Source organism: Pseudomonas sp. CCOS 191, from assembly GCF_001007005.1.
Taxonomy (GTDB): Bacteria; Pseudomonadota; Gammaproteobacteria; order Pseudomonadales; family Pseudomonadaceae; genus Aquipseudomonas; species Aquipseudomonas soli.
In genome coordinates, this window is sequence record NZ_LN847264.1 from 800001 (window position 1) to 855359 (window position 55359).

Sequence of the window (55359 nt, forward strand, 5' to 3'; positions counted from 1 at the left end):
ACATGAGTAACGACAATGCGAGTGAAAAACTCGCACGCCGAAAGACCAAGGTTTCCTGCGCAACGTTAATCGACGCAGGGTTAGTCGGTCCCTAAGGCGAGGCTGAAAAGCGTAGTCGATGGAAAACAGGTTAATATTCCTGTACTTCCAGTTATTGCGATGGAGGGACGGAGAAGGCTAGGCCAGCTTGGCGTTGGTTGTCCAAGTTTAAGGTGGTAGGCTGAGATCTTAGGCAAATCCGGGATCTCAAGGCCGAGAGCTGATGACGAGTGCTCATTAGAGCGCGAAGTGGTTGATGCCATGCTTCCAAGAAAAGCTCCTAAGCTTCAGATAACTGGGAACCGTACCCCAAACCGACACAGGTGGTTAGGTAGAGAATACCAAGGCGCTTGAGAGAACTCGGGTGAAGGAACTAGGCAAAATGGCACCGTAACTTCGGGAGAAGGTGCGCCGGTGAGGGTGAAGCACTTGCTGCGTAAGCCCACGCCGGTCGAAGATACCAGGCCGCTGCGACTGTTTATTAAAAACACAGCACTCTGCAAACACGAAAGTGGACGTATAGGGTGTGACGCCTGCCCGGTGCCGGAAGGTTAATTGATGGGGTTAGCGCAAGCGAAGCTCTTGATCGAAGCCCCGGTAAACGGCGGCCGTAACTATAACGGTCCTAAGGTAGCGAAATTCCTTGTCGGGTAAGTTCCGACCTGCACGAATGGCGTAACGATGGCGGCGCTGTCTCCACCCGAGACTCAGTGAAATTGAAATCGCTGTGAAGATGCAGTGTATCCGCGGCTAGACGGAAAGACCCCGTGAACCTTTACTATAGCTTTGCACTGGACTTTGAGCTTGCTTGTGTAGGATAGGTGGGAGGCTTTGAAGTGGGGACGCCAGTTCTCATGGAGCCATCCTTGAAATACCACCCTGGCAACCTTGAGGTTCTAACTCAGGTCCGTTATCCGGATCGAGGACAGTGTATGGTGGGTAGTTTGACTGGGGCGGTCTCCTCCCAAAGAGTAACGGAGGAGTACGAAGGTGCGCTCAGACCGGTCGGAAATCGGTCGTAGAGTATAAAGGCAAAAGCGCGCTTGACTGCGAGACACACACGTCGAGCAGGTACGAAAGTAGGTCTTAGTGATCCGGTGGTTCTGTATGGAAGGGCCATCGCTCAACGGATAAAAGGTACTCCGGGGATAACAGGCTGATACCGCCCAAGAGTTCATATCGACGGCGGTGTTTGGCACCTCGATGTCGGCTCATCACATCCTGGGGCTGAAGCCGGTCCCAAGGGTATGGCTGTTCGCCATTTAAAGTGGTACGCGAGCTGGGTTTAGAACGTCGTGAGACAGTTCGGTCCCTATCTGCCGTGGACGTTTGAGATTTGAGAGGGGCTGCTCCTAGTACGAGAGGACCGGAGTGGACGAACCTCTGGTGTTCCGGTTGTCACGCCAGTGGCATTGCCGGGTAGCTATGTTCGGAAGAGATAACCGCTGAAAGCATCTAAGCGGGAAACTTGCCTCAAGATGAGATCTCACTGGAGCCTTGAGCTCCCTGAAGGGCCGTCGAAGACTACGACGTTGATAGGTTGGGTGTGTAAGCGCTGTGAGGCGTTGAGCTAACCAATACTAATTGCCCGTGAGGCTTGACCATATAACACCCAAGCAATTTGCGCTGAGGCCAAATTGTGGTGGTGAAGACGAAACGAACCGAAAGTTCGCGACGAACCACACATATCGCATATCCGAATTGGCTGGCATGTCTGCAAGGACGTACTGGCAACCGAATTTCTTGACGACCATAGAGCATTGGAACCACCTGATCCCATCCCGAACTCAGTAGTGAAACGATGCATCGCCGATGGTAGTGTGGGGTTTCCCCATGTGAGAGTAGGTCATCGTCAAGATTCATTTCGCAAAACCCCTATCTGCGCGAGCAGGTAGGGGTTTTGTCTTTGTGCCCGGAAAATCGGCCAGGCCATATCGACAGCAAGCCAGTTCTCACAGGTACTGCGCGGTCGGTGTGGGAGCCGGCTTGCCGGCGATGCGCCGCGTAAGCGGCGCCCTGAGGCCTACAGCCGCGCAAGCCCGCACCCACACGATTTATACTGCCCCCCATGCAAACGTTACCCTGGACGATCAAATGAATTCCTTTGACGACCTGCTAGCCGAAGCCAGTGCTGCAGATGTAACCGGCTGGGGCTTCGACTGGCTGGCAGGACGAGCCTCCGAGCAGCGCCCACCTTGGGGCTACGCCCAGCTCCTTGCACAGCGTCTGGACGGCGTGCACGCCGCGCTGGATCTCGATACCGGCGGCGGGGAGGTGCTAGGCGAGGCTCCACGCTTCCCGCCCCTCATGTGCGCAACTGAAGCCTGGCCACCCAACGCCCGCAAGGCGCAAGAGCGCCTGGGGCCACGCGGCGTTAAAGTCATCGAGGTAGCCCCCGGTACAGCGCTCCCATTTGCCGACGCCTCGTTCGAGCTGGTCACCTCGCGCCACCCGGTGAATCCCGACTGGCACGAGATCCATCGCGTCCTCCGACCTGGTGGACGTTACTTTGCCCAGCACGTAGGCCCAGCCTCGGCTTTCGAGCTGATCGAGCATTTCCTGGGGCCGTTGCCACGTGAGCGGCAAATGCGCGAGCCGCAGGATGAGGTAGCAGCAGCGCAGGCAGCCGGGCTGACGGTGACTGACCTGCGTACAGCCCGCTGCCGCATGCTGTTCCATGATGTGGGCGCAGTCGTATGGATTCTTCGCAAATGCGTATGGTGGGTGCCGGACTTCTCTGTGGACAAGTACCGCACTGAATTGTTGGCCCTGGACAGCCAGATGCGCCAGGGCAAGCCTTTCATCGCGCATTCGACGCGTCATCTCATCGAAGCGAGGCGTTGAGCTGGTAAAACGGCGCAGGCACAAGAACGAACAGCCCTGATCGCATCCGGAATTCTGCCCGTGACAAGGGGTTCACGTAGCCTTCCCTAGCATTTCATCTTCGACCTTATCCGCCGTTTATTGGCAATTCCAAATACAGGTCGCGCCCTGTCAACTCACGCCGAGTCATCGGTGCTATTGAGAGCGATCACGATGTTGAAATGCTTAGGGACCCGTCAAAGGTTCGCCGGCGTGGCATTGGCCGCATTACTGGCAATGCTGTGCTTTTGGGGGCTGGGCGATGTGCCCTTGCTGAGCACCAACGAAGCACGCCGCGCGGTCAGTGTGCGAGAGATGTACGCTAGTGGCGAGTGGTTGTTACCACGCATGAACGGCGAGCCATACCTGACCAAACCGCCCTTGTTTAACTGGCTTGCACTGTTGCCGACGAGCTTGCTCGGCAGCGCTAACGAGTGGGCGGTACGCTTGCCTTCCGCCATCCTTGGCCTGCTCCTGCTGCTTGGCACCTATCTGCTGGGTACGCGCATCGGTGGGCGCGCGACAGGTTATTTCGCCTGCCTGTTCCTGGCGGCCAACGCGGGATTCAGCCTGCTCGCTCGTCGCGCTGAGATCGAAATGACCCTGGCCGCATTCTGTGGCTTCGCCATCATCTTCGCCTGGCACTACCTCTTTCACGACCCCAGCAAGCGCTGGTCCCGTCTGAGCCATGCTTGCCTTGGTGGCGCGCTGCTGACCAAGGGGCCGGTGGCCCTGTTGCTGGTGACGCTACCGATAGGTACGTATTACCTGGTCACTCGTGACCGTCGCGCCAAGGCGCTATTGGGCGACGGCCCCGGCTGGTTGGTTGCGTTCGGTATCGGTGGTTGGTGGTATTGCTGGATGATGGCGACCCAGGGGCTGACGATCTGGCAGTCGACGCTGCAGGAGGATATCGTCAAGAAGATCGATACGGCCACGGGTGAACCCTGGTTTGCCTACCTGGGCTATCTGGCAGGTGACTTCTTCCCCTACTGGCTGGTAGTGCTGGTTCGGCCAGTCGCTTGGTTGAGAGCCGCAAGGAGCAATCCCCAGCTGATACTGTTGGGCTGTGTCGCACTCGTGCCCTTGACGTTGTTCTCAGTTTTTGACGAGAAGCATGCAAAGTACCTATTGCCGATTTATCCGGCGCTATCGGTGCTGTTGGCCTGGCAAGCCAACAGGTTGCTTGCCGTTGCAGCAGGTTGGCGACGCAAGATACTGGTGCTGACGCCAACCGTGATGCTGTGCGCCTATGTCCTGTTCTACGCGTTTGCCGAGGCGCGCCTGCGCCAGCATCGCATCGCAGCGCTACCGCTGATCGATCAGGTGCTGGACCGCCATCGCCAGCAGGCGCTGTACAGCCTGGGCGAGCCGGATATGCGCTTGGTCTACTATGCGAATCGGCTGGTCCACCCACTGAGTATCGAACAGGTCTACACATTGGCCGCGAGCGAGGATCTGTTGTTCGTCAATGGGCCGCTGCCAACTTCGTTGAACTATCTGGCGCCCTGCATCCGCCAGCGCTTTCGACCCTACTTGCGGCAAAACAAGGAAGCCGTTCTGATCCAGATGGCTGGCAAATGTAGTCGCGACTGATACGCCGTCATCGAGGTAACGACCGTTTCAGTCCAGCGGTGTGCTCCAGGTGAAACGGTAGACAAGCGTTTCAACGTCTTTGCTATGGCACTTGCCATTGTCCGCGTCGGCTTTCACCAAGTAGCGTTCCGGGTCGCTTAGCGGCGTTGCCGCCTCCGGCCAGAAACATCGGTCCAGTTCAGAGGTGCTGATCAGCGCATGGCTGTCTGGGTTTGCTCGCAGCCACTCGACCGCCTTTTCAGTCTGGTCCGGGGCCTCCATGCCGAAATGCACCAGCGGCTGACGTGCATACAGCCAATGTCCTTCGCGCCAATGGGTCAACACCAGTTCGCTGCCCCGGGAGAGGGCGGCCACCTCCTTCATCAGCGCCTGACGTTCATTGCCGCCTTCGACCAGCGGCTCGATGAATCCCCTGGCGAACCAGGCCGTGAACCAGAGCACGGTAACGGTGCGCGCCCAATTCCCGTGCCTTTCCCGCTGAGCGAACCAGCGCCGTAGCAGCCAAGGCATCAGAGGGGCTATGGCCAGTATCAGGGCGGGCAGGGCAGGGTAGATATAAAGTTTGCGCTTGCCACTGCTGAGGCTGAAGAACAGCAGCACCAGCACGACCCAGCCCAGCAGGACCAGATAGCGGCCATCGCGCTTGGCCAGATGTCGACGCCAGGCGCCGACGGCCCAGGGCAACATCAGTACCAGCGGCAGCCAGTACTGGGGGATGACCTGGACGAAGAAGTACCAGATGGGTTCGCGGTGGTGCCAGGCATCGGTGTAGCGTTGAGCGGTCTGCTTGAACAGGATATTCGACAGGTAGGCGCGTCCCTGCGCCTGGTCGTCAAGCGCCACGCTGGCGAGCAAAGGCACCAGCCAGCTGGCGATTGCCGCCAGCATCAACAGCGGCCCCGTCAGCCAGGCACGGGCCGAAGCGCGGATCGTCGTCACACCGCTCCAGCCTTGGCGCACGGCATAGGCCCAAGGTATCAGCAGCAACGCCGGCAGAAAGCCCACGCCTTTGCTGATGACGCCAAAACCCATGGCCAAGCAGGCCAGATAGAACCATCTCCATGCCGGCCCCAGGATCAGGTGGCGACACATCCCATACAGGCCCAGCGCGATCCAGAGCAGCAGAAACCCGTCGATCTGGCCCGCTCGCTGAATGCTGTAGGTCTGGTAGGTAGCGAGGAACAGCAGTCCGGCCAGAGTGCCGATACGTCGGTTCCACAAGCGGCCTCCCAGGTCGCAGAGCAGCCCTGTGGCCACGGTTGCAGCGAGTAGCGCGGGGAGAAACAGGGCAATGCCTGCCGGTATACCCAGATATACCAGCAGCGCCACCGCCCAGACGAACAACGGCGGTTTGTCGGCATAGATTTCACCTGCCCGGTGCGGGATCAACCATTCACCACTCTCGAGCATTTCCAGCGCCACGCCGAGGAAGCGTTCTTCGTCCACGTTGGATAGCGGGCGCAAGCCCAGGCCAGCACCGATCATGAACACGGCCAGCAGCATCAACTGCATGGTACGTCGGGATGCGCGGGTCATGTCACTGCTCCAACTCTTCGGGCTGGCAATCCAGGCGCACGCGGCGCATAAGCCACCACACACCCAGCAGATCGACCACGCCGACCAGTGCGCGGTCCAGGTTGCCGTAGTTGGAGGTCCCCGCGCCGCGTGGACGGTGGTTCACCGGCAATACGCAGATCTCGCCGCCCTGGCGCAGGATCAGCGCCGGCAAGTAGCGATGCATATGGTCGAAGTAGGGCAGGTGAAGAAACGCAGTTCGCTCGATGAGCTTCAGGCCGCAGCCGGTGTCCGGCGTGAGGTCGCGCAGCAGAAGGCGGCGCAGATGGTTGGCCAGGCGTGATGCCCAGCGCTTGCTGGTGCTATCGCGTCGGTCGACGCGGTGGCCGGCAATGAGCTGCAACTTTGAGGGGCTGCTGGCCGAGCGCATGAATTTGAGCATCTTGGGGATGTCGGCGGGGTCGTTCTGCCCATCGCCGTCAAGGGTCGCCAGCCAGGCACCCCTAGCGGCCCGTGCGGCATGGTGGATCGCCGTGCTTTGCCCCAGCGAGCAGCTGTGACGCAGGATCCGCAGCTGAGGGTAACCCCGGCGCCTGATATCGAGCAGGCGTTGCACGGTGTCGTCGGTGCTGCCGTCGTCGACCACGATCACTTCGAAGCGCTCGTGCTGCAGGGCCAGGTGTATCTCGGTCAGTAACGCGGACAGATTCTCCGCCTCGTTTCTGGCAGGAATCAGAACGGAAACAAGAACAGGGTGGGTCATTGTGGAACCGTCATTGCGAGGTGTTGTTGGAGACCGTCGGCTCGATGGCGTCCGGCGGCAGGTCCTGATGCTTGAGCAGCCAGGTGCCCAGCAGCAGGCAAACGAGAAACAAGGCGCTGGCACCAACGAATCGCAGAGTGGGTGAAACGTTGCCGCCGTCGCCCAGTAAGGCGAAGATCAATGACTGCGGAACGAACCCCAACGCGCTGGCGGAGAGAAAAGCGGGCAGGGGAACGCGGTAGAGCCCGGCGACGAGATTGGTGAGCAGATTGCTGCCAACCGGTGATAACCGGGCCAGCAAGGTGGCCAGGAATGGTCGATGGTGCAGGTAACGACCGACAGAGGGGATGCGTCTTTGGATGGCCTGCAGCATCGGACTTGCGCTGGCAAGACGGGCATAGCCAAGCGCCGGAATGCAACCTAGGGTGGTCGCCAGCACGGCTATGGCACAGCCAGGCCCCACACCGAACGCGTATCCGGCCAGAAAGGCCATTGCCTGCCGCGGCAGACCAACGGCGGTGAACATCGTGGCGGCGAGCAGGAACAGCAGCGCACCTTCCAAGCCATAGCCGCGGATGTGGTGCTCGACCCATTGCGTGTCGAGCGGTGGGATAAGCTCGCTGCCATTCAGCAGCCAGCTGATCACCAGCAACCCCAGGAACCAGCCGGTACTTTTACCGACGGCCTGCAACCTGCGCCTTTGCATGTGCTCCACCTGTACCGAGGTCCCTCTGGTTGTCATGCGCGATAGAACGTCCGATACCACTGGACGAAGTTGTCGATGCCTTGGGGTAGGGGTGTTTTCGGGCGGAATCCGGTGCGAGCCTCCAGGGCGCTGACATCGGCCCAAGTGTCATAGACGTCACCGGGCTGCATGCGTTTGCGATGGCACATAGCGCTTGTGCCCGTGGCGGATTCGATGCAGCCGATCAGTTCGGCCAGGCTTGAGGGGGCGCCGAAACCGATGTTGAAGGTGGCATGAGGCACCTCGTTGTCGCCTGGACCGTGCTTCGGCCCGACGTGAGGGAGGCAGTTCAGCAACTGAACGATGCCCTCCACCACATCGTCGATGTAGGTGAAATCCCGTGACAGGTTGCCGCCGTTATAAACGTCGATTGGTCGGCCTTCGAGCATGGCCTGGGTGAACTTGAAGGGCGCCATGTCCGGTCTTCCCCAGGGGCCATAGACGGTAAACAGCCGCAGACCTGTGGCTGGCAGACCGAACAGGTGCGCATAGCTGTGGGCCATCAGTTCATTGGCGCGCTTGCTCACCGCATAGAGCGACACGGGTAGTGTTGGGGCATCCTCGCGTAGCGGGAGTGCGCGGCTGATGCCGTACACGGAACTGCTGGAGGCATACAGCAGGTGCCCGACCACGGCGCGACGGCAACCTTCGAGGATGTTGACGAAGCCCAGGAGGTTGCTGTCCACATACACATGGGGGTTGTCGATAGAGTGTCGGACACCGGCTTGCGCCGCCAGGTGTATGACACGGTCGAAACGATGCTCCTCGAAGACTTGGCGCATTGCCAGGGTATCGGCGATATCCTGTCTTCTGAACTCGAATGTTGGGAATCCCATCAGTAGATCCAGCCGAGACAGTTTCAGGCCGATGTCATAATAGGCGTTCAGGTTGTCGAGCCCGAGCACCTGGTGACCTTCCTGGCACAAGCGCCGTACTACATGCGAACCAATGAATCCCGCGCACCCCGTTACCAGAATGTTCATGCTCATGCCGGCCTCACCGCAGGACGTCCTATGGGGTAGTAGCTGAGGGATTCGCGCAGCATCTGCCGGGGGTCGAACAGGTTGCGCCCGTCGAATACCACGGCGTCCCTCAAGGCTTGGCGCACCTTGCTTAGGTTGCAGGCCCGGAATACTCGCCACTCGGTCATGATCACCAGTGCATGCGCTCCCTCCAGGGCCGCTTCCTGCGACTCGACAAGTCGCAGGTCCGCGCGCCCGCCATACAGGCGACCGGCCTGCTCCATGGCTTCGGGGTCGAAGGCGCGGACCTGTGCGCCGGCCGACCACAGGGCCTCGAGCAGCACACGGCTGGGCGCTTCGCGCATGTCATCGGTATCCGGCTTGAACGACAGCCCCCAGACCGCGAATGTCTTGCCATGGAGGTCGCCGCGATAATGCTCGCTTATGCGCTCGAAGACGCGGTTCTTCTGTCGGTGGTTGACTGCCTCGACGGCATCCAGCAGTTCGGTTCGGCATCCCTTTTGGCGGGCAATGGTGCGTAGCGCAAGTATGTCCTTGGGGAAGCAGGAGCCGCCAAAGCCACAGCCTGGATAGATGAAATCGTGGCCGATCCGGGTGTCGGCGCCGATGCCCTGGCGGACCATTTCGATATCCGCGCCCAGGTGCTCCGCCAGATTGGCCATCTCGTTAATGAACGACACCCGGGTGGCCAGCATGCTGTTGGCCGCATACTTGGCCAGTTCTGCACTGCGGCTATCCATGACGATGAGCTTCTCATGGTTGCGGGAGAACGGCGCATAGAGCGAGCGGACCACATCGAGTCCACGGGTGCCGTCGATACCGATGATGATGCGATCGGGGCGCATGCAATCATCGAGCGCCGAGCCCTCTTTGAGGAACTCGGGATTGGCCAGAACCTCAAGGATGTGCTCGCGTCCGCGTTGCCTGACGAGCTGCTTCATCATGGCTTTCAGCCGCTGTGCGGTGCCGACCGGTGAAGTGGACTTGTTGATGACGATCTTGTCGCCTTGGGCATGCATTGCAATGGCTCTGGCCACGGCTAGGACACTGCGCAGATCCGCGCTGCCATCTTCCTCGGCAGGGGTGCCCACGGCGATGAAGATGACCTGGGAAATTCCTACCGCTTCGACGACGGAGTCAGTGAAGTGCACACGACCTGCGGCGAGGTTGCTCTTGAGCAGTGCTTCCAGACCGGGCTCGAAGAAGGGACAGTGTCCCGTCTGCAGCAAATCAAGGCGTTGCGTGTCCACGTCGGTGCAGTAGACGTGGTGTCCCACCTGAGCAAGGCAAACGGCTAAGGTGAGCCCTACATAACCGGTTCCGAATAGGGTGATGTTCATGGTGTGCCTGTTGCACGGTTGCGAAAGCTGTTGGCAACCGAGGGTGTTGGGTGCTTACGCCACGACATCCTTGTCCGGCAGGTGCGATTAGAAGGAATATCCCAGCCCGACCATGACCGTGGACTGATGGCCCTTTTCGGCCAGCGGACTGTCCTTGACGCTATTGGAGAATCGCTCCAGCGCCACGCGCCCCAGCAGGTGCCAGTGATCGCTCATCTGCCAATGGCTGTTGACTGCTACCCCGTAGTTGACCCCACTGCCCGCCGAGTAGCTGTCGCGTAATGCGCTACGATCCGATGGGTCGACGCCAAAGTAGTAGTCATTCTGCTTGGCGCTGACCCAGGTTGCCGATGCCTCCGGCGTGACCCGCCAGGAAGGGGAGAGCTGCAATGCCCTGGACAAACCCAACTCGACGCTCTGCCCCTTGTGCGCGGCGCTGATATCGGTCATCAAGGTGCCCTTCATCTCGGCCCAGCCCAGGTCGTAGCGCATCACCAAGCCGCCCTCGATTGCCGAGTCGCGATCTTTCAAGCCGTCGTACAGCCGACTGGAAGATTTAGCGTCACTGGTCTTGAAGCCGGATGGGTTGTACTGCAGCGCGGCGGCAATACTGAAATCGCCCTGTTCGTAGAAGTCATATCCCGCCTGCAGTCCTTCAACCCAAAAGTTCCCGTTGCGGCCATTGAGCAGGGGAACGAGTTTGCTGCCGGTGTCCATATCCTTGTAAAGTTTGGATTGACTGGCCACGCCGAGCCCGACAGTGAAGGGCCGATCTTCCGCCATGCTTGAAAAACTGGTTGCCATCAACGCAAGTGCACTGTAAGAAAGTCGCATCTTGAGGTTCTTCCGAAAGTGTTATGTTCTGTCTGAATGACATTAATCACTGGGGTGTGACGCAAATGTCACGCACGAACAGGGCCGATGCGCGCCGGCTCAGTCCGTCTGGACCAAGCCAATAGCTTTAAGGCCGGCCTCGGCGCACTGGCTGTCATGATCTCGTCCTCCGGGTGTCTGCCCTGGTGCGCCGGCAACACCTATGCCACCAATGATTGCGTTTTCTTGCTGCAATGGCAGACCGCCGCTCAACGTCGTAAGACCCACGGCGTGAAATGCCGGGCCCAGCTCGCTATCCTCCTTGGCCGCCGCAGCTACTAGCGAGGTATCGACGCGTCGTGAGGCCGCCGTCACCGCCTTGCGTTGGCTTGTCTCGACGGCGTGGGCGAAGGCGTTATCGGACACGATCAAGACCACAGGCTCGGTGTGGCGGCCGACAACGGTCACGGCTACCGCGAACCCCATCTGCTCGCAAGCTTGCTTGGCCGCCAACGCTGCCGTCAGCGCAGGGTCGATACCTATACTTGGCGCTGTACGACTTAGGGGCGTGGTACACGCGGTGCTGTTTACGAATAGAATGAATAGCGTGATTACACTGATCTTTCTTTTCATTAGGTGTGTGCTCCATTGGCAAGCAAGAGCATTAAACCTAACGAGGATGGCGTGAAACTGATGTGACTCTGTATCGGTCTAGTGTTTATGTCGATTTGCCGATTTTTTAACAGTAGTCTTATTGTTGGAGATATAATGGGCTACTTCACTCTTCACAATGTTGGCCACCGCAGGCCTTTTGCTAAGTACGATTGGAGCTGCAATTGCGCAGACGGCGTCATCGACCACCTTCGATTGTGGCGCCAAAACAATCAATGCCATGGAAACGTTGATCTGTAATAGCCAGGAGTTGTCATCCCAGGACCGTGAACTCGCGCGCACCTACCAGGCAGCCTTGGTCAAGGCGGGCGGCCAGGCCGATAGGCTCAAGGCCGAGCAGCGTGGCTGGATTAAAGGGCGGGATGAGTGCTGGATGAAAGCTTCTGGGAGCATCAGGGGGAAGCAAGCGTGAGTTGGGGGGCGGTGGCGAGGCGTTCAATTGCAGGAAACAAGCCTGAAGATGCTGCCCTGCCGGCGCGCGTCGTTGTGGTGCGGGCAGGCCAGTTGCAACGACATTGCGGTTTTGAGTAGACGTCAGGGAAATTCCACGCGGGCGACGAAGCGATAGGATTCGCGGGTGATGGTCAAGCGCCACCCGCAATGGGTGCAGAGACGCTGCACGATACCAAGCCCATAGCCAAAGCCCGCGTGTATGTCGCTGCCGAGGGCGAGGCCATTTACCAACTGCAGATGGTCGGGGCCGGCCTGGACATGCAGGTAGTCGCTGCCATGCACCAGGGCATTGCCCATCAGGTTGTTGACCAACACCTGCAGCGCGCTGGGTGGTGCGCCGATCAGCAACTGCGAGTCAATCGCTAGGTCCACACGAAATGCTTTGCTGGCCAGGTAGTCGGCGTACTTGTGCATGCAAGCGTCAAGCAGCGGGCGCAGGGCCACGGCCTGGCTGGGCATCCGTTCGCCTTCCCGACCCAAGTAGAGAAACAGCTGTACCAGGGTTTCCATCTCGCCACTGGCCTGCTCGATGCGCTCCAGGCCACGAGCCTGCTTCTCGATGCTACAGTGGGGCAGGCGCAGTACGGCCAGGCTGTTGCGGATGACTCCCAGAGGCGTGCGCAGTTCATGGCTGGCGTGGCGGGTAAAGGCCCGCTCGCGTTCCAGGGCGTCGTGCAGGCGGTCGACCAGTTGCGACAACGCGCGGCTCAGCGTACCGACTTCATCCTTGCGCCCATGTCCGGGCAGGTCGGTGCCGGGCCGCCATCCCTGGGCGACGGCATCGGCCAGTTGCGTCACCGGCGAAGCCAGGTGCCTGGCGCCAACAACCGCGAGCACGGCACCGGCAATTATGACCAGGCCGGCCACACCCCACAGCGTACTGAACAGCAAGCTGGCATGCCGATCTAGCGAGCTGAGCTGCGACTCGTCCAGCTCTAGGTACAGGTTTTCTCCTGCTGTCGGCAGGTAGATCACTTGGACATGAGTGCGCTCATCGTCCAGTTCATGGCGGCCAGGCGGTAGTGTGCGGTAGCTCTCCGGCAGGTGTGGATCCTTGGCCCAGTAGCTGCGCAGGTAACTGGTTGCCGGTAAAGGCGTGGTCGCTGGCGACCGGGCATAGTCCTGCTGGAAGCGGGAAACCTCGCGGTCCAAGTAACTGTTGACAATGTGGTCTTCGGTGATGATCACCGAAGACCATACCAGCAGGCTGTACATCACGGCGATGAACACCGTGAAGGGCAAGAGGGTGTACAGAGCACGGGCGAAGAACGAGCTAGTCGGGTATAGCAAGGCGATAACCCTTTCCATGGACGGTTTTGATAAGGTCGCGTTCGAAGGGGCGATCCAGTGCCTGGCGCAGTCGATAGATGTGGGTGCGCAACGGGTCGCTTTCCGGCAGCTCGTCAGGCCACAGCGCATTTTCCAGCTTGTGCCGACTCACCGTGTCGGGGGCGGCTTCGGCGAGCAGCGACAGCAGGCGGATGGTGATGTCCTGCAGATCGATTGCCAGCCCCTGCCGGTAGACCTTCTGCCTCTTGAGGTCGATCAGCAGCTCGCCGCAAGTCTGTTGCCCACCGCTGCTGGGTAATTTGCCACGGCGCAGCAGCGCGTGCAGACGGCAGACTAGCTCCTGCGGCTCGAACGGCTTGATCAGGTAATCGTCGGCGCCGGCTTCGTAGCCGTCGAGCTTGTCGGCCAGCGTGTCGCGGGCAGTCAGGAACAGGATCGGAGTTTGGTCCTGGCGCTTACGCAACGCCTTGCAGGCCCGCAGGCCATCGAGCCCGGGCATGGTCACATCCATGATGAGGGCGTCGTAGCGTTGTTCGAGAGTACGCTCGAGGCAAGATTGGCCGTTGAAGGCGAAGTCGACTTCGAAGCCGACCTCGCTGAGGTAATCGGCCAGGGACCCGGCCAGAGCGCGATCGTCTTCGACCAATAGTATCTCGATCATTCTTTGGCTTCCTTGGCGGCGGCCCACTGCGCGCCGATCGATTTGATACCAGCTTCGGCGCACAACGTGTCGAAGTCCTGGCCCAGGGCGTTCTGGCCCGGAGCACCGGCCACGCCGACACCGCCGATGTACTGATTGTCGTGGACCACCGGTAATCCACCACTGAGCGTGGTCAGGCCGATGGCATGGAATGCCACGCCTAGGCTTTGCTCGTGGTCGTTGGCATCAAGGATATCGGCAGTTGGCGCACGCCGCGAGGCGGCAGTGCGGGCCTTGCGCTCACTGGTCTTGCGGGCATGGGCGAAAGCGTCGTCCGAAACCAACAGCACCAGGGGCAGGGCCTGGCGGTCCACCACGCTGACCGCCACCGAAAAGCCCATGCGCTGACAGGCCTGCCGGGTCTCGGTGGCGAGTTTCAGTGCCGCATCAAAGCCGAGGCTGGGCCGTGTCTGGCTCGGCACTTGGCCGAACGAGTGACCGCCGAGGGACATCAAGCCAATGAACAGCAGGGTGTGGAACCGACTCATGGCACGCTCCTTTGATAACGATGTTGAAGTGCGCACCCTAGCCAGACTCAGGTGATGTAGATGTGACTTGGTGAAACAAGTAGTTCACTTGCGCTTGGCTAGCCTCGGCACCATGAAGACATCCAGACCCCTCATGCCCGCTATGTTTGCCTCCCTGGTCTGTTACCTGGGCGTGGGTAGCGTGGCCACCGCTGCCCATCAGGCCTTGTTTCTGCTGTTCGTCGCCCTAGACCACGCGCTGCTTGGCAGCATCCTCGGGGCGCTTCTTGGCGCCTTACTGAGCTTCGCACTGGGCAGTCGCACCTGTTTCGCCAGCCGGGGTGGCAAGAATCTGCAACCGTTTCGCTTCGCCTGCGTCGCCGGTCTGCACAACACCCTCAATGCTGTGGCCATGGCGCTGCTGCTTGGTCATGAAACCCATCCCTTGCTTGCCCAGGCCCTGACCACGGGTTGCCTGACCCTGCTGGGTTTTTTTCTCCACCGTCAATGGACCTATCACCATGTTGACCTTGTCTCCTCCCGCCCAGGACGCTGAGCCGCGCCTAAGCATTATCGTGCCCTGCTATCAGGAAGAACTGGTGCTGCAGGCATTCCACCAACGCGTACGCGCCGTCATCGCGACGTTGCCGGTATCGTGCGAGTTGCTCTACATCAACGATGGCAGCCACGACGGCACCGCCGCGCTGCTGCGCCACTTCGAGCGCCGGGAGAGCGTGCGAGCGCTACACCTGAGCCGCAATTTCGGCAAGGAGGCAGCCATCCGTGCGGGCATCGACCACGCGCGCGGGCAGGCAGTGGTATTTATTGACGCTGACCTGCAGGACCCTCCGGAGCTGATTGCAGACATGGTCAAGCATTGGCTGCGAGGCTACGACATAGTCAACATGCAGCGCTCGCGCAGGGCTGGAGACACCTGGCTGAAGAGGACCTCAGCACGCCTGTACTACCGAATCATGCAACGGCTGGTGGCCCGGGGAACGTTGCCTGAGGAGGTTAGCGACTTTCGCCTGATCGGCCCGGCGCCCTTGGCGGCCTTGCGAACAATGGACGAGCGGGCTGTGCTGTTCAAGGGATTGGTCGGCTGGATGGGCTTTCGCACCATCGAATTGCCCTATGAGCGAGTCGAGCGGGTAGCAGGTGAAACCAAATGGGACTACCTGACATTGCTGGGACTGGCCGCTGAAAGCGTGCTGGCGTTCTCGCGCAGACCACTGCGTTGTTTTAGCTTCCTGAGCCTGGCGCTGTTGCTGGTCTGCGTGGCTTGGATGCTGGCGGCGCTGTTCGCCGGCAGTTTCTCGGCTGTGCACTTGTTGCTTGGGGTAGGCGGCGTGCTGTGCCTGGGCGTGGCCATGGTCGGTGAATACCTGGGCGCGACTTTGCACGAGGTCAAGCGCCGACCGCATTATCTGCTGCAGACGACGCCGACGGACTCAGTGGAAAGGCTGCAGCCCATTGGCCGTGGCGAACGGAGGCCGGCATGAGCGAGCACTCAAGGCGCAGCCTGCTGTGGGGGCTGCTGGCGGTGATCGTGGCATTGCGCCTGGTCGGACTTGGCGCCTATCCCCTCATGGACACCTCTGAGGCACGCTATGCAGAAATGGCGCGCAAGATGCTCGAACTCGATGACTGGGTTACTCCAATGTTCGATTATGGCGTTCCGTTCTGGGGCAAGCCGCCGCTGTCGTTCTGGACCCAGGCGGCAAGTATGCATTGGCTGGGCGTTAACGAGTTCGCTGTGCGTCTGCCGGCCTGGTTGATTCATGTGCTCAGTTGCCTGTTGATAGTCGAGATCGGGCGTCGCGAACGGCGGCTGGAGGTCGGGCTGCTTGGCGCGATCATCTACTCCAGCTGTACGCTGGGACTGATCGCCAGTGGCGTGGTGTTGACCGATCCGGCCCTGTCGCTGGCACTGCTGATGGCCTACCTGGGCTTCTGGCAAGGCATGCAGCACAACGCTCGCAATTGGGCTCGCCTGGGGTTCGCCGGCCTGGGGCTGGGCCTTTTGGCCAAAGGGCCGCTGGCACTGGTGCTGTTCGGCATCCCCGCATTGGCCTGGACGGCCTATCACCATCAATGGAAAGCGCTTTCGCGTCTGCCGTGGTTGAGCGGAACTATGGTGATGCTGCTGATTGCCGTCCCCTGGTATGTGCTGGCCGAGCTCAGGAGCCCTGGGTTTCTCGACTATTTCCTCATCGGAGAACACTGGAAGCGCTACGTCATCAGCGAGTGGAGCGGAGACCTCTATGGCAATGCGCACGCCAAGCCACCGGGCACCATCTGGCTTTACTTGCTGGGTGCGCTGTTCCCCTGGAGTTTGCTGCTGCCGGTGCTGTATCTGAATCGCAAGGTAGCGAAGGGCGGGATGTTCCGGGGCTTCCTGTGGTGCTGGGCGCTGGCTACGCCGGTGTTCTTCAGCCTGGCCGGTAACATTCTGTGGACCTATGTGCTGCCGGCATTGCCAGCATGGGCATTGCTTCTGGCCGACAGCGTGTCACGCCGTAAAAATCCGCGCCTTGTCATAGTCGCGCCTGTGGCGTTGGCATTGCCGCTGCTGGCACTGGTATTGGTGCTGCATGGCAGCCTGGAGCAGCGTCCGCAAAATCAACGAGGGCTTGTCGCCGCCTGGCAGCGTGCCAGCGTCGCTCATCCGGGGCCGCTGGTTTATCTGGGGCGACGCTCTTACTCCGCGGAGTTCTACAGTACCGGCAAGGCACGTCGTATCGACTCGCTCGACCAGTTGCCGGTGGGCGAGGTCTTTTACCTGGCGCGCCGCTTGCGCGATATAGACGAGCCGTTGCCGAGCCCTCTCGACTGCGTGTCGCTGGCGCAGACCAACGCCAGCCTGCTGCTGCGCTGCCAGCCGTTGCCGGTCAGCAAAACAATGCCTACTTCCATCGGAACAACACATTCATGAATCGCTTCGTCCTTTTCTTGACCCGCCGCTGGTCGACCTGGAAACACGCGCCATTGGCATGGTTGGCCTGCCTACTGGCGGTTAGCCTTCCATTGCTGTCATGGTTCGAAATCGACGACGCGCTGGACCAGCAACTGCAAGAGCATCTCACGCCGCATCAAGTACGCCAGCGCAGCATCTGGCTGCCTGACTACCAATTCGTTCAGCGTCTGCATTTGCCAGGCATCGTCACCAACGCCTCGGACATCGTCTACGTTAGGGAGCGCAGTAGCTATTTTGTGGTGGTTAATAGCCCGGCACAGCTCTACGAGTACAGCGAGGATTTCGTGCTCAAGGCCCGTGTTGACCTAGTGGACTTCGAAGACCCCGAAGCTCTGGCCTATGACGGCAAGGGGCATCTTCTGATCGGTGAGGAGCGGCGTCAGAGCGTGGTGACCGTACCCTTGGCGAAACTTGAAGGACCCATCGTGCGCGGTGATCTCGGCACCCTAACCATTGCCGAGCGGGCGGACAACAATCGCGGCCTCGAAGGCATGGCGTTCGATGCAGACACCCAGGTGCTGTTCGCTTCCCGCGAACAGCGTCCGATCCGGCTGTTCGAGGTAGCGGGTGTGGTACAACCCGCATCCGAGGCCCTTTCGGACCCCACCTACCAGGCTGCTGTGTCGATGCTCGGCGTGCAGCGCCTGCGCATGGAGGATGTGTCGGCCCTGCACTACGACCCACATACCCGTCATCTGTTGATCTTGAGTGATCAGTCCCGGCTGCTGGCCGAGTTTGATAGTGGCTATACCCCCGTCAGTTTTATGGATTTGGAAAAGGGATTTAACGGTCTGGACCAAAATATGCCACAAGCAGAAGGCGTAACCATTGGGCCTCAACGCGATTTGTTGATCGTCAGCGAACCCAACTTGCTCTATCGCTATACCATCAAGTCGCGGCCGGCTCAGATGTGAGCAGTGTATTTTCGGGAGCTCACAACTATCTAACTTCGCCGCCTTTGCCCGGGAGCAGGGTGAAGCCCTTGGCGATCTGACGATGACCGAGCAGCCTCGCTAGGCTAGGGTGAAGCAAGCCGTGGGCCTAGCGTCCACTTCACCGCAGAGAATTGCCTGCAGCAGGGGCACATTGGCGGTGACCATTGCACTCCTGCTACATCGATTATGGACAAGCGAACGTGGCTAGGACACGGATGCAGACTTTGCATATGCAGCGCTGGGGGAAGTTCGGAGGAATTGATCCCCCTAATGCAGTGGGGCGTGTGAGGCATTTTTTTGAGAGCACTCATCACGTCACGGCAGACCGCAGTGGTGGCGAACCCAAATGGGACTGGAGATCGCGGAGGAGCAATTCACGCTTGCAGCAAGCTGTCATTAAGCTGGCATTACCCAGCCAAAACGGCCCAGTTAGGCACAAAAAAGGCACTTGAGCATTTCGCTAAGTGCCTGATTTGTAAGGAATGTTTGGTGGAGCCGGGGGGATTTGAACCCCCGTCCGCCAGTACTCCGCTGTCGGTACTACATGCTTAGCCGTGTCTACTGATTTAATCCGCAGCCGCCCGACGGGCAGGGTGCTTTGGATGAGTTGGGTAAGTTTTAGTCGCTTCGCCCCCAACGTGCTGCACGACGATCCTGTTCTGTATGACAATCATTTCGGGTTTACAGGCATCCCCTGATGATTGCTGGAGCCGAAGCTACCAGAAGGACCTGTCAGCTGCAATTAAGCAGCGAGAGCTTGGCCCTTGAAGTTATCGTCATTGGCAACTATAGAAAGTTGCAACAGTGGATTTACGAGTTCTGTTACCAACTCGGCATGCACCTAGAGTTTCGCTACCGGCGTCGAATCCTAATCGGCCCCACACTCAGCTCTAGCTGAACGTGCCTTTCAGCACGCAAGGGCGAGTATACGCGCTTACGCGGACGACGTCGACAGAAGGTTCGGCCGCCCGCGTGCGCGCAGGGCCTAGGTGCCGCTGCCACCGGCGGAGCCGCTGCCTTTCTCGGTCTTTTCCAGGCGCTCGAGCACCTTGCTGGTGATGGCGATGCACTCCTTGTTGTCGCCTTTCGCCTGGGCGGCCTTGGCCTGGTCCACGTGCTCGGTGATGGCCTTGTCCAGGCCTTCGGAGGTGGCGCCGGCGGTGGCCATGCTGTCGTCGATCTTCTGCAGGTTCATGGCGCACAGGTCGTCGGCGGCGAATACAGGCGAGGCCAACAGGGTGGCGGCCGCGAACAGGGCGGATAGCGCAGTACCTTTCATGGGAGTCTCCTCGTGAGGCCTCGGGAAGGTGGGCCTGATCGGTGGACTGCTTGGGTTTGGGCGTGGTTCCATTGGGTTGTCGCCCCCTGCATCGCGGGGCAAGCCCGCTCCCACGTGTACGGATCACCCATGCCTTGCGCTTGCGGGGTTTTGGCACGCGCAAATAAAAAGCCCCGGCACGGGGCCGGGGCTCTTTCATCACGCTAACGCGATCACTCCTGGTTGGCCAGTTTGTGCTCGAGGTAGTGGATGTTGACGCCGCCTTTGCAGAAACCTTCATCACGCACCAGGTCGCGGTGCAGCGGGATGTTGGTCTTGATGCCGTCGACGACGATCTCGTCCAGGGCATTGCGCATGCGCGCCATGGCTTCGTCGCGGTCCTTGCCGTAGGTGATCAGCTTGCCGATCAACGAATCGTAGTTCGGCGGAACCGAGTAGCCGCTGTACAGGTGCGAATCGACGCGCACGCCGTTGCCGCCCGGGGCGTGGAAGTGCTTCACCTTGCCTGGGCTCGGGATGAACTTCTTCGGGTCTTCGGCGTTGATCCGGCACTCCAGCGAGTGGCCGCGGATCACCACGTCTTCCTGGCGGAACGACAGCTTGTTGCCAGCGGCGATGCTGAGCATCTCCTTGACGATGTCGATACCGGTGACCATTTCCGAAACCGGGTGCTCCACCTGAACGCGGGTGTTCATCTCGATGAAGTAGAAACGGCCGTTCTCGTACAGGAACTCGAAGGTACCGGCACCGCGGTAGCCGATCTCGATGCACGCGTCGACGCAACGCTTGAAGACTTCCTGGCGGGCCTTCTCGTCGATGCCCGGGGCCGGGGCTTCTTCCAGCACCTTCTGGTGACGGCGCTGCAGCGAGCAGTCACGGTCGCCCAGGTGCACGGCGTTGCCCTGGCCGTCGGACAGGACCTGCACTTCCACGTGGCGTGGGTTGGTCAGGAACTTCTCCAGGTAGACCATCGGGTTGCCGAACGCGGCACCGGCTTCGGTACGGGTCAGCTTGGCCGATTCGATCAGGTCTTCTTCCTTGTGCACCACGCGCATGCCGCGACCGCCACCGCCACCGGCGGCCTTGATGATCACCGGGTAACCCACCTCGCGGGCGATCGCCAGCGCGGTTTCCGGGTCTTCCGGCAGCGGGCCGTCGGAGCCTGGCACGGTCGGTACGCCCGACTTGATCATCGCGTCCTTGGCCGACACCTTGTCGCCCATCAGGCGGATGGTGTCGGCTTTCGGGCCGATGAAGATGTAGCCGGAGTTTTCCACCTGTTCGGCGAAATCGGCGTTTTCCGCGAGGAAGCCGTAGCCCGGGTGGATGGCGGTGGCGCCTGTCACTTCGGCGGCGGCGATGATCGCCGGGATGTGCAGGTAGGAATCCTTGGACGATGCCGGGCCGATGCAGACCGATTCGTCTGCCAGGCCCAGGTGCATCAGTTCACGGTCGGCCGTGGAGTGCACGGCGACGGTCTTGATGCCCAGCTCTTTGCAGGCACGCAGGATCCGCAGGGCAATTTCCCCGCGGTTGGCGATCAGAACTTTTTCGAGCTTCCCAGACATCGTTGGCTCTCCGCGAATCAAACGATGGTGAACAGCGGCTGGTCGAACTCAACCGGCTGGCCGTCTTCTACCAGGATGGCGTCGATCACACCGCCGATATCGGATTCGATGTGGTTCATCATCTTCATGGCTTCGACGATGCACAGGGTGTCGCCTTTCTTCACGGCCTGGCCGACTTCTGCGTAGTTCGGCGAAGTTGGCGAAGGCTTGCGGTAGAAGGTGCCGACCATCGGCGAACGCACCACGGTGCCTTTCAGGGCAGGTGCGGCGGCAGCGGCTTCAGCGGCCGGGGCGGCAGCGGCGGCAACCGGGGCTGCGGCAGGCGCGGCGGCCATTGGCGCGGGTGCGTAGAACTGCTGGGCGGCCGGGGTCTTGCTGTGACGGCTGATGCGAACGGACTCTTCGCCTTCCTTGATCTCCAGTTCGTCGATGCCGGACTCTTCCAGCAGTTCGATCAGCTTTTTGACTTTACGGATATCCATTAATCAGCAACTCCCAAGGTTCGGTCGGGGACGTATTTTTAAAACGTGTCGAAAACGTTTCTTCATGAGCCTCGGCCCGAAAGGGCCAAGGCCTTGTGTCATCAGGGCTGTGCGTTGGCAGCCAGGTGTTCCAGCGCGGACTCCAGGGCCAACCGGTAACCGGTGGCTCCGAGGCCGCAGATCACCCCTACGGCAACATCCGAAAAGTAGGAGTGGTGACGGAACGGCTCGCGTTTGTGCACGTTGGAAAGGTGCACTTCGATGAATGGGATGCTCACCGCGAGCAATGCGTCACGTAATGCGACGCTGGTATGGGTGAAAGCGGCCGGATTGATCAGGATGAAGTCCACGCCTTCGTTGCGCGCGGCATGGATGCGGTCGATCAATTCGTACTCGGCATTGCTCTGCAGGTATTGCAGATGGTGGCCGGCGGCGCGGGCGCGCTGCTCCAGGTCCTGATTGATCTGGGCCAGGGTGGCGGCGCCGTAGTGCCCCGGTTCGCGGGTCCCGAGCAGGTTCAGGTTGGGGCCGTGCAGCACCAGTAGGGTTGCCATCTGCGATTCCTTGGTTTTGTAGGGCAATTCGACATAGCGCGGCGACTATGCCGCAACAGGCGCTGAGTGTCCAGTTCCCGGCAATAGCCAGCACGATGTCCGAGATTCACGCAAAGTATGTGACCGGATGATTAACTTTGGTCACTCGCCAGCGGATTTTTCAGAGGCTGCGGGAAGTTATAGACCGAGTTGGCCGCGCACGCGCGCCAGAACCTGGGCAAAATCGCCGGCGTTTATCTCGCCAATCACCCGATCGCTGGTCATTTCGCTGCCGTTCGCCGCAAAGAACATCAACGCGGACGGGCCGAACAGGCGGTAGCGGTCGAGCAGGGCGCGTTGTTGGGCATTGCTTTCGGTGATATCGAAGCGCAGCAGGCGGAAGGCGCCGAGTTGCGCCTCGACCTGCGGCGCGTTGAGCACCTCGTGCTCGATCACCTTGCAGCTGATGCACCAGTCGGCGTACCAGTCGAGCAGCACTGGCTGGCCGGCGGCCTTGGCTTCGGCCAGGGCGGCATCGAGGGCGGCGGGGCTGGTGATGGTCTGCCAGGCGTCGGCATTGGCCGCTGCGGGGCTGCCGGCCACGGTGGGCGGCGGCAGCGGGCGCAGTGGGTCGCCCTGGCCGCTCAGGGCGCCATACCAGCAGGCCAGGGCGTAGACCAGCAGCGCCAGGCCGAGCAATTGCGCCAGGCGCTGGCGCGGGGTTTTCACCACGAATTCCAGGGCGCCGAGGAACAGCGCCACGCCCGCGGCCAGCAGGCCGATCAGCAGCAGGGTGACAGGCCCTGGCAGCACGCGGCTGAGCAGGCCGATGGCCAGGCCCAGCAGCAACACGCCGATGGCGTTCTTCACCGTGTTCATCCACGGCCCGCTCTTGGGCAGCCAGGCGGCGCCACCGGTGGCGACCAGCAACAGCGGCGCGCCCATGCCCAGGCCCAGGGCAAACAGTTTCAGGGCGCCGCCCAGTGCGTCGCCGCTGGCGCTGATGTACAGCAGCGCACCGGCCAGCGGCGCCGACACGCAGGGCGAGACCAGCAGGCTGGAGAGCACGCCGAGTACCGCCGCGCCCAGTAGCGAGCCACCCTTGGTGCGGTGGGCGAGGCTGTCCAGGCGGCTGCTCAAAGCCTGCGGCAGCTTGAGGTCGAACAGGCCGAACATGGCCAGGGCGAACAGCACGAAGAACGCGGCGAACGGCACCAGCACCCAGGCCGACTGCAGGCGCGCCTGCAGGTTCAGGCCGGCGCCGAACAGGCCCATCAGGGCGCCGAGCACGGCGAAGCTCGCCGCCATCGGCAGCACGTAGGCCAGCGACAGAGACAGCCCGCGCAAGCCGCCGACCTGGCCGCGCAGCACCACTCCGGAGAGGATCGGCAGCATCGGCAGCACGCACGGTGTGAAGGTCAGGCCGACACCGGCGAGGAAGAACAGCAGCAGCGACTTCCAGCTCCAGCCCTGCTCGGCGCTTGCCGGCAGCGGCGCGCCTTGGCCATCGATGCTCAAGCGCGCGGTTTCCGGCGGATAGCACAGGCCCTTGTCGGCGCAGCCCTGGTAACCCACCAGCAGGGTGAAGGCGCGCGGGTCGTTGCGCGGCAGTTCGATGTCGAGCACGCCGTGGTACACCTCGACGTCGCCGAAGAACTCGTCGTGCTTGGCCTCGCCCTGGGGGATGTTCGGCGCGCCGAGCTTGATGTCCGCAGGCTCGGTGCGGAACTGGAAGCGGTGGCGGTAGAGGTAATAGCCGTCGGTGGCGATGAAGCGCAGCTTGACGGTCTGGGCGTCGGCCTCGATCAGGCTGAGCTTGAAGGCTTCGTGCACCGGCAGGAAGTCGGCGCTGTTGGACGCGGCGCCGAGGGTGGCGCTGGGGCGGTTGTCGAGCAGGCCGGTGGCGAACGCAGGGCTGGCCAGCAGCAGGAGCAACAGGAAAAACAGGCGGCGCATGGCGGACTCGCGAGGTGGAACGTGGCGGGCATGATAGCGGACTTGGCGAGGCTATGGGCCATCGCGGGGCAAGCCCGCTCCCACGCTGGCGATGCTTGCCAAACTGCTCCCGCCTACAAGATCAGCGTGTAGCATCAGCGTGGGAGCGGGCTTGCCCCGCGATGGCTTCAGAGCCGGAACGCCCGCACCGCCGTGTTCAACTCACCGCCCAGCTTGAGCAACTGTTCGCCCTGCTCACGCCCTTCGCCAATACGCTGCAGGTTGTCCTCGCCCAGCTCGTGGATGCGCTCGCTGTGATCACGAATCTCGCTCACCGCCCCGGTCTGCTGCGCGGTCACATCGGCGATGCGCACCGCAGTGTCGGAAATGGTGCGGATGGCGCTGACGATCGCGTCCAGCGCGCCATCGGCTGACTGTGCCTGGTTGGCCGTGGCCTCGGCGTGCTCCAGCTGGGTGCGCATGCCGTCCACCGAATCGCGGGCGGCTTGCTGCAGGCGGTCGATCAGCGCCTGGATCTCGCCGGTGGCGCCAGTGGTGCGCTGCGCCAGCGAGCGCACTTCGTCGGCCACCACGGCGAAGCCACGGCCCATCTCGCCGGCCCGGGCCGCTTCGATGGCGGCGTTGAGCGCCAGCAGGTTGGTCTGCTCGGCAATCGCGCGGATCACCGTGAGCACGCCACCGATGGTCGCCGACTCTTCCGCCAGTTGCTCGATCATCCGGGCGTTGCCCTGCACCTCGTCGACCAACGAACGCAGGCCGGAAAGGCTCTGGCCGATCACCGTCTGGCCCTGCTCCACGGCACGGCCGGCATCGCGGCTGGCCTCGGCGGCGGAGCTGGCATCGCCGGCCACCTGCTGGATGGTCGCCTCCAGCTCGCCCAGGGCGTCGCGGATCTGCGCGGTGTCGCCAGCCTGGCGTTCGGCGCCGTCGTGCAGGGCGCTGCTCATGCCGGCCAGGGCATGGCTGCTGCCGGCCACCTGTTCGGCGTTGTGACGGATGGTGCCGACCAGCTCCACCAGGTACTGGCGCAGGCGGTTCAGCGATTCCTGGATATCGTGCAGCTCGCGGTTGGTGCGGCCCAGGGCGATGGCTTGGGCGAAGTCGCCCTCGGCCCAGCGCGACAGCGCTGGCGCCAGGCTGGTGAGGGTGCGTGCCAGGCGGCGCTGCAGGGTATCGATGAGCAGGGCGATCAGCAGGATCAGGCCGATCATCAGGCCCTGGATCAGCCGTACCTCGCCAGCGATGGTGGCGTGCAGGCCGCGAACCTCGGGCTCGAGGCCGGCGATGGCCTGCTGTACCGCCTCCAGGCGCTCACCGGTGCTGGCGGCCAGGGTAGCGCGGCGCTCGATCTGTTCGCGGGTACGTTGCAGTTCGGCAGGGTAGCGGCCGAGCAGGCTGTGCAGCTCGCGCTTCAGGCCCACGGCGACGTCTTCCTGCTCGGCGCTGGCTTGCGACTCCAGGCCCATCATCGCGGCGAAGTCATCGGCATTGGATTCGGCGGCGCGGGTCACCCCCAGCAGTGGCAGGCCGTCGATGGCCTGGGCCTGGGCGGCGATCTGTTGCAGTTCGCGGTCCACTTCGTCGGCCAGCTCGGCGCGACCGCTGCTGACCAGCTTGTCGCGGGCCAGGGACAGGCGGCCCAGGTGCAACGAGGCTTCCAGCAGTGGCGTCAGGTAACGACTGGCGTCGGCGTTGCCGCTGTCACGGGCATAGCCGGCCAGTTGCTCGAGGTTTGCCCCGAGCTCCCGTTCGGCTTGCAGCAGCAAGGCCTGGGGATCGCCGGCCAGCTTGCCGGCGGCGAGCAGTTCGTTGGCGGTGAAGCCCTGCAGGCTGTCGAGGCTCGGGCGCAGCTTGGCCGACAGAGGCTCAGGCCAGTCGGCCAGGGCTGCCTGCAATTGCGTGTTGGCCTCCATGGCCGCCGCGTGGCGCAGGGCGTCGCCGCTGCCCAGGTAGGCCTGGATGTTGCGCACGGCATCGTTCTGGAACTGCTGGGACAGGCCCAGGTAGCGTTCCATCAGTTGATAGGGACGTTCCAGGGCGCGTTGCGACCACCACAGGGTCGCGCCCAGGGCAATACACACGGTCACCAGCAACAGGGTGTTGAAATTGGTCAGCCACTTCAGGCGCATAGCCGCGAACTTCCTGCGGAGGGGGAGTGGAGAAGTCGGGCCTGAAGTTATTGCGATTTTGTGACGGGGTGATGACGACGGCGGGTTGGCGCCATAAAAAAGTGGCACAGTGCCGGTATGAGGGGTATGGGCAACTGCTGTGCTTTTCCTGCGCCGGCCTCTCGCCGGCAAGCCGGCTCCCACACCGGGCGCGCCGCTCTCAGTCCAAGCGCCCTCCCTGTGGGAGCTGGCTTGCCAGCGATGAGGCCATTACCAGCGACGCAACGCTGATAGGGTTGGCGCTAGGGCTCGACCCGCACCACGCAGTTGCGCCCGGCGTGCTTGGCGCGGTACAGCGCCTCGTCCGCGGCGCTGGCCATGGTCAGCGCGTCGAGCTGCTCGTCCAGCTGCACCACCCCGGCGCTGAAGGTGCATTGCAGGTCGTGGGGCTGGGCCGGGTAATGGATCTCGGCAAAGCGTCGGCGGATTTCGTCGAGCACCTTGTGCGCCGCTTCCAGTCCGGTATTGGGCATGACGATGGCGAACTCTTCGCCACCGTAGCGGCCGATGAAGTCGGTCTTGCGCAGCCGTTGCTTGAGGAACAGCGCCAGGCTCTTGATCACCCGGTCGCCCATGGGGTGGCCGTGGCGGTCGTTGATCTTCTTGAAGTGGTCGATATCGAGCATGGCGAAGCTCAGGGGCTGCACCTCGCGGCGGGCGCGGAAGCTGCAATCCTCGAGCAGTTGCAGGATGTGGGTGTGGTTGTACAGCCCGGTGAGGCTGTCGCGCACCATCCGCGCCTTGAGGTGGCGGGCGCGCGCGGCGCGGTTGCGCACGGTGGTCACCAGGTGCCGCGAGCGGATCGGCTTGGTCAGGAAGTCGTCGCCGCCCTCGCTCATGGCGTCGAGCTGCTTGTCCAGGTCGTCCTCGGCCGACAGGTAGATGATCGGCACGCTGACGTAGCGGTCGTTGTGGCGGATCACCTTGGCCAGCTCCGGGCCGGTGCACGCGGGCATGTACATGTCGAGGATGATCAGGTCGGGCTGGAAGTCGGCCAGCTCGCTCATGGTGCGGATCGGCTCGGTGAGGGTGCGGGTAATGATCCCGGCGCTGTTGAGCGTTCGCTCGGTGTGCAGGGCCTGGGCCCGGGAGTCGTCGATCACCAGTACGCGGAACGGGTCGTACTGGGTGGCGCTGGTCAGCAGTTCGAGCTTCTCCAGCAGGCTGGAGGCGTCCAGGGTGCCGGTGAGGAACTCCTGGCCGCCGGCGCGCACCGCGGCCAGGCGGGTCGGCGTGTCGGTTTCATGCAGGCTGAAGAACAGCAGCGGCACCGGTTGTTCCAGGCCTTGCTGGGCCTGGGCCGCCAGTCGCAGGCCGATGCCGGCGCCGGTGAAGTCGACGTCCATGACGATCGCCGACGGCAGGCGCTCGCTCATCGACGCCTGGAACGCCTCGGCGCTGCACAGCGCCTGCACGCTCAGGCCAAAGAACTCCAGTTGCTGGGCCAGGCGTTCGGCGCGGTCGTGGTCTTGCAGCACGATGTACACCGGTTTGCGTAGCGGCGGCAGGGGTACATTGTCGAGCTGGTCGCCCTTGCGCAGGCCGGTGCGTGACAGGCGCTGCATCAGGCGGTTGAGTTCGCTGATCAGTTCCGAGTTGAGGCGCGCGCTGTTGGCTTCGATGGCGCGCAGGGTCTGGCCGATGGCCGTGGACAGGCTGCCATGCTCGGGCTGCTCGAAGCGTTCGGCATAGCGCTGCAGGCGCAGGTTGGCCTCGCACAGTTCGCCCAGGTCGCCGCTGGACCACTCGCCACGCTGCAGGCGCTGCCAGATCTCGAGGATCTGCCGGGCCTGGTGGATCACCCGCTGGGCAAAATGCTGCTTGAGGCGTTCGTGGCTCGGCTCGGCTGGCTGGGTCATGTCCTGACTACTTATGAGTGGGAGGGCGCAGGTTCAATGATGGCTCTATGCTAGCACTGCTTTTCCGACAAGCGAGTGCCTCGGGTCAACAAAGTGTTAAGGGACGGTAATTCAGTTGCTGACCTGTTGGTCGCTTATACGAATGGCGGCGTCTGCTTTATAGTGCTGCCACCTGGGTTTGTCGTGGCACCCTGGCCGAGGCCTGTGGTCCAAACCCTGAACCGTTCGTGACTGATTAAGGACAATGCCATGCTGGATTGGAAAAACCGCGAGGCCAAGGCCGAGCCCCGCGAGCGGGTCGAAACCCGCGGCGCCGCTACCCGTAGCTACGTTGGCGGCCTGTGGAGCCGTGCCCTGGGCACCCTGATCGGCCTCTACCTGCTGGTGTGCATCGGCCTGGGCTGGTACTGGAGCCAGGAGCCGGAGCTGTTCCCGGTGCAGCAGAACGCCCAGGCCGCCGCCGAGCGCAACGGCCAGCAGATGGTGGTCGGCTACACCACCATCGAAACCCTCAAGACCGTCGCCGGCACCCTGCTCGACAAGCCGGGTGGCTACATCTCCAACGACCGTTTCCCGCCAGGGCTGTGGATGGACAACATGCCGAGCTGGGAATACGGCGTGCTGGTCCAGGTGCGCGACCTGTCCCGCGCCCTGCGCAAGGACTTCGCCCGGTCGCAGTCGCAATCGACCGAGGACGCCGACCTGGCCAAGGCCGAGCCGCGCTTCAACTTCGACAACAAGAGCTGGATCCTGCCGTCGAGCGAGTCGGAGTTCGAAGAGGGCATCAAGTCGCTCAATCGCTACCAGGCGCGCCTGGCCAAGGGCGACCAGGGCGCGATCTTCTACACCCGCGCCGACAACCTGAACAACTGGCTGGGCGACGTCGCCACCCGCCTGGGCTCGCTGTCGCAGCGCCTGTCGGCCAGCGTCGGCCGGGTCAAGCTCAACAACACCCTGAAGACCGAGTCCGTGGCCCCGGGCCAGGCGCCACAGGTCGACGAGGAAGTGGTCGAGACCCCATGGCTGCAGATCGACAACGTGTTCTACGAAGCCCGTGGCCAGGCCTGGGCGCTGTCGCACCTGCTGCGCGCCATCGAGGTCGACTTCGCCGACGTGCTGGCGAAGAAGAACGCCACGGTCAGCGTGCGGCAGATCATCCGCGAGCTGGAAGCCTCGCAGGAAGCGCTGTGGAGCCCGATGGTGCTCAACGGCAGCGGTTTCGGCATGTGGGCCAACCACTCGCTGGTGATGGCCAACTACATCTCCCGGGCCAACGCCGCGGTCATCGACCTGCGCCAACTGCTGTCCCAGGGCTGAGATGCCGGTCAATCCTGCCGAGGTCGCGCACCGCGCGGCCTCCGACGCCGAGCTGGTGGCCTGGGTCGATGAGCATGACCAACTGCTCGGCGCCCTGCCACGGGCCGAATTGCGCGAGCGCGGCCTGATCGGGCGCTGCACCTTCATCCTGCTGTTCAACAGCGCGGGCGACTTGTGCGTGCACCGGCGCACCCTGAGCAAGGCGCTGTATCCCGGCTACTGGGATGTGGCGGCGGGGGGGATGGTCGGGGTGCAGGAGTCCTATGCCGAATCGGCGGCCCGGGAGCTGGCGGAGGAACTGGGGGTGAGCGGCGTCGAGCTGCGCTTCCACGAGACGTTCTACTTCGAGCAGCCGGGCAATCGCCTGTGGGGCGCGGTGTTTTCCGCGGTGTGGGACGGGGCGTTGCGCCTGCAGCCCGAGGAGGTCAGCGAGGCGCGGTTCATCGGTGTCGAGCAGGCCCTGGCGGAAAGTGCGACGCTGCCGTATTGCCCGGACTCGCTGGTGGCGTTGCAGCGCTATCAGGCTACCCCGCAATGAAGTCGCAAAACTTTCGTAAAATGGCGCAATCCTGTACTTAGCAACAGGCGGATTTATCGTTACACTGCGCGCCCTTTTCGGGCTGCCGCACAACCTTGCGGCAGTAGCGCCGCCCCTGCCAGAGTGGGGCATCGCGGTCGGCTCCCGCCGACCAGTTTTTTGTCCTCGGCACAGAGGAACAAAAGTGGCCAAGAAAGCTTCTTCCTTTTCCGCCCTGGGCGGTCTCGTCTTTTCCACCGATGCCGGTCGGCACTGTCCCGACTGCAGCAAACCGGTGGACGACTGTATCTGCAAGCAGCAGGTCATCCCCGAGGGGGATGGCATTGCCCGCGTGCGCCGTGAAAGCAAAGGCCGTGGCGGCAAGACCGTGACCACCATCACGGGCGTCCCCCTGGCCCTGGAACCGCTCAAGGAGCTCGCCAGCACGCTCAAGCGCCGCTGCGGCACCGGCGGCGCGCTCAAGGATGGGGTCATTGAAATCCAGGGCGATCACGTCGAGCTGTTGCTCGCCGAGCTGATCAAGCAGGGTTTCAAGGCGAAGAAATCCGGCGGCTGAGTGCAGCCGCGCGATTTTTTGCCCAGCGCTTTCTAAACTCGTTCCCGTGGGCAGGGTCTATGCCTGACACGGAAGAATCGTCATTTTCAGTATTTACACTGCCAGCGCCCCGAGGCGGGGCAGTGTTTCGACTTTTCATACAGGGGACTTGAATGTCCGTACGACGCACACGCAAAGACGATGGTAGCCAGTGGACCGTGGCCGACAGCCGCAGTGTTTATGGCATCCGCCATTGGGGCGCAGGTTATTTCGCCATCAATGACGCCGGGCGCGTCGAAGTGCGCCCCAACGGCCCGGACAGCGCGCCGATCGACCTCTTCGAACAGGTCCAGGAACTGCGCCAGAGCGGCCTGTCGCTGCCGCTGCTGGTGCGTTTCCCCGACATCCTGCAGGACCGCGTGCGCCAGCTGACCGGCGCCTTCGACGCCAACATCGCGCGCCTCGAGTACCAGAGCCAGTACACCGCCCTGTACCCGATCAAGGTCAACCAGCAGGAAGCGGTGGTCGAGAACATCATCGCCACCCAGAACGTCTCCATCGGCCTGGAAGCCGGCTCCAAGCCCGAGCTGCTGGCGGTGCTGGCGCTGGCGCCGAAGGGCGGCACCATCGTCTGCAACGGCTACAAGGACCGCGAGTTCATCCGCCTGGCGCTGATGGGCCAGAAGCTCGGCCACAACGTGTTCATCGTGATCGAGAAAGAGTCCGAGGTCGCCCTGGTGATCGAGGAGGCCGCGGAGCTCAAGGTCAAGCCACAGGTCGGCCTGCGCGTGCGCCTGTCGTCGCTGGCGTCGAGCAAGTGGGCCGACACCGGCGGCGAGAAATCCAAGTTCGGCCTGTCCGCCGCCCAGCTGATCTCGGTGGTGCAGCGTTTCCGTGACGCCGGGCTCGACCAGGGCATCCGCCTGCTGCACTTCCACATGGGCTCGCAGATCGCCAACCTGGCCGACTACCAGCACGGTTTCAAGGAAGCCATCCGCTACTACGGCGAATTGCGTGCCCTGGGCCTGCCGGTCGATCACATCGATGTCGGTGGCGGCCTGGGCGTCGACTACGACGGCACCCACTCGCGCAACGCCAGCTCGATCAACTACGACATGGATGACTACGCCGGCGTGGTGGTCGGGATGCTCAAGGAGTTCTGCGACGCGCAGGGCCTGCCGCACCCGCACATCTTCTCCGAGAGCGGCCGCTCGCTCACCGCGCACCACGCCATGCTGGTGATCCAGGTGACCGACGTCGAGAGCCACAACGACGAAGTGCCGACCATCGAAAACAAGGAAAGCCTGCCCGAGACCGTGCAGTGGCTGGCCGACCTGCTCGGCCCGACCGATATCGAGATGGTCACCGAGACCTACTGGCGCGCCACCCACTACATGGGCGACGTGGCCGCGCAGTACGCCGACGGCAAGCTGACCCTGGCCGAGAAAGCCCTGGCCGAGCAGTGCTACTTCGCCGTGTGCCGTCGCCTGCACAACTCGCTCAAGGCGCGTCAACGCTCGCACCGCCAGGTGCTGGACGAACTCAACGACAAGCTCGCCGACAAGTACATCTGCAACTTCTCGGTGTTCCAGAGCCTGCCCGACACCTGGGCCATCGGCCAGGTGCTGCCGATCATCCCGCTGCACCGCCTGGACGAAGAGCCGCTGCGCCGCGCTGTGCTGCAGGACCTGACCTGCGACTCCGACGGCAAGATCAACCAGTACGTCGACGAGCAGAGCATCGAGACCAGCATGCCGGTGCATGCGGTCAAGGAAGGCGAGGACTACCTGCTCGGCGTGTTCCTGGTCGGCGCCTACCAGGAGATCCTCGGCGACATGCACAACCTGTTCGGTGACACCGACTCGGTGAACATCTACCAGAACGCCGATGGCAGCGTGTACCACGCCGGTATCGAGACCCACGACACCATCGAGGACATGCTGCGCTACGTGCACCTGTCGCCGGAGGAGTTGATGACCCACTACCGCGACAAGGTCGCCAGCGCCAGGATCACCGCCCGCGAGCGTACCCAGTACCTCGACGCGCTGCGCCTGGGGCTGACCCGCTCCTCGTACCTGTCGTCCTGATCGTACCCAGGCCGCTGCGCGGCCCTTTGGCACACGGTTGCCGCCACGGGTGATCACCTGTGGCGGCAGCCTTCAGGCATTGTTGCCCAAGCGCTCGACAAGCAAAGCGGCGTAGCCAGGCAATGCACTGAAATCCCGCGAGCACAGCAACAAGCTGCGCTTCGCCCAGGCCTCCTGCAAGGCGACCCAGCGTAGCGGCAAGCTGTGCTCCCAGCGGCGCACCGAGGTCAACGGGACCACGGCCACCCCCGCGCCACCTCCGACCATCCTGATCACCCCATCGAATCCTTCGGCGCGAACGCGCACCTGCATTCGTTTGCCGAGACGCAGGGCCTGTTCCTCCAGATGCAGCGCGAGGGCGCTATCGGCACCCAGCCCCACATACCCATGGCCAAGGCTGGTGTTGAAGTCTGCCCGGTCGCTGGCCGCCAGCGGGTGCTCACGCGGCATCACCAGCACCAGCGGATCGTCGCGAAACGGTCGTGTCTGCAGCGTTGCGCAGGGCGCGGCATTCGAGACGATGCCCAGGTCCGCCATGCCCTGGCTGATCGCCTGGACGATATGCAGGCTGGGCAGTTCCTGGATATCCACGCTCACCCCCGGATGCTCGGCCAGGTAGCTGGCCAGCAGCTCCGGCAGGTACTCGGTCAGCGCCGCGGTGTTGCACAGCAGGCGCACCTGGCCTTGCAGGCCGTGGGCGTATTGCCCGAGGTCGAACTGCAGGCGCTCGACCTGCTGCGCGATCAGCCGCGCATGCTGCAGCAGGGCCTGGCCAGCGGGCGTGGGCAGCACGCCACGGCGGTTGCGTTCGAGCAAAGGAATGCCCAGCGAGGCTTCCATGGCGCGAATGCGCGCACTGGCCGCCGGCAGCGAGAGGTGGCTGCGCCGGGCGCCGGCGGTGATGTTGCCGCTTTCAAGGGTGTGCTGGAACAGCTTGAGGTCGATCAGGTCGAAATGCATCTGCCTCTGTCCTGGCAAGAGTCTGCCTGAGTATATGGCAGATTTTCAGCGCGCTGGCTGCGCGGCAGGATGGTGGCCATGAATACCTTCCTGGCGTTTTATCAGAACATCGGCCCGGCGCTGTCATTGCTGGTGATCCTGACCTTCTTCCTGGCCGGCGCGGTCAAGGGTGTCATCGGCCTGGGGTTGCCGACCGTCGCCATGGGCTTGCTCGGCCTGGCTATGGCGCCGGCGCAGGCAGCGGCGCTGCTGATCGTGCCATCGACCTTGACCAACCTCTGGCAGCTGGCGGCCGGCGGCCACCTGCTCGCGCTGCTGCGCCGCCTGGGCGGGATGCTGGCGATGATCTTCATCGGCACTCTACTGGGCAGCGTCTGGCTGGGGATCGACAGCGGTCCGTGGGCGGCCCATGGCCTGGGCGCTGCGTTGCTGGTCTATGCCCTCTATGGGCTGGTGGGCCCAGGGCTGCGCGTGGCGCCGGCCAGGGAGCCGTGGCTGGGGCCGCTCTGCGGGTTGCTCACGGGCGTGGTGACGGCCGCCACCGGCGTGTTCGTCATGCCCGCAGTACCCTACCTGCAGGGCCTGGGCCTGAGCCGCGACGAACTGGTCCAGGCGCTGGGCCTGTCGTTCACCGTCTCGACCCTGGCCCTGGCGGTCGGCCTGGCCGGGCAGGACGCCCTGGGTGGCCAGGCCCTGGGGGCTTCACTGCTGGTGCTGGCCCCGGCGTTGCTGGGCATGTTCGCCGGCCAGTGGCTGCGCGGACGGATCAGTGCAGCGCTGTTCAAGCGCTGCTTCTTCATCGGCCTTGCGCTGCTGGGCGGGCACCTGCTGGTCAACGGCTAGCGGACGAAGCACTGAGCATGTCGATCATCTGGATATCGAAATCGCGCTCCAGGTAATCCATGCGTTTTTCGAAGAACGCACGCATATGCGGCAGTGCCGAATGCACGTCCAGCGCGTCCTTGCTGGCCCACACCTCGAAAAACACGAACAGGCTCGGGTCTGCCTTGTCGCGCAGCATGTGGTACTCGATGCAGCCCGGTTCCTGGCGGCTTGGCTCCACGTAAGGACGGAACAGCTGTTCGAAGGCCTCGGCCTGCTCCGGGCGGGTCTTGGCTTTGAGGATGAAGGCGTATTGCTCAGTCATGGGGAAGCGCTCTGTAAGGGGAGTGAGCAAATTCTAAATCAACAATATGTTTACCATTCGTGATTTGCAGGCAAAAGAATTTTGCCCAGCCCTGGCTGTTTCCCCGGCGCCTGGTTGCCTAACCTGCCGGCAACTTCACTTACAGGGCTGACCCTCCCATGAAAAAGATTCTCCTGCTCAATGGCGGTAAACGCTTCGCCCATTCCGATGGCCGTCTCAACCAGACCCTGCACGATGCCGCACTGGCCCATCTGGACCGCGCCGGTTTCGATGTGCGGGAAACCTTCATCGACGGCGGCTACGACGTCCAGGCCGAGGTAGAGAAATTCCTCTGGGCGGATGTGGTGATCTACCAGATGCCCGGTTGGTGGATGGGCGCGCCATGGACCGTGAAGAAGTACATCGACGATGTATTCACCGCCGGCCACGGCAGCCTGTACGCCAACGATGGCCGTACTCGCTCCGACGCTTCGCAGAAGTACGGCAGCGGCGGCCTGGTGCAGGGCAAGCAATACATGCTGTCGCTGACCTGGAACGCGCCTCAGCAGGCGTTCGATGACCCCAGCGATTTCTTCGAGGGCAAGGGCGTGGACGCGGTGTACTTCCCGTTCCACAAGGCCAACCAGTTCCTCGGCATGACGGGCCTGCCGACCTACCTGGCCGTGGACGTGATGAAGCGCCCGGATGTGCCGGCGGCGCTGGCGGCTTATGAGCAGCATCTGGACCAGGTGTTTGGCAAGGCTCAATGACAGCGCGGCTCCAACTGTCTTGGTGTTCCTGCACGGGCCTCTCGCCGGCAAGCCGGCTCCCACAAGATGGCGCATGGCTCAAGGCTGAAGCGCACGGTGTGGGAGCCGGCTTGCCGGCGAAAGGGGCGCGTAGCGGCCCCTTGCGCGGTTGCTGCCCAACCGCTATGAATCACGGCATCCACCTGCCAAGGCCATCCGCGTGAAAACCCGATCCGAAGAACTCCAGGTATTTGTCGCCGTCATCGATAGCGGCTCGATCTCCGCCGCCGCGGAGCAGATTGGCCAGACGCCCTCCGCAGTCAGCCGCACCCTGTCGCGCCTGGAGGGCAAGCTCGGCACCACGCTGGTCAACCGCACCACGCGGCGCATGGACCTGACCGAGGAAGGGCGTTTCTTCCTGGAGCGCGCCCGGGCGATTCTCGAGCAGATGGACGACATGGAAGAGCGCCTGTCGCTGAACCGCCAGACCCCGACCGGACGCCTGCGCATCAACGCCGCCGCGCCGTTCATGCTGCACGCGATCCTGCCGTGGATCGGCGAGTTCCGTCAGCAGTACCCCGGCATCGAGCTGGAGCTGAACACCGACGACCTGATCATCGACCTGCTGGAGCAGAGCACCGACGTGGCCATCCGCATCGGCGAACTGGCCGACTCCAGCCTGCACGCCCGTTCGCTCGGCTGCAGCCCGGTGCAGGTGCTTGCCAGCCCCGACTACCTCGCCCGGCATGGCACGCCGCAGCGGGTCGAGGACCTCGAGGCCCATTGCCTGCTCGGCTTCAGCTCCCTCGAGTCGCTCAACCAGTGGCCACTGCGCCATGCCCAGGGCGACCGCTGGGCGATCCGCCCGCAGCTGGTCGCCTCGAGCGGCGAGACCCTGCGCCAACTGGCCATCGCCGGCGAGGGCATCGTCAGCCTGTCGCACTTCATGACCCACGAGGACATCCGCGCCGGCCGTCTGAACGTGATCCTCGCCGAGCACAACAATGGCTATCGCCAGCCGATCCACGCGGTCTACTACCGCAACACCCAGCTGGCCCTGCGCATCCAGTGCTTTCTCGATTTCATCCAGAAAAAACTGGCGGTCTACGCCTGCTGAGTTGCCTGAACGCGACAGGGTCTGCCCGTCGGCGGCGCGAAACGACCGGGGTGTTTGCTTAGTTTCAGGGCTTCGGCCTTAATGACTGATCAACAAAAACAACACCAAGGAAGTGCGCATGCGTAATGTCATGTTCCAGCCCCTGGCCCTCGGGGCCGCGATCCTGAGCTGCTCCTCTGCCTTTGCCGTGACGCTGGAAGGCGGCGCGGTGGCCGCGCCTGATCAATATGGCGCACAGGTGGCCGCCGACATCCTCAAGAAGGGCGGCAACGCGGTGGACGCCGCCGTCGCCACCGCCTTCACCCTGGCCGTGACCTACCCCGAGGCCGGCAACATCGGCGGCGGTGGCTTCATGACCCTGTTCGTCGACGGCAAGCCCTACTTCCTCGACTACCGCGAAGTGGCGCCCAAGGCCGCGACCAAGACCATGTACCTGGACGACAAGGGCGAGGTGATCGAGAACCTCAGCCTGGTCGGCGTGCGCGCGGCCGGTGTGCCGGGCACGGTGATGGGGCTGTGGGAGGCGCACCAGAAGTTCGGCAAGCTCAAGTGGAGCGAGCTGCTGACCCCGGCCATCGGCTATGCGCAGAACGGTTTCAAGATTGCCCAGAAGCAGTACCAGTACCGTGATGACGCCCAGGGCCTGTTCAAGACCGCGACCAACTTCAACGACTACTTTGGCAGCATGAAGGTCGGCGAGCTGTTCAAGCAGCCGGAGCTGGCGCAGACCCTCGAGCGCATTGCCGACAAGGGCGTCAGCGAGTTCTACCAGGGCAAGACCGCCGACTTGCTGGTGGCGCAGATGCAGGCCGACAAGGGCCTGATCAGCAAGGACGACCTCAAGGACTACAAGGCCGTGTGGCGCGACCCGATCGCCATCAACTGGCGCGGCAACGTGGTCTACACCGCGCCGCCGCCAAGCTCCGGCGGCGTCGCCCTGGCCCAACTGCTGGGCATCAAGGAAGACCGCGCGGCGGACTTCAAGGGCGTCGAGCACAACTCGGCCAAGTACATCCACCTGCTGGCCGAGATCGAGAAGCGCGTGTTTGCCGACCGCGCCGATTATCTCGGCGATCCGGCTTTCACCAAGGTCCCGGTCGACCAGCTGGTGGCCAAGGATTACCTGGCCAAGCGTGCCGCCCAGGTCAACCCGAACGCGATTTCCGCAACCGACCAGGTCAAGCCGGGGCTGGAGCCGCACCAGACCACGCACTTCTCCATCGTCGACAAGCAGGGCAACGCGGTGAGCAACACCTACACCCTCAACCTCGACTACGGCAGCGGCGTGGTGGTCAAGGGTGCGGGCTTCCTGCTCAACGACGAGATGGACGACTTCAGCGCCAAGCCGGGCGCGGCCAACGCCTTTGGTGTGGTCGGCGGCGACGCCAATGCCATCGCCCCGGGCAAGCGCATGCTCTCGTCGATGAGCCCGAGCCTGGTGGCGCGTGACGGCAGGGTGGTGCTGGTGCTGGGCACCCCGGGCGGTTCGCGGATCTTCACCTCGATCTTCCAGGTGATGAACAACCTGTACGACTTCGGCATGCCGCTGGAGAAGGCCGTGGCGGCGCAGCGCGTGCATCACCAGTTGCTGCCCAAGGACACCATCTACTTCGACAGCTATGCGCCGCTCAAGGGGCAGGTGGCCGACGACCTGAAGAAGATGGGCTACGTGCTGGAGGACCAGGGCTGGGAGATGGGTGACATCCAGGCGATCCGGGTGACCGGCGAGAAGCTGGAGACGGCGTCTGATCCGCGTGGGCGCGGGGTGGGGATGATCGTCAAGTAACAGCAGTCGGGGCTGCTGTGCAGCCCATCGCCGGCAAGCCGGCTCCCACAGGGATAGCGCTTGACTTGAAGGCAGCGCGGTCGGTGTGGGAGCCGGCTTGTCGTGGCGACGAACCGCGGCGATGGGCCGCGCAGCGGCCCCGTTGTTACCGGTGTCAGACGCGGAACTGGCTGACCAGGGTCTGCAGGTGGCCACCCAGGCGCGCCAGCTCGACGCTGGAGGCGGCGGTCTCGTCGCTGGCCGCGGCGGTCTGCTCCGACACGTCGCGCACGTTGAGGATGCTGCGGCTGATCTCTTCGGCCACGGCGCTCTGCTGCTCGGCGGCGGCGGCGATCTGCTGGTTCATCGACTGGATGTTCGACACCGTGCGGGTGATGCTTTCCAGCGAACCACCAGCCTTGCGCGCCAGCTCGACGCTGCTGTCGGTCAGGTTGCGGCTGCCGTTCATCACTTCGGCAACCTGCTGAGTGCCGTGCTGCAGGCTGGCGATCAGGCCTTCGATTTCCTCGGTGGACTGCTGGGTGCGCTGGGCCAGGCCACGCACCTCGTCGGCGACCACGGCGAAACCACGCCCGGCCTCACCGGCACGCGCTGCTTCGATGGCGGCGTTGAGCGCCAGCAGGTTGGTCTGCTCGGCCACCGACTTGATCACGTCCATGACGCTGCCGATCTTCTGGCTTTCCTGCTGCAGCAGGGTCATGGCCTCGGTGGAGCGGTGCACTTCGTGGGCCAGGCGCTCGATCTGGCTGATCGCTTCACCCACCACCTTGTCGCCGACACGGGCTTCGTCGTCGGCGTTGGTCGCAGCGTGGGAAGCTTGCTCAGCGTTGCGCGCGACTTCCTGCACGGTGGCGGCCATCTCGTGCATGGCGGTGGCCACCTGGTCGGTCTCGACCTTCTGGCTGTTGGCGCCGGCGCTGGTCTGCTCGGTCACCGCCGACAGCTCTTCGGCGGCGCTGGCGATCTGGGTCACGCCGTCGCGGATGCCGGTGATCAGGTCACGCAGGGTGGTGCCCATGCGTGCGATGCCTTGCTGCAGGGCGCCCAGTTCGTCGCGGCGGGTGACGCGCAGTTGCTGGGTGAGGTCGCCGCTGGCGATGCGGTTGACCACGTCCATGGTCTCGCGCAGCGGGCGGGTGATCTGGCGGGTGATGATGAACGCGGCGAGCACGCCAACCAGCAGCGCCAGCAGGGTAGCGGAAGTCTGCAGGCTGCGGGCCTGGACGCTTTCGTCGTCACGGCGCTCGATCTGGATCTTGTACAGCTCGTCGCTGCGCTTGACGATATCGGCGCCCTGCACGGTCATTTCGGCACGGGCCACGCCAATGGCGGCAGTGGCGTCGCGGAACTGACGCACGGCATCACGGTAGGCCAGCACGGCGCTTTCGAACTGCTGGATGCGCGAGGCTTCGGCCGGCAGCTGGCGCTTGAGACTGTCGATTTCGTTGAGGGCGTTTTCCAGCTGGCGCACGGCGGCCTGCTCGGCTTCGCTGGTCAGGTCGGCGATGTAGCTGCGCACGTCCAGGCGGACCTGTACCAGCTGCTGCTTGGCCTTGCTGATCAGCAGGTATTGGGCCAGGCGGCTGGCATCGCTTTCGCTGCTGGACAGCACGGCGCCGCTGATCGCTTCGATGGCGTCGTTGGCGCGGGCCGCGGCCTGGTTCATCGAGTCGCGGGCGGCGAGGGTGGTCTTGTAGCCCTGGCGCATCTTCTCCAGCGAAACCCGGTACTCGCTGATGCTCTGACCCTGCTCGCGCAGCAGCTTGAGGTTCTCGGGGCTCTTGAAGGTGTTGACCAGGTGCTGCTGCTGGCTGCCGAAGGCGTCGAGCTTGGCCTGGACGTTGGCTGCCGAGGCGTCGTCGCCGTTGGTCAGCATCCACTGCAGGCGGGCCACGCGCAGGTTGGTCAGGTCACTGTTGAGCTGGGTGATGTCGCTCATCCAGTTGCTGCGGTCGATAAGGCTGCCCAGGCTGTTCCAGCCGGTCAGGGCCAGCAGGCCGGTCAGGACCAGGACCAGGCCGAAGCCCAGGCCGAGTTTGAGGTTGACGCTGATATTGGCGAACCAACTGTTCATGCACGCTCTCCCAGAGAATGATTTCGCTCACTTGATCTCAAAAGCTGGGCGTTGTTGTTGTCAGATAGCCCGCAGATTTGTGTAGGACTTATCGGCAACGGAGAGAGAAGCTGAAACGCTTTTTCAGCAAATTTGTAACTTGTTGAATACGTTTATGTTTTTGATGTTGCCATTTGCGGGTAAGCCGGCTCCGCAGCAGGAACCGGCTCGCCGGCGATGGCGATTCTCAGAGGCTACGCGCGCTGAATGTGTCGCACTGGTTCAGGTCGCCGCTGGAAAAACCGGCCTTGAACCAGCGCACGCGCTGCTGCGAGGTGCCATGGGTGAACGAGTCGGGCACCACGCGGCCCTGGCCCTGCTGTTGCAGCCGATCGTCACCGATGGCGTTGGCGGCATTCAATGCCTCCTCGACGTCCCCCGGCTCCAGCCAGTTCAGGCGTTTCTGCGCCTGGTAGGCCCAGACCCCGGCCAGGCAGTCGGCCTGCAGCTCCTGGCGCACCAGCAGGCCATTGTCGCCCTCCATGCGCTGGCCATTGCGCCGTGCGGCGTCGACCTTGGCCGAGACGCCGAGCAGGGTCTGCACATGGTGGCCGATCTCGTGGGCGATCACATAGGCCTGGGCGAAGTCGCCGGCGGCCTTGAAGCGGGTTTCCATTTCGCGGAAGAAGGTCATGTCCAGGTACACGCGCTGGTCGCCGGGGCAATAGAACGGCCCGACCGCCGAGGAGGCGAAGCCGCAGGCGGAGTTGACCTGGCCGCTGAACAGCACCAGCTTGGGGTCGCGGTACTGTTTGCCGGCCTGGGCGAACAGTGCCTTCCAGGTGTCCTCGGTGTCGCCGAGGATCGAGGCGACGAATTCGGCCTGCTCGTCGTTGGCCGGCGGTGCCTTGCCGTCGACGTTGGCCGGGGCGGTCTGTTGCTGCTCCATCTGCCCGGCCAGCTGGCCGAGGATCTGCAGCGGATCCTGCCCGGTAAGCCAGCCGATGCCGACGATCAGCAGGATGGCGCCGAGCCCGAGGCCCTTGCCGCCGCCGAAGCGCATGCCGCCGCCACCCCCTTCGCCGCGGGCATCGACCACGTTGTCGCTGCGCCGGCCTTTTCGCCATTCCATGTAGAGCTCTCCGGTTGCTGAAACATGAAGTCAAAGATTAGTTCAGTGCTGACCGAGGTGTATCCCCCGTCGCTGAGACATAACCAAATGGTTATGCCTGGGACCGCTGAATTCAATATTCATCCCGTCGCACCTGCCGGAAACTGCAAGTCCGCCTGCCACGCCCAGGCGTTCGATAATTCCAAGAGAGGAAACCGGCATGCCCGCCCAGGACACCAGCCGCTTCGTGATCCGTGATCGCAACTGGCACCCCAAGGCCTTCACCCCCGACTACAAGACCTCGGTGGCGCGCTCCCCGCGCCAGGCGCTGGTCAGCATCCCGCAGTCGATCAGCGAAAGCACCGGCCCGGACTTTTCCCACCTGCGCTTCGGCGCGCACGACCATGACCTGCTGCTCAACTTCAACCAGGGCGGCCTGCCCATCGGCGAGCGCATCATCGTTGCCGGGCGGGTGGTCGACCAGTATGGCAAGCCGGTGCCCAACACCCTGGTGGAAATGTGGCAGGCCAATGCCGGTGGCCGTTACCGGCACAAGAACGACCGCTACCTGGCACCGCTGGATCCGAACTTCGGCGGTGTCGGCCGCTGCCTGACCGACCGCGACGGCTACTACAGCTTCCGCACCATCAAGCCCGGCCCGTACCCCTGGCGTAACGGCCCCAACGACTGGCGCCCGGCGCATATCCATTTCTCCATCAGCGGCCCGTCGATCGCCACCAAGCTGATCACCCAGCTGTACTTCGAGGGCGACCCGCTGATCCCGTTGTGCCCGATCGTCAAGTCGATCGCCAACCCGGATGCCGTCGAGCGGCTGATCGCCAGGCTCGACATGAGCCACGCCAACCCCATGGATTGCCTGGCCTACCGCTTCGACATCGTCCTGCGCGGCCAGCGCCAGACCCACTTCGAAAACCGCTAAGGAGCCCCGTCATGCCTATCGAACTGCTGCCGGAAACCCCTTCGCAGACCGCCGGCCCCTATGTGCACATCGGCCTTGCCCTGGAAGCGGCCGGCAACCCGACCCGTGACCACGAAATCTGGAACCGCCTGGCCCGGCCCGATGCACCGGGCGAGCACATCCTGTTGATCGGCCAGGTGTACGACGGCAATGGCCACCTGGTGCGCGATTCGTTCCTGGAGGTATGGCAGGCCGACGCCGAGGGCCGCTACCAGGATGAGTACCACCTCGAGAACGCCTTCAACAGCTTCGGCCGCACCGCGACCACCTTCGATGCCGGCGAGTGGACCCTGCACACGGTCAAGCCGGGGGTGGTGAACAACGCCGCGGGCGTGCCGATGGCCCCGCACATCAACCTCAGCCTGTTTGCCCGGGGCATCAACATCCACCTGCATACCCGGTTGTATTTCGATGACGAAGCCGAGGCGAACGCCAGGTGTCCGGTGCTGAACCTGATCGAGCAGCCGCAGCGGCGCGAGACCTTGATCGCCCGGCGCTGTGAAGTGGATGGCAAGACCGCGTACCGCTTCGACATCCGTATCCAGGGCGACGGAGAAACGGTGTTCTTCGACTTCTGACGCCCCCGGTCGGCAAGCCCGCAACACTGGCAGGGCTTGCCGCTTGTACTAATGAGTTATGACTAATCCTTTCGTGGTGCATCCCTGCGCACGTCGTCAAACCACTGAAATTCTGCTTGTTTTCCCGCCCTCATTGCCCCTGCCACAGGTACTAACACCAAGTTGTGAGCTACCCGATTCGGCGCCATGCGCTTTCACTGCTGTTGTGAGCAAAACAATCAGCAGCAGCGGGAGTCCTTCCATGAACACTCAAGCGTGGATCAAGGCGGCAACGGCGCTGACGATGGCCGTGAGTCTGGGCCTTGCCGGTTGCAGCAGCGGCGGCGGCGGGCATCACAGCGAGGTCGATGGTTCGTCGTCCGATGTCGGCGCGGGTGCCGGAGCCGGTGGCGGCGGGGGCGATGGCACGGGCGGCAGTGGTGGAGGCGGAAGCGGTGGCACCACGTCCCCGGGTGATGGCAGCGCCGGTACCGGTGGCGGCGGCGGTGGTGGAGGCACTGGCGGCGGCAGCACGCCTGGTGGCGGTGACGGCGGCACGGGCGGTGGCACCACACCCTCCGCGCTGGTCACCGGCCAGGTGGTCGATCAATTGGGCAATACCGTGTCCGGGGTCGGTGACGGCGTGAGCAATCTCGGCCAGGTGATCGGTGCGCTGCCCATTGCCGGCAATACCTCGTTGAGCGGTGGCGTGGGCACGCTGGTGTCCTCCGCCGGCAACGCCGTGAACAGTGTCGGCGGTGGCCTGAGCGAGGGCCTGGGGCAATTGGGTACCGGCAACAATGCCGTGGGCACCACCGTCGGCGTGGTCGGTGCGGCCACCGCCGACCTGGGCGGCGGCGTCTCCGGCCTTGGCCAGGGCGTGGCCGGGCTGGCCAGTAGCGGGCCGGTCGAGCAGGTGCCGGTGGTCAACCAGCTGGTTGCCGGGGCCGGTCAAGGCGTCGACCGGGTCGGCCAGGCCGTGACCATGCTCGGCGACACCCTGTCGCCGGTCGGCACCAGCGGCCCGCTCGCCGGGGCGACCCAAGGCGTGAGCGATGCCTTGGTGCCGGTGGTCTCGCTGGTGGAAAACACGGCGGCCAATGCCACGCGGCAGACCGGGCTCGCTGGGCCGCTGAACCAGGCGCTGAACCAGACCGGTGGTGCCCTGAACCAGGCCGGCCAGCAACTGGCGGGGGCGGGCAACCCCTTGAGCAACACGCTCGGGCAGGCGGTGGCCAATACCGGCACCACAGTCAGCACGGCGAGCGGACTGGCCCCTGTTACCGGCGGCCCACGCAGCGGCCTGCTGGAAACCGTCGGCGGCGTGGTGGCCGGTGCCGGCAGTGGGCTGACAGCGAGCACCGCCAGCCCGACCGTAAACGGTATCGGCGGCACTTCGGTGCAGACGGGCAATACCGTCGCCAGCCTGGGCACTGTGCTCGGTGGCAACGGCGTGGCCAACAGCGCTGCCGGGGCGCCGGTGGCGGCGCTGACCCAGCAGGTGGGCAGCGGCCTCAACCCGGTGGTCGCCGGTGTCTCCAGCGTGACCCAGCAAGTAGGCGCCAGCACCGGCGTCGGCGCCCCCGTGGCGGGGTTGCTGAACCAGGTCGGTGGCGCGGTGGGCTCTGCCGGCGCGCAACTGGCCGGTACCACCGGCAACCCGGTTGTCAGCCAGGTTGGCGCGACGGTGACCGCGGTCGGTACAACGCTCGGCCAGGCGGGCACCTTGGTCAACGGCGGAGCGCCGGCCGGTGGTCTTGGTGGTGCGCTCAATGGTGTGTCAGGGGCTCTGGCAGGCGGGCAGCGCTGACGCCACGGGCTACGCTCAAGGTGAGTGAGACCGACCGGCGCGCCGTTCGCCGGTCGGTCACCCCGCCATCCGTGGATCATGGAGTGTCCGAATGCGCCGATTGCTGCTGACGATGCTGGGGCTGTCCGCAGCCTGCCTGGCCCGGGGCGAACCCCTGCCGAGTTTCCTCAACAGCAACGAGACCGAACGCCGCCTGCCCACGCCCAACCTGCCGGTGGATGCCTACCGGCCCGACCAGCCCGGCTTGCGCGTGCCCAGCGTGGACACCGCGCGGCAACCACCGTTGCTGATGAACACCCGGGTGGCGGTGCGCAAGGTGCGTTTCGAGGGCGGCACCGTCTACCCCCTGAGCGATCTGCGCGAGCATTACCAGCCGGTGATCGGGCGCGAGGTCACGCTCGCCGAGCTGATCGAGATCACCCGTCGCCTGACCCAACGCTACCAGCAGGACGGTTACCTGCTGTCATACGCCTACCTGCCGCCCCAGGACTTCGCCGATGGCCGGGTGCGGGTGGTGCTGGTGGAAGGCTACATCCACGACTATCAGGTCGAGGGCGACATTGGCGCGGCGCGGGCCTACCTGGTGCAACTGCTGGACCGGCTCAAGGCCGAGCGTCCGCTGACCCGCGAAAGCTTCGAGCGCTATACCAGCCTGGCCGGGCGCATCCCCGGGGTGACGTTCCAGGCCCAGGTGCCGCCACCGGCGACCACCGACGGCGCGACCCGCCTGCTCGCCCAGGTGTCGCGCAAGCCGGTCACTACCACCTTGAGTCTCAACGACGGCAGCCGCGACGACCTGCAGGCACTGCTGGGCGCCACCAGCAACGCGCAGACCCGCTTCGCCGAACAATTGAGCGCCAGCGTGCTGGTACCGCCCGGCGAGGACAAGGAGCATTACTACCGCCTCGACTACAGCCAGTTCCTCGATGCCGAAGGCTCGAAGCTGTTGTTGTCGGCTTCGCGCTATCGCAGCGACCCCAAGGCGCGCATCCGTCTGGACAACGGCATCGACCTGACCCAGCACCGCGAGAACGAACGCTACTCGGTGGGCATCAGCCAATCGCTGATCGCCTCGCCCAGTGAATGGCTGGAGGTGGTCGGGCGCTTCTACGTGGTCAACGACCGCATCGATTACCAGGTGGTGGGATTCCCCCTGCGCCTGGACAGCGAGACCGATATCCGCGCGCTGTCCTTCGAAGGCGACTGGCGCAAGGCCGAGGCGCGCCGCCTGCGGATTATCAGTGCCGGTGTCTACCAGGGGCTGGATCGCCTTGGCGCCGACACCAATGCCGACTACGACCTGGACTTCCTGCGCCTGCGGGTCTCGGGCGTGCAGAGCGACAACTTCAGCGACAACTGGCAGGGCGTGGCGTCGGCGGCGGCCTACTGGAGCAACGACAGCCTGCCCGACAGCGAGCGGGCGGTGTTCGGCGGGCAGAACTTCGGGCGCGGCTACCCCAGCGACCAGGGCTCCGGTGACAAGGGCTGGGGGCTGGCCTACGAGCTCAACTACAGCTTCCGGCGCGACACTGGCTGGCTCAAGGTCGTGCAGCCGTACGTGGCGCTCGACACCGCGCGGGCCTGGTTCAACGCGCTGGACGTGCGCGATTCGAAGATGTCGTCGGCGGCGCTGGGGCTGCGCTTTGGCGATATGCGCTACTACAACATCGCGGTGGAGGTGGCCAAGCCGATGTCGGACATGGCGCTGGACAGCTTCAACCGGCGGCCACGGCTGAACCTGAGTTTCAGTTATCAATTGTAAGGGGGGGCTGTGCCCCCATCGCCGGCAAGCCGGCTCCCACACTGACCGCGAACAGTCTCAGGTCGAGCGCTTTCCTTGTGGGAGCCGGCTTGCCGGCGATGCGCCGCGTCAGCGGCGCCTTCTGTAAGGGTGTTGTACGGTGCCGAGTCCGGCGTTACTTCACCGCCTGCATCAACGGCTTGGGAAACAGGTTCTCCAGCGTCTCGAGCAGGCGGGCGTGGTAGATCGGCTTGCGGAACAGGTCGAGCACCTGCAGCCGCAGCAGGTCGCTGACATCGTCCATGTCGGCATGCCCGGACATGACGATCACCGGCAAATGCTGGCGCGCGGTATGTTCGCGCAGGCGCTGGACCAGGCCCAGGCCGCTTTCCTCGGGCATGCGCAGGTCGGTGATCACCAGGGCGACATCGGGGTGGCGGGTCAGCTGTTGCAGGGCTGACCTGACCGAAGTGGCGGTGTGACAACAGAAACCTTCGTTTTCCAGCAGCTCGGCCAGCTCCAGCAAGGCCTCCTCCTCGTCGTCCACCAGCAGGATCTGTTGACGCAAGGAAGAGGTCGGCATGCTTGGCTCCGGGCGGTTGGACTACACGTCTCGCTGGCGCGGTGCGGTCACTGGGTGATCGCGGTCTGGATCTTGGTCATGATCTCCGACACTTCGCCCGAAATGGGGGTGACGAAGCCAGCCAGCACCACCGCGACCATGGCCGCGATCACCGCGTATTCGATACCGGAGGCGCCATCCTTGCGCAGGAGGAAGGTCTTCACGTGGAGGAGGATCTGTTGCAGCAGCATGGCACGTCTCCTTGCGCTCGATGGGCGCCGGTCGGAGGGGCTTGATAAGTGATACCCCTTTGCCATCAGAGCATCGCCAAGCCGTGGCGGCCTGCAAATGTAAAAAAGCATTAATCCAAAAGTATTGGTTGGAATTGGCGGCGCTAAGTTTTTGTTTTGTCGGTGCGTCAATTTCGTGGCTCGAAAAAACCAGCACAGGTAATGGCGAAAGATTGCGCCTCAGCTACCGTCCAATAGCGAAATAGTTACTTTTTGCCATCATTGGTCCCGGGCGTAAGGGAGAGCGCAGATGAGCAGTCGCCTGACCATGATCCTCGCCGGCCTGTTCCTGCTCGCGGCCTTGCTCGCAGGGTACTGGGGCTTGCGCCTTAGCCGTCCGCCCGAGCCTGCGCCGGCACCTCTCACCCCACCCAGCGAGGCCGCCATCCCGGCCGCAGCCGTACCCGCCGCGCCCCCGGAACCCCCACGCTCGCCCATCGTGGTCCTGCGCAGGGCGGTCGCGGCCAACACCCCCTTGAGCGAGGAGGATGTGCTCCTCGAGCGTCTGCAGGTGGTGCCGGCCGGTGCTTTCCAGCAACTTGACCAGGTGCTCGGGCGCAGCAGTACCCGCCCCCTTGCGGCGGGCAGTTGGCTGGACGAGTCGAGCTTCCAGGCCGGCGGCCCCCTGGCGCGGATGATTCGCGCCCACGAACGGGCGGTCGCGGTGGCCATCGATGATGTGATCGGTGCCGCCGGGCAGCTGCGTCCAGGCGATTATGTCGACGTGCTGCTGTTCCTGCGTGAAGAAAACAACAACCCGCAATCCTCCGCCCAGGTAGTGTTGCCGGCCTTGCGCGTGCTGAGTGTCGACCAGCAGACGGGCCTGGCCAACGATGGGCGCCCGGCCCAGAGCGCCGAAGAGCAGAAGGCCCGCCGCGACCAGCAGTCCATCGCCAGCAACCCTGTGCGCACCGTGGGCCTGGCCGTGCCCGAGGCCCTGGCCAGCCGGCTGATGCTGGCGGCCCAGGCCGGGACCCTGCGCCTGGCGGTGCGCAGTGCTGACGAGCCGCTGCTGGCCGGGTATTGGTCCGGCCAGGATGCCAGCCCACAGCTGGAAACGGCCAACCGCAACCTCTACCGCTTCAGCCAGCTGTCCCAGGTGCCCCTGGCCAGCCAGGCGGCGGCCGCGGCGGCTGGCGCGCCGACCATGCAGATCATCCGTGGCGCGCAGAACGGCGACAACAACAAGACTCCCTGAACCGGCAAGGATGCGATCCATGCGTAGTTCTTTGCGTGTTACTCCACGAGGCAACTGGCTGGCCCCGGCGCTGCTGGCCCTGGCCTTGCTCGCACCGACGGCGCAGGCGGCCGCGAAGGGTTGCGCGGCCTTCGGCCAACTGCCCTCGGTCATCGAGATGGACCAGGGCCTGCAGCAGGAGCTGCGCCTGCCGGTGGCCATCACCCGGGCGGCGGTCGGCGAGCCCAAGGTGGCCGATGTGCAGCCCAGCGGCGAGCGGGCCGTGCTGCTCACGGGAGTGGGGCAGGGCACCACCAGCCTGCTGCTGTGGACCGACTGCGCCGCCCAGCCGCACCGCGCCATGCTGTTCGTCAAGGGCCGGGCCAGCGCCGACATGGCAGAGGCCGCGCAACTGCCCACGGCCCAGGAGGACCTGCCCGTGCAGGTGCAGGCCGATATCCGCTTCGTCGAGGTGCGCCGCCTCAAGTACAAGGAGGCCGGCGCGCGGCTGTTCTTCAAGGGCTCGAACAACAGCCTGATCGGCTCGCCCAATACCGTGCCCAACACCGTGGTGCGCCCCGGCTACGTGCCGGGCGTCGCCACCGGCACCAACCCGGTGACCTACGCCGATGTGCGGCCCGGCATCCCGCTCGACAACGACGTCTTCAACATCGTCTGGGGCGGCGGCAGCAGCCGTTTCCTGGCGATGATCAACGCCCTGGAGAACAGCGGCTTCGCCTACACCCTGGCCCGCCCCAGCCTGACCGTGCTCAGCGGCCTGACCGCGAGCTTCCTGGCCGGTGGCGAGATCCCCATCCCGGTGCCCAGCAGCGGCAGCGACAACGTGTCGATCGAGTACAAGGAGTTCGGCGTGCGCCTGGCGCTGACCCCGACCGTGGTCAGCCGCAACCGCATCACCCTCAAGGTGGCGCCCGAGGTCAGCGAGCTCGACTACAACAACGCGGTGGTCATCGCCGGCACCCACGTGCCGGGCCTGAGCGTGCGCCGCACCGACACCAGCATCTCGCTGGCCGATGGCGAGAGCTTCATCATCAGCGGGCTGATCAGCAGCAACGTGCGCTCGGCCGTGGACAAGATGCCGGGCCTGGGCAACCTGCCGATCATCGGCGCGTTCTTCCGCCAGTCGGCGCTCAACCGCGAAGAGACCGAGCTGCTGATGATCGTCACCCCGCACCTGGTCCAGCCGTTGGCCGCCAATGCGCGCCTGCCGGAGCTGCCGGGCGAGGCGTTGCGTACCTACGACCCCAGCTGGGGCCGCCTGTTCTTCATGGAAAACGGCAATTTCGAAGGCCGTGGCGGGTTGTCCCAATGAGCGAAATTCTGAACCAGACCTACCTGGCCCTGACCCGCAACGACGAAGACCTGCACTGGCTGCAGGGCGCGTTGGCGCCGCTGGGGCAGGTGATCGGCGCCAGCAGTGCGAACCTCGACGAGTTGCTGGCGCTGGTCGACATGACCTTCAGCAACCTGGTGTTCATCGGCCTGGACCGCGAACAGCTGATCGGCCAGTGCGCGTTGATCGAGGGCCTGCTGGAAGCCAAGCCGATGCTGGCCATCGTCGCCCTTGGCGACGGCATGGACAACCAGCTGGTGCTGCACGCCATGCGCGCCGGCGCCCGTGACTTTGTCGCCTACGGCTCGCGCGCCAGCGAGGTGGCGGGGCTGGTGCGGCGCCTGGGCAAGCGCTTGCCGACGGCCACCAGCAACCCCAGCCTCGGCGGCCTCACCGTGCTCTACGGCGCCCAGCGCGGCGCCGACGGCGCGCTGCTCACCACCCACCTGGCGCGGGTGGTACAGGAGAGCGGGCAGCAGACCTTGCTGCTCGACCTCGGCCTGCCCCGTGGCGACAGCCTGGCTTTGCTTGGCCTGGAGGCGTCGTTCCATTTCGGCGATGCCCTGCGCCACCTGCGCCGGCTCGACGCCACCCTGATCGACAGCGCCTTCACCCGCGACAAGGGTGGCCTGCGCATCCTCGCCTATGCCGACAACGACGAGGCCCTGCAACAGTCCAGCGCCGCCGAGCTGCACATGCTCCTCGGCGCCCTGCGCCAGCACTTCCAGCACATCGTCGTGAACCTCACCGGGCAGGCTGACAGCGAGGCGCTGCGGACCCTGGTCAGCCACTGCGACAAGTTGATCGTCTACACCGACCAGAACATCCTCGACTGCCGGCGCAACCTCGACGTGCTCGAGCAGTGGCGCGACCGTGGCATCAAGCTCGAGCACGCCAGCCTGCTGGTGGACCGCTACCTGCGCCAGGTGGCGCCGGATGCCGAGGCCCTGGCCAAGCGCTACGGGCTGCCCTTGCTCAAGGTCATGCCGTACAGCCCGGAAGTGCGCCTGAACGCCAAGAACCAGGGCCTGAGCCTGTTCGAACTGGCCCCGCGTGAAAGCCTTACCCAGGCCCTGCGCGGGCTTGGCGAGCGCCTGGCGCGGCGCTCGGAAAACCTCGCGCCGCCGGGCCAGACCTGGCTGCGCCGGCTGTGGGGCAACCGATGATCAGCGAAGAACCCTTTGGCGGGCCCCGTCACGCGGCCAGCGACCCGCAGGCGCTCAAGCGCGCCTTGCACCGGCACGTGATCGATGCCATCGAGGATAGCGGCCGCAACCTGCTGGAGGGCGCGCGGCCGGTGCTGGCGCAGTTTGTTCTCGAGCAGGTGGGCGACTACGTGGCGCGCCTGCGCCTGGCCCTGTCGCGCTACGAGATGGAGCGCCTGGCCGAAGAGATCGTCGACGAGCTCACCGGTTATGGTCCGCTGGAGGTGCTGCTGCGCGACCCGAGCGTGACCGAGATCCTGGTCAACGGCCCGTACCGGGTGTTCGTAGAGCGCTCCGGCCTGCTGCAGCAGACCGACCTGCGCTTCATCGACGCGCACCATGTCGAGCGGGTCATGCAGCGTATCCTCGCGCCCCTGGGCCGGCGCCTGGACGAGTCGTCGCCGATGGTCGATGCGCGCATGCCCGACGGCAGCCGGGTCAACGCGATCATCCCGCCAGTGGCCCTGGACGGGCCGTGCCTGTCGATTCGCAAGTTCCGCCAGGACATGCTCAAGAGCGCCGACCTGCTGGCCACCCGGGCCATCGACCAGCCCATCTACGACTTTCTCGAACGCGCCGTGGGCCGGCGCTGCAACATCCTGGTCAGTGGCGGCACCGGCACCGGCAAGACCACCCTGCTCAATATCCTCAGCCAGATGATCGCGCCCCAGGAGCGCCTGGTGACCATCGAGGACGTGGCCGAACTGCAGCTGCACCACCCGCACGTGGTGCGCCTGGAAACCCGCCCGCCGAATGCCGAGGGCCACGGCGAGATCAAGGCCAGCGAGCTGATCCGCAATGCCCTGCGCATGCGCCCCGACCGCATCATCCTCGGTGAGATCCGTGGCGCCGAGGTGCTCGACGTGATGACCGCGATGAACACCGGCCACGACGGTTCGATGAGCACGGTGCACGCCAACACCGCCCAGGACGCCCTGCTGCGCCTGGAGACCCTGGTCGGCCTGACCGGCCGGCAGATTGCCGAGAAGACCCTGCGGCAGATGATTTGCGCCGCGCTGGACGTAGTGATCCAGCTGACCCGCCTGGCCGATGGCCGACGCTGCGTCAGCGAGGTGCTGGAAGTGGTCGGGGTGCGTGACGATGTGTATGTCACCAACACCTTGTTCCGCCTGGACCGGCGCAGTGGCGAAGGCTTTCTGCGCGAGGCGCCGAACCCCGCCGGCGGCAAGCTGCGCCATGAAGGGGTGCTGTGATGGGCCCGCTGCTGCTGGCGCTGTCGCCCCTGTGCCTGGGCATGGCCTTGCTGCTGTGGCGCCTGGGCCTGTACAAGCGCGGCGAGGAGCGCATCCTCGAACGCCTGGGCCGGGCCTACCGTGCCGTGCGCAGCGGTACGGCCCGGCGTGACTGGCTCGACCCGTTGCTGCAGCGTGCAGGCCTTGCCCATGCCGATTTTTCCCCGCGCCCCTTGCTGCTGGGCTGGCTGGCGCTGACCCTGTTCGCCGGCCTGCTGGCCGGCTGGGTGGCGGCGCTGATGGTGCTGGCGGGCCTGCCGCTGCTCGGCCACCTGTACCTGGGTTGGCGCTGCCGGCGCCGCCTGCAGCAGATCGTCCAGCAATTGCCCGGCCTGCTCGACTACAGCGTGCGCAGCCTCAAGGCCGGGCGCACCCTCAACGAGGCGGTGCTCGGCGGCGTCGACAGCACCCGCGAGCCGTTGCGCTCGGCGATGCTGCGAGTGCGGCGCAACGTGCAGCTCGGTGTGCCGCTGGAGGATGCCGTCAGCGAGTTCGCCGAACTCTACGGCCAGGCCGAGCTGCGCATGTTCGCCCTGGGGCTGCGCATCAACCAGCGCCACGGCGGCAACGCCAGCGAACTGATGGAGAACCTGATCAAGCTGATCCGCGAGCACGAGCAGGGCGACCGGCAACTGCGCGCCATGACCGGCGAGACCCGCATCACCGCGTGGATCCTCGGCGCGCTGCCGCTGGTGATGGTCGGCTACTTCCTGTTCGCCAACCCCACCTACCTGCTGGCCATGTGGCGTGATGCCAGCGGCCAGATGATGCTGCTGTTCGCCTTTGTCATGCAGGCGGTCGGCTGCCTGGTGCTGTGGCGCATGATGAGGAGCCTGTGACCATGGCCTTGATGCTCAGCGCCCTGTGCCTGTTCGCCGCGTTCGCCCTGCTGGCCGCGCAGGCCATCGGCCAGTGGCGCGCTCGCCAGCGCGTGGCGCGGCGCCTGCAGGGGCGGCTGGACCGTGACGAGCGCCTCGGCGACTGGTTGCAGTGGCTGGGCAGCAGCCCGTGGGGGCGGCGCCTGCAGCGGCTGGACGGCGAGACCCAGGCGCTGCTCGACCGCCTGGGCTGGCGGCGCAGCCGGCAACGCGCACTGTTCGCCGCCGTGCAACTGGGCTTGCCGGTGCTGGCAGTGGGCATGGCGCTGCTGTTGGCCCATGGCCTGCCCGGGGAAAACCGCGGGCACTGGGGCGTGTTGGTGCTCTGTGCGCTGGGCGCGGGCTACCTGTTGCCCAAGCGCCTGCTGGTCGTGGCGGCGGCCCGGCGCCAGCGGCGGATCGCCGAGGAGGTGAGCCTGCTCATCCCGTTGCTGCGCATCCTCTTCGAAACCGGGCTGGCGGTGGAGCAGGCCCTGCGCGTGCTGGCCCAGGAAGGCCGCAGCCTGGTGCCGAACATCAGCGACGAGTTGCGCCTGGTGTTGCAGCGGGTCGATTCCGGCCTGGCCTTGGGCCCGGAGCTGGAAAAGACCGCGCGCCTGCTGGCGGTGGACGAGTTCATCGACACCTGCGTCATCCTCCAGCAACTGCTGGTGCAGGGCAGTGGCTCGATGAAGTCGCTTCTGGCGCTCAAGGAACTGCTCGACGACCGCCGCCTGACTGGCCTGCAGGAGCGAGTGTCGAAAATGTCGGCGAAGATGTCGGCGGTGATGATGGTGTTTCTGTTCCCGGCCCTGCTCATCGTCCTGGCCGGGCCGGGGTTTTCCGCCCTGGCGCGGGCCTTGGGCTCATGAGCGCCGGAACATTCGGGCATTGATAGGGGAGACGCGCAATGAAAGCCATCCTGACGTTCATCAGCCTACTGCTGCTCGGCGGCTGCGCCGGGCAGCCTCCCGAAGGCCTGGCGCGCCTGCTGGGCGGCGGCACCTGTGGCAAGCCCGACGCCGACCAGCAGTTGAGCCTGGACATGGCCGACCAGATGATCAGCGAAGGCCGTCCACACGCCGGGCTGGCCCACCTGGAGCAGTTGCCCGAGCAGCTCGACCAGGTGCGTCTGCGCAAGGCCAAGGTGCTGCGCCTGCTCGGGCGCCCCGAGGCCGAGCCGCTTTACCGCAGCCTGCTCGGCGGCTGCCTGGCCGCCGAAGGCGAGCACGGCCTGGGGCAACTGGCCTCGGCCCGTGGCGACGACACCCAGGCCCTGCGCAACCTGCAACGGGCGGCGCGGCTGGCGCCCACCGACGAGAAGGTGCGCAACGACCTGGGCGTGGTGCAGATGAACCTGGGCAATCACGAACAGGCGCGTTTCGAGTTTCTCACCGCCATCGAGCTCAAGGACGACAACCCGCTGCCGGCCGTCAACCTGGTGACCTTGTCGCTGGTGCAGGACAACTGGCGCCAGGCGGAGGACCTGGTCAATCGCCTGCACCTGAAGCCCGAGCAGTTCGCCGAGGCCCAGGCCCGGGCGCAGCGCATTCTTGCCAACGGGCGTGGCCCGCTGGCCGCCACCGAATCCCCGGCCGCGGCCATCAACTGAGCGGAGGTGAACATGTTCAAGCCCTGGATCGTCCTCGCCTGCCTGGCCGCGCCACTGTCGGCGCTGGCCGAGGACCCGCCGCGCCAGCCGCGCCCGCAGACCGCCACCGAAGCCCTGTTGCAGGTGCAGGCGAGCAACCGCCAGGCCTCCAGCGTGCGCCAGGTGCAGACCGACAAGGAACGCGACCAGGCCATGCAGCGCTGGCTGGACAGCTACAAGTATCCGATCCCGGATTTCTACCGCTGGACCAAGATCAGTTCGTCGAACAATTGAGTGCCTGATCGCGGCCTGGCCCCGCGATCAGAATCAAGGCATTCAATGGGTGGTAAAGCGCTGATGCACCGGCGAAGAGCGTGGGGTCAGCGCCAGCGCCAGCTGCGTGCGGTTGTGCATGTGGGTCAGGCGCAGCACCTGGGACACATACAGCTTCACCGTGTTTTCGGTGATGCCCAGTTCGCAGGCGATCTGGTAGTTGGTCTTGCCCTTGCTCACCAGCCGGGCGACTTCCAGTTGCCGCGGCGACAGCTTCTCGAACGCCGCCGGCAGCTCCGGCTCGCCTTCCTCGCTATCGCCGGCGCGCCGATGGGC

Annotated in this window: 51 protein-coding genes, 2 rRNA genes, 1 other RNA gene and 1 pseudogene (2 of these 55 running past the window's edge); 29 read left to right on the forward strand and 26 right to left on the reverse strand. The window is 64.3% G+C overall.

The window, feature by feature from the left end; all coding sequences use genetic code 11:
* The 4 genes from CCOS191_RS03685 to CCOS191_RS03700 form a co-directional block, all read left to right on the forward strand.
* Positions 1 to 1644, forward strand: a 23S ribosomal RNA gene (locus tag CCOS191_RS03685) (it extends 1250 nt beyond the left edge of the window).
* Between the two features lie 137 nt (positions 1645 to 1781).
* A 5S ribosomal RNA gene (gene rrf / locus CCOS191_RS03690) occupies positions 1782 to 1897 on the forward strand.
* Between the two features lie 236 nt (positions 1898 to 2133).
* A complete protein-coding gene (locus CCOS191_RS03695; RefSeq protein WP_046854099.1) occupies positions 2134 to 2883 on the forward strand; it encodes a class I SAM-dependent methyltransferase in 750 nt (249 codons plus the stop codon).
* 231 nt (positions 2884 to 3114) lie between these two features.
* Positions 3115 to 4497: an ArnT family glycosyltransferase gene (locus CCOS191_RS03700; protein WP_231867468.1), complete on the forward strand. Its 1383-nt coding sequence runs from the start codon at positions 3115 to 3117 to the stop codon at positions 4495 to 4497.
* 27 nt (positions 4498 to 4524) lie between these two features.
* On the opposite strand, the gene CCOS191_RS03705 is transcribed toward CCOS191_RS03700, so the two are convergent.
* From CCOS191_RS03705 to CCOS191_RS03735, 7 genes are all read right to left on the reverse strand, one after another.
* Positions 4525 to 6033 (reverse strand): ArnT family glycosyltransferase, encoded by a 1509-nt coding sequence (locus CCOS191_RS03705; protein WP_046854101.1) that lies wholly within the window; start codon positions 6031 to 6033, stop codon positions 4525 to 4527.
* Position 6034: 1 nt separating this feature from the next.
* The gene (locus tag CCOS191_RS03710) at positions 6035 to 6775 is read right to left on the reverse strand and encodes a glycosyltransferase family 2 protein (protein ID WP_046854102.1); all 741 of its coding nucleotides are present in this window, start codon (positions 6773 to 6775) and stop codon (positions 6035 to 6037) included.
* A 10-nt stretch (positions 6776 to 6785) separates the two neighbouring features.
* Positions 6786 to 7481: a TVP38/TMEM64 family protein gene (locus CCOS191_RS03715; RefSeq protein WP_046854103.1), complete on the reverse strand. Its 696-nt coding sequence runs from the start codon at positions 7479 to 7481 to the stop codon at positions 6786 to 6788.
* A 32-nt stretch (positions 7482 to 7513) separates the two neighbouring features.
* Positions 7514 to 8503: an NAD-dependent epimerase/dehydratase family protein gene (locus CCOS191_RS03720; protein ID WP_046854104.1), complete on the reverse strand. Its 990-nt coding sequence runs from the start codon at positions 8501 to 8503 to the stop codon at positions 7514 to 7516.
* Positions 8504 to 8505: 2 nt separating this feature from the next.
* Entirely contained in the window at positions 8506 to 9843 is a 1338-nt protein-coding gene (locus tag CCOS191_RS03725) for a UDP-glucose dehydrogenase family protein (RefSeq protein WP_046854105.1), read from the reverse strand.
* Positions 9844 to 9930: 87 nt separating this feature from the next.
* Positions 9931 to 10677, reverse strand: a complete 747-nt coding sequence (locus tag CCOS191_RS03730) for a MipA/OmpV family protein (RefSeq protein WP_046854106.1) — start codon at positions 10675 to 10677, stop codon at positions 9931 to 9933.
* Positions 10678 to 10776: 99 nt separating this feature from the next.
* The gene (locus CCOS191_RS03735; RefSeq protein WP_052752573.1) at positions 10777 to 11289 is read right to left on the reverse strand and encodes a GlcG/HbpS family heme-binding protein; all 513 of its coding nucleotides are present in this window, start codon (positions 11287 to 11289) and stop codon (positions 10777 to 10779) included.
* Positions 11290 to 11446: 157 nt separating this feature from the next.
* Between CCOS191_RS03735 and CCOS191_RS03740 the strand changes: the two genes are divergently transcribed.
* Positions 11447 to 11740 (forward strand): lysozyme inhibitor LprI family protein, encoded by a 294-nt coding sequence (locus CCOS191_RS03740; RefSeq protein WP_046857683.1) that lies wholly within the window; start codon positions 11447 to 11449, stop codon positions 11738 to 11740.
* 122 nt (positions 11741 to 11862) lie between these two features.
* Here CCOS191_RS03740 and CCOS191_RS03745 read toward each other — a convergent pair whose 3' ends face one another.
* Genes CCOS191_RS03745 through CCOS191_RS03755 form a run of 3 tightly spaced genes read right to left on the reverse strand, consistent with a single transcriptional unit; the run spans position 11863 to position 14259 of the window.
* Entirely contained in the window at positions 11863 to 13089 is a 1227-nt protein-coding gene (locus tag CCOS191_RS03745; protein WP_082120349.1) for a sensor histidine kinase, read from the reverse strand.
* Positions 13055 to 13732 (reverse strand): response regulator transcription factor, encoded by a 678-nt coding sequence (locus CCOS191_RS03750; RefSeq protein ID WP_046854108.1) that lies wholly within the window; start codon positions 13730 to 13732, stop codon positions 13055 to 13057. The genes CCOS191_RS03745 and CCOS191_RS03750 overlap by 35 nt, the downstream gene beginning before the upstream one ends.
* Complete coding sequence (locus tag CCOS191_RS03755; RefSeq protein ID WP_052752574.1) at positions 13729 to 14259, reverse strand: GlcG/HbpS family heme-binding protein; 531 nt, start codon at positions 14257 to 14259, stop codon at positions 13729 to 13731. Before CCOS191_RS03755 ends, CCOS191_RS03750 begins: the two co-directional genes overlap by 4 nt.
* 142 nt (positions 14260 to 14401) lie before the next feature.
* Between CCOS191_RS03755 and CCOS191_RS03760 the strand changes: the two genes are divergently transcribed.
* Genes CCOS191_RS03760 through CCOS191_RS03775 form a run of 4 tightly spaced genes read left to right on the forward strand, consistent with a single transcriptional unit; the run spans position 14402 to position 18129 of the window.
* On the forward strand, positions 14402 to 14794 hold the full coding sequence (locus CCOS191_RS03760) for a GtrA family protein (protein WP_052752575.1): 393 nt from the start codon (positions 14402 to 14404) through the stop codon (positions 14792 to 14794).
* Positions 14760 to 15740, forward strand: coding sequence for a glycosyltransferase family 2 protein (locus CCOS191_RS03765; RefSeq protein WP_046854109.1), 981 nt, complete (start codon positions 14760 to 14762; stop codon positions 15738 to 15740). Before CCOS191_RS03760 ends, CCOS191_RS03765 begins: the two co-directional genes overlap by 35 nt.
* On the forward strand, positions 15737 to 17173 hold the full coding sequence (locus CCOS191_RS03770; protein WP_046854110.1) for an ArnT family glycosyltransferase: 1437 nt from the start codon (positions 15737 to 15739) through the stop codon (positions 17171 to 17173). The genes CCOS191_RS03765 and CCOS191_RS03770 overlap by 4 nt, the downstream gene beginning before the upstream one ends.
* A complete protein-coding gene (locus tag CCOS191_RS03775) occupies positions 17170 to 18129 on the forward strand; it encodes an SdiA-regulated domain-containing protein (protein ID WP_046854111.1) in 960 nt (319 codons plus the stop codon). Before CCOS191_RS03770 ends, CCOS191_RS03775 begins: the two co-directional genes overlap by 4 nt.
* Positions 18130 to 18637: 508 nt before the next feature.
* Here the strand turns inward: CCOS191_RS03775 and ssrA are convergent.
* From ssrA to CCOS191_RS03815, 8 genes are all read right to left on the reverse strand, one after another.
* Positions 18638 to 19030: a transfer-messenger RNA gene (gene ssrA / locus CCOS191_RS26975) on the reverse strand.
* Positions 19031 to 19135: 105 nt separating this feature from the next.
* Positions 19136 to 19429 (reverse strand): hypothetical protein, encoded by a 294-nt coding sequence (locus CCOS191_RS03785; protein WP_046854113.1) that lies wholly within the window; start codon positions 19427 to 19429, stop codon positions 19136 to 19138.
* A gap of 212 nt (positions 19430 to 19641) precedes the next feature.
* Positions 19642 to 20997, reverse strand: a complete 1356-nt coding sequence (accC, locus tag CCOS191_RS03790; RefSeq protein WP_046854114.1) for an acetyl-CoA carboxylase biotin carboxylase subunit — start codon at positions 20995 to 20997, stop codon at positions 19642 to 19644.
* 17 nt (positions 20998 to 21014) lie between these two features.
* Positions 21015 to 21479, reverse strand: a complete 465-nt coding sequence (gene accB, locus CCOS191_RS03795) for an acetyl-CoA carboxylase biotin carboxyl carrier protein (protein WP_046854115.1) — start codon at positions 21477 to 21479, stop codon at positions 21015 to 21017.
* Positions 21480 to 21580: 101 nt separating this feature from the next.
* The gene (gene aroQ / locus CCOS191_RS03800; protein ID WP_011535870.1) at positions 21581 to 22033 is read right to left on the reverse strand and encodes a type II 3-dehydroquinate dehydratase; all 453 of its coding nucleotides are present in this window, start codon (positions 22031 to 22033) and stop codon (positions 21581 to 21583) included.
* Positions 22034 to 22210: 177 nt separating this feature from the next.
* On the reverse strand, positions 22211 to 23968 hold the full coding sequence (locus CCOS191_RS03805) for a protein-disulfide reductase DsbD (RefSeq protein WP_046854116.1): 1758 nt from the start codon (positions 23966 to 23968) through the stop codon (positions 22211 to 22213).
* A gap of 167 nt (positions 23969 to 24135) precedes the next feature.
* Positions 24136 to 26097 (reverse strand): methyl-accepting chemotaxis protein, encoded by a 1962-nt coding sequence (locus CCOS191_RS03810; RefSeq protein ID WP_046854117.1) that lies wholly within the window; start codon positions 26095 to 26097, stop codon positions 24136 to 24138.
* A gap of 281 nt (positions 26098 to 26378) precedes the next feature.
* On the reverse strand, positions 26379 to 27995 hold the full coding sequence (locus CCOS191_RS03815) for a diguanylate cyclase (protein WP_046854118.1): 1617 nt from the start codon (positions 27993 to 27995) through the stop codon (positions 26379 to 26381).
* Between the two features lie 249 nt (positions 27996 to 28244).
* Here CCOS191_RS03815 and CCOS191_RS03820 point away from each other — a divergent pair, with 249 nt between their 5' ends.
* From CCOS191_RS03820 to speA, 4 genes are all read left to right on the forward strand, one after another.
* The gene (locus CCOS191_RS03820; RefSeq protein ID WP_046854119.1) at positions 28245 to 29312 is read left to right on the forward strand and encodes a DUF2333 family protein; all 1068 of its coding nucleotides are present in this window, start codon (positions 28245 to 28247) and stop codon (positions 29310 to 29312) included.
* A 1-nt stretch (position 29313) separates the two neighbouring features.
* Entirely contained in the window at positions 29314 to 29850 is a 537-nt protein-coding gene (locus CCOS191_RS03825; protein ID WP_046854120.1) for an NUDIX hydrolase, read from the forward strand.
* Positions 29851 to 30034: 184 nt separating this feature from the next.
* On the forward strand, positions 30035 to 30406 hold the full coding sequence (locus CCOS191_RS03830; RefSeq protein ID WP_023631654.1) for a translation initiation factor Sui1: 372 nt from the start codon (positions 30035 to 30037) through the stop codon (positions 30404 to 30406).
* 152 nt (positions 30407 to 30558) lie between these two features.
* Entirely contained in the window at positions 30559 to 32472 is a 1914-nt protein-coding gene (gene speA, locus CCOS191_RS03835; protein ID WP_023631655.1) for an arginine decarboxylase, read from the forward strand.
* Between the two features lie 72 nt (positions 32473 to 32544).
* Here speA and CCOS191_RS03840 read toward each other — a convergent pair whose 3' ends face one another.
* Positions 32545 to 33432 carry a LysR substrate-binding domain-containing protein gene (locus CCOS191_RS03840; protein ID WP_046854121.1) on the reverse strand — a complete coding sequence of 296 codons (888 nt, stop codon included), beginning with the start codon at positions 33430 to 33432 and terminating at the stop codon, positions 32545 to 32547.
* A gap of 78 nt (positions 33433 to 33510) precedes the next feature.
* Between CCOS191_RS03840 and CCOS191_RS03845 the strand changes: the two genes are divergently transcribed.
* A complete protein-coding gene (locus tag CCOS191_RS03845) occupies positions 33511 to 34275 on the forward strand; it encodes a sulfite exporter TauE/SafE family protein (RefSeq protein ID WP_046854122.1) in 765 nt (254 codons plus the stop codon).
* On the opposite strand, the gene CCOS191_RS03850 is transcribed toward CCOS191_RS03845, so the two are convergent.
* The gene (locus tag CCOS191_RS03850; protein WP_046854123.1) at positions 34265 to 34579 is read right to left on the reverse strand and encodes a putative quinol monooxygenase; all 315 of its coding nucleotides are present in this window, start codon (positions 34577 to 34579) and stop codon (positions 34265 to 34267) included. The two genes, CCOS191_RS03845 and CCOS191_RS03850, sit on opposite strands and share 11 nt — an antisense overlap.
* A gap of 158 nt (positions 34580 to 34737) precedes the next feature.
* On the opposite strand from CCOS191_RS03850, the gene CCOS191_RS03855 reads away from it, so the two are divergent.
* The 3 genes from CCOS191_RS03855 (at position 34738) to ggt (ending at position 38210) form a co-directional block, all read left to right on the forward strand.
* Positions 34738 to 35328, forward strand: a complete 591-nt coding sequence (locus CCOS191_RS03855; RefSeq protein WP_046854124.1) for an NAD(P)H-dependent oxidoreductase — start codon at positions 34738 to 34740, stop codon at positions 35326 to 35328.
* Positions 35329 to 35527: 199 nt separating this feature from the next.
* On the forward strand, positions 35528 to 36424 hold the full coding sequence (locus CCOS191_RS03860; RefSeq protein WP_046854125.1) for a LysR family transcriptional regulator: 897 nt from the start codon (positions 35528 to 35530) through the stop codon (positions 36422 to 36424).
* Positions 36425 to 36542: 118 nt separating this feature from the next.
* Positions 36543 to 38210, forward strand: coding sequence for a gamma-glutamyltransferase (gene ggt / locus CCOS191_RS03865; protein ID WP_046854126.1), 1668 nt, complete (start codon positions 36543 to 36545; stop codon positions 38208 to 38210).
* A gap of 154 nt (positions 38211 to 38364) precedes the next feature.
* Here the strand turns inward: ggt and CCOS191_RS28650 are convergent, their stop codons facing one another.
* From CCOS191_RS28650 to ypfJ, 3 genes and pseudogenes are all read right to left on the reverse strand, one after another.
* A complete protein-coding gene (locus CCOS191_RS28650) occupies positions 38365 to 39228 on the reverse strand; it encodes a methyl-accepting chemotaxis protein (protein WP_371041621.1) in 864 nt (287 codons plus the stop codon).
* 39 nt (positions 39229 to 39267) lie between these two features.
* Positions 39268 to 40149 (reverse strand): annotated as a pseudogene (locus CCOS191_RS28655) (methyl-accepting chemotaxis protein); the annotation flags it as partial.
* Between the two features lie 361 nt (positions 40150 to 40510).
* On the reverse strand, positions 40511 to 41395 hold the full coding sequence (gene ypfJ, locus CCOS191_RS03875) for a KPN_02809 family neutral zinc metallopeptidase (RefSeq protein ID WP_046854128.1): 885 nt from the start codon (positions 41393 to 41395) through the stop codon (positions 40511 to 40513).
* A gap of 199 nt (positions 41396 to 41594) precedes the next feature.
* Here ypfJ and pcaH point away from each other — a divergent pair, with 199 nt between their 5' ends.
* The 4 genes from pcaH (at position 41595) to CCOS191_RS03895 (ending at position 46482) form a co-directional block, all read left to right on the forward strand.
* Positions 41595 to 42314: a protocatechuate 3,4-dioxygenase subunit beta gene (pcaH, locus tag CCOS191_RS03880; protein ID WP_023631025.1), complete on the forward strand. Its 720-nt coding sequence runs from the start codon at positions 41595 to 41597 to the stop codon at positions 42312 to 42314.
* Positions 42315 to 42325: 11 nt separating this feature from the next.
* Positions 42326 to 42931 (forward strand): protocatechuate 3,4-dioxygenase subunit alpha, encoded by a 606-nt coding sequence (gene pcaG, locus CCOS191_RS03885; protein ID WP_046854129.1) that lies wholly within the window; start codon positions 42326 to 42328, stop codon positions 42929 to 42931.
* Positions 42932 to 43172: 241 nt separating this feature from the next.
* The gene (locus CCOS191_RS03890) at positions 43173 to 44720 is read left to right on the forward strand and encodes a collagen-like triple helix repeat-containing protein (RefSeq protein ID WP_046854130.1); all 1548 of its coding nucleotides are present in this window, start codon (positions 43173 to 43175) and stop codon (positions 44718 to 44720) included.
* A 91-nt stretch (positions 44721 to 44811) separates the two neighbouring features.
* Positions 44812 to 46482 (forward strand): ShlB/FhaC/HecB family hemolysin secretion/activation protein, encoded by a 1671-nt coding sequence (locus CCOS191_RS03895; RefSeq protein WP_046854131.1) that lies wholly within the window; start codon positions 44812 to 44814, stop codon positions 46480 to 46482.
* 154 nt (positions 46483 to 46636) lie between these two features.
* Here CCOS191_RS03895 and CCOS191_RS03900 read toward each other — a convergent pair whose 3' ends face one another.
* Together CCOS191_RS03900 and CCOS191_RS03905 are read right to left on the reverse strand one after the other, a co-directional pair.
* A complete protein-coding gene (locus CCOS191_RS03900) occupies positions 46637 to 47044 on the reverse strand; it encodes a response regulator (protein WP_046854132.1) in 408 nt (135 codons plus the stop codon).
* A 47-nt stretch (positions 47045 to 47091) separates the two neighbouring features.
* Positions 47092 to 47274 (reverse strand): Flp family type IVb pilin, encoded by a 183-nt coding sequence (locus tag CCOS191_RS03905; protein WP_023632521.1) that lies wholly within the window; start codon positions 47272 to 47274, stop codon positions 47092 to 47094.
* A 289-nt stretch (positions 47275 to 47563) separates the two neighbouring features.
* Between CCOS191_RS03905 and cpaB the strand changes: the two genes are divergently transcribed.
* The 8 genes from cpaB to CCOS191_RS03945 are packed head-to-tail and all read left to right on the forward strand — an operon-like array spanning position 47564 to position 55044.
* Positions 47564 to 48511: a Flp pilus assembly protein CpaB gene (cpaB, locus tag CCOS191_RS03910; RefSeq protein WP_046854133.1), complete on the forward strand. Its 948-nt coding sequence runs from the start codon at positions 47564 to 47566 to the stop codon at positions 48509 to 48511.
* Between the two features lie 19 nt (positions 48512 to 48530).
* Positions 48531 to 49823 (forward strand): type II and III secretion system protein family protein, encoded by a 1293-nt coding sequence (locus CCOS191_RS03915; protein ID WP_046854134.1) that lies wholly within the window; start codon positions 48531 to 48533, stop codon positions 49821 to 49823.
* Positions 49820 to 51010, forward strand: coding sequence for a pilus assembly protein (locus tag CCOS191_RS03920; protein ID WP_046854135.1), 1191 nt, complete (start codon positions 49820 to 49822; stop codon positions 51008 to 51010). The genes CCOS191_RS03915 and CCOS191_RS03920 overlap by 4 nt, the downstream gene beginning before the upstream one ends.
* Positions 51007 to 52263 carry a CpaF family protein gene (locus tag CCOS191_RS03925; RefSeq protein WP_038706838.1) on the forward strand — a complete coding sequence of 419 codons (1257 nt, stop codon included), beginning with the start codon at positions 51007 to 51009 and terminating at the stop codon, positions 52261 to 52263. The genes CCOS191_RS03920 and CCOS191_RS03925 overlap by 4 nt, the downstream gene beginning before the upstream one ends.
* Positions 52260 to 53141 (forward strand): type II secretion system F family protein, encoded by an 882-nt coding sequence (locus CCOS191_RS03930; RefSeq protein ID WP_046854136.1) that lies wholly within the window; start codon positions 52260 to 52262, stop codon positions 53139 to 53141. Before CCOS191_RS03925 ends, CCOS191_RS03930 begins: the two co-directional genes overlap by 4 nt.
* Before the next feature lie 2 nt (positions 53142 to 53143).
* Positions 53144 to 54031, forward strand: a complete 888-nt coding sequence (locus CCOS191_RS03935; protein ID WP_046854137.1) for a type II secretion system F family protein — start codon at positions 53144 to 53146, stop codon at positions 54029 to 54031.
* A 38-nt stretch (positions 54032 to 54069) separates the two neighbouring features.
* Positions 54070 to 54771 (forward strand): tetratricopeptide repeat protein, encoded by a 702-nt coding sequence (locus CCOS191_RS03940; protein WP_038706835.1) that lies wholly within the window; start codon positions 54070 to 54072, stop codon positions 54769 to 54771.
* A 12-nt stretch (positions 54772 to 54783) separates the two neighbouring features.
* Positions 54784 to 55044, forward strand: coding sequence for a DUF3613 domain-containing protein (locus CCOS191_RS03945; RefSeq protein WP_038706834.1), 261 nt, complete (start codon positions 54784 to 54786; stop codon positions 55042 to 55044).
* Positions 55045 to 55086: 42 nt separating this feature from the next.
* On the opposite strand, the gene CCOS191_RS03950 is transcribed toward CCOS191_RS03945, so the two are convergent.
* A protein-coding gene (locus CCOS191_RS03950; protein WP_431196981.1) for a response regulator crosses the window boundary here: on the reverse strand, positions 55087 to 55359 show its end. Its footprint extends 510 nt past the window's final position; only the last 273 of its 783 coding nucleotides appear in the window; the start codon falls outside the window, past its right edge; the stop codon is at positions 55087 to 55089.

Bases quoted from the DNA above. Each gene is read 5' to 3' on its own strand.
- CCOS191_RS03695 (WP_046854099.1), top strand. From the start codon at position 2,134: ATGAATTCCTTTGACGACCTGCTAGCCGAAGCCAGTGCTGCAGATGTA.
- CCOS191_RS03705 (WP_046854101.1), bottom strand. From the start codon at position 6,033: ATGACCCGCGCATCCCGACGTACCATGCAGTTGATGCTGCTGGCCGTG.
- CCOS191_RS03710 (WP_046854102.1), bottom strand. From the start codon at position 6,775: ATGACCCACCCTGTTCTTGTTTCCGTTCTGATTCCTGCCAGAAACGAG.
- CCOS191_RS03715 (WP_046854103.1), bottom strand. From the start codon at position 7,481: ATGCAAAGGCGCAGGTTGCAGGCCGTCGGTAAAAGTACCGGCTGGTTC.
- CCOS191_RS03720 (WP_046854104.1), bottom strand. From the start codon at position 8,503: ATGAACATTCTGGTAACGGGGTGCGCGGGATTCATTGGTTCGCATGTA.
- CCOS191_RS03725 (WP_046854105.1), bottom strand. From the start codon at position 9,843: ATGAACATCACCCTATTCGGAACCGGTTATGTAGGGCTCACCTTAGCC.
- CCOS191_RS03730 (WP_046854106.1), bottom strand. From the start codon at position 10,677: ATGCGACTTTCTTACAGTGCACTTGCGTTGATGGCAACCAGTTTTTCA.
- CCOS191_RS03735 (WP_052752573.1), bottom strand. From the start codon at position 11,289: ATGAAAAGAAAGATCAGTGTAATCACGCTATTCATTCTATTCGTAAAC.
- CCOS191_RS03740 (WP_046857683.1), top strand. From the start codon at position 11,447: ATGTTGGCCACCGCAGGCCTTTTGCTAAGTACGATTGGAGCTGCAATT.
- CCOS191_RS03745 (WP_082120349.1), bottom strand. From the start codon at position 13,089: ATGGAAAGGGTTATCGCCTTGCTATACCCGACTAGCTCGTTCTTCGCC.
- CCOS191_RS03750 (WP_046854108.1), bottom strand. From the start codon at position 13,732: ATGATCGAGATACTATTGGTCGAAGACGATCGCGCTCTGGCCGGGTCC.
- CCOS191_RS03755 (WP_052752574.1), bottom strand. From the start codon at position 14,259: ATGAGTCGGTTCCACACCCTGCTGTTCATTGGCTTGATGTCCCTCGGC.
- CCOS191_RS03760 (WP_052752575.1), top strand. From the start codon at position 14,402: ATGTTTGCCTCCCTGGTCTGTTACCTGGGCGTGGGTAGCGTGGCCACC.
- CCOS191_RS03765 (WP_046854109.1), top strand. From the start codon at position 14,760: ATGTTGACCTTGTCTCCTCCCGCCCAGGACGCTGAGCCGCGCCTAAGC.
- CCOS191_RS03770 (WP_046854110.1), top strand. From the start codon at position 15,737: ATGAGCGAGCACTCAAGGCGCAGCCTGCTGTGGGGGCTGCTGGCGGTG.
- CCOS191_RS03775 (WP_046854111.1), top strand. From the start codon at position 17,170: ATGAATCGCTTCGTCCTTTTCTTGACCCGCCGCTGGTCGACCTGGAAA.
- CCOS191_RS03785 (WP_046854113.1), bottom strand. From the start codon at position 19,429: ATGAAAGGTACTGCGCTATCCGCCCTGTTCGCGGCCGCCACCCTGTTG.
- accC (WP_046854114.1), bottom strand. From the start codon at position 20,997: ATGTCTGGGAAGCTCGAAAAAGTTCTGATCGCCAACCGCGGGGAAATT.
- accB (WP_046854115.1), bottom strand. From the start codon at position 21,479: ATGGATATCCGTAAAGTCAAAAAGCTGATCGAACTGCTGGAAGAGTCC.
- aroQ (WP_011535870.1), bottom strand. From the start codon at position 22,033: ATGGCAACCCTACTGGTGCTGCACGGCCCCAACCTGAACCTGCTCGGG.
- CCOS191_RS03805 (WP_046854116.1), bottom strand. From the start codon at position 23,968: ATGCGCCGCCTGTTTTTCCTGTTGCTCCTGCTGCTGGCCAGCCCTGCG.
- CCOS191_RS03810 (WP_046854117.1), bottom strand. From the start codon at position 26,097: ATGCGCCTGAAGTGGCTGACCAATTTCAACACCCTGTTGCTGGTGACC.
- CCOS191_RS03815 (WP_046854118.1), bottom strand. From the start codon at position 27,995: ATGACCCAGCCAGCCGAGCCGAGCCACGAACGCCTCAAGCAGCATTTT.
- CCOS191_RS03820 (WP_046854119.1), top strand. From the start codon at position 28,245: ATGCTGGATTGGAAAAACCGCGAGGCCAAGGCCGAGCCCCGCGAGCGG.
- CCOS191_RS03825 (WP_046854120.1), top strand. From the start codon at position 29,314: ATGCCGGTCAATCCTGCCGAGGTCGCGCACCGCGCGGCCTCCGACGCC.
- speA (WP_023631655.1), top strand. From the start codon at position 30,559: ATGTCCGTACGACGCACACGCAAAGACGATGGTAGCCAGTGGACCGTG.
- CCOS191_RS03840 (WP_046854121.1), bottom strand. From the start codon at position 33,432: ATGCATTTCGACCTGATCGACCTCAAGCTGTTCCAGCACACCCTTGAA.
- CCOS191_RS03845 (WP_046854122.1), top strand. From the start codon at position 33,511: ATGAATACCTTCCTGGCGTTTTATCAGAACATCGGCCCGGCGCTGTCA.
- CCOS191_RS03850 (WP_046854123.1), bottom strand. From the start codon at position 34,579: ATGACTGAGCAATACGCCTTCATCCTCAAAGCCAAGACCCGCCCGGAG.
- CCOS191_RS03855 (WP_046854124.1), top strand. From the start codon at position 34,738: ATGAAAAAGATTCTCCTGCTCAATGGCGGTAAACGCTTCGCCCATTCC.
- ggt (WP_046854126.1), top strand. From the start codon at position 36,543: ATGCGTAATGTCATGTTCCAGCCCCTGGCCCTCGGGGCCGCGATCCTG.
- CCOS191_RS28650 (WP_371041621.1), bottom strand. From the start codon at position 39,228: ATGGGCACCACCCTGCGTGACCTGATCACCGGCATCCGCGACGGCGTG.
- ypfJ (WP_046854128.1), bottom strand. From the start codon at position 41,395: ATGGAATGGCGAAAAGGCCGGCGCAGCGACAACGTGGTCGATGCCCGC.
- pcaH (WP_023631025.1), top strand. From the start codon at position 41,595: ATGCCCGCCCAGGACACCAGCCGCTTCGTGATCCGTGATCGCAACTGG.
- pcaG (WP_046854129.1), top strand. From the start codon at position 42,326: ATGCCTATCGAACTGCTGCCGGAAACCCCTTCGCAGACCGCCGGCCCC.
- CCOS191_RS03890 (WP_046854130.1), top strand. From the start codon at position 43,173: ATGAACACTCAAGCGTGGATCAAGGCGGCAACGGCGCTGACGATGGCC.
- CCOS191_RS03895 (WP_046854131.1), top strand. From the start codon at position 44,812: ATGCGCCGATTGCTGCTGACGATGCTGGGGCTGTCCGCAGCCTGCCTG.
- CCOS191_RS03900 (WP_046854132.1), bottom strand. From the start codon at position 47,044: ATGCCGACCTCTTCCTTGCGTCAACAGATCCTGCTGGTGGACGACGAG.
- CCOS191_RS03905 (WP_023632521.1), bottom strand. From the start codon at position 47,274: ATGCTGCTGCAACAGATCCTCCTCCACGTGAAGACCTTCCTCCTGCGC.
- cpaB (WP_046854133.1), top strand. From the start codon at position 47,564: ATGAGCAGTCGCCTGACCATGATCCTCGCCGGCCTGTTCCTGCTCGCG.
- CCOS191_RS03915 (WP_046854134.1), top strand. From the start codon at position 48,531: ATGCGTAGTTCTTTGCGTGTTACTCCACGAGGCAACTGGCTGGCCCCG.
- CCOS191_RS03920 (WP_046854135.1), top strand. From the start codon at position 49,820: ATGAGCGAAATTCTGAACCAGACCTACCTGGCCCTGACCCGCAACGAC.
- CCOS191_RS03925 (WP_038706838.1), top strand. From the start codon at position 51,007: ATGATCAGCGAAGAACCCTTTGGCGGGCCCCGTCACGCGGCCAGCGAC.
- CCOS191_RS03935 (WP_046854137.1), top strand. From the start codon at position 53,144: ATGGCCTTGATGCTCAGCGCCCTGTGCCTGTTCGCCGCGTTCGCCCTG.
- CCOS191_RS03940 (WP_038706835.1), top strand. From the start codon at position 54,070: ATGAAAGCCATCCTGACGTTCATCAGCCTACTGCTGCTCGGCGGCTGC.
- CCOS191_RS03945 (WP_038706834.1), top strand. From the start codon at position 54,784: ATGTTCAAGCCCTGGATCGTCCTCGCCTGCCTGGCCGCGCCACTGTCG.